44 protein-coding genes (1 of these 44 running past the window's edge) are annotated in these 57671 nt (G+C 67.0%); 18 read left to right on the top strand and 26 right to left on the bottom strand.

The genetic code is table 11. From position 1 onward, the window contains the following. The 3 genes in view from ACSFB7_RS32715 to ACSFB7_RS32705 are tightly spaced (at most 28 nt apart) and all read left to right on the top strand, a layout consistent with a single transcriptional unit that may run on beyond the window. Positions 1 to 544 carry the final stretch of a DNA-3-methyladenine glycosylase 2 family protein gene (locus ACSFB7_RS32715; RefSeq protein WP_435476499.1) on the top strand. It extends 1055 nt beyond the left edge of the window, so only the last 544 of its 1599 coding nucleotides appear in the window; its start codon lies off the left edge, out of view; the stop codon is at positions 542 to 544. Between the two features lie 6 nt (positions 545 to 550). Beyond that, the gene (locus tag ACSFB7_RS32710) at positions 551 to 1048 is read left to right on the top strand and encodes a methylated-DNA--[protein]-cysteine S-methyltransferase (RefSeq protein ID WP_435476498.1); all 498 of its coding nucleotides are present in this window, start codon (positions 551 to 553) and stop codon (positions 1046 to 1048) included. A gap of 28 nt (positions 1049 to 1076) precedes the next feature. Next, positions 1077 to 2015, top strand: a complete 939-nt coding sequence (locus ACSFB7_RS32705; RefSeq protein ID WP_435476497.1) for a DMT family transporter — start codon at positions 1077 to 1079, stop codon at positions 2013 to 2015. Between the two features lie 21 nt (positions 2016 to 2036). On the opposite strand, the gene ACSFB7_RS32700 is transcribed toward ACSFB7_RS32705, so the two are convergent. Genes ACSFB7_RS32700 through ACSFB7_RS32685 form a run of 4 tightly spaced genes read right to left on the bottom strand, consistent with a single transcriptional unit; the run spans position 2037 to position 6239 of the window. After that, positions 2037 to 2690 carry a DUF1345 domain-containing protein gene (locus ACSFB7_RS32700; RefSeq protein WP_435476496.1) on the bottom strand — a complete coding sequence of 218 codons (654 nt, stop codon included), beginning with the start codon at positions 2688 to 2690 and terminating at the stop codon, positions 2037 to 2039. A gap of 33 nt (positions 2691 to 2723) precedes the next feature. Further along, the gene (locus ACSFB7_RS32695; RefSeq protein ID WP_435476495.1) at positions 2724 to 4265 is read right to left on the bottom strand and encodes an acyl-CoA synthetase; all 1542 of its coding nucleotides are present in this window, start codon (positions 4263 to 4265) and stop codon (positions 2724 to 2726) included. 5 nt (positions 4266 to 4270) lie between these two features. Continuing rightward, entirely contained in the window at positions 4271 to 5407 is a 1137-nt protein-coding gene (locus ACSFB7_RS32690; protein ID WP_435476494.1) for a DUF5938 domain-containing protein, read from the bottom strand. A 25-nt stretch (positions 5408 to 5432) separates the two neighbouring features. Then, positions 5433 to 6239 carry an SDR family NAD(P)-dependent oxidoreductase gene (locus ACSFB7_RS32685; protein WP_435476493.1) on the bottom strand — a complete coding sequence of 269 codons (807 nt, stop codon included), beginning with the start codon at positions 6237 to 6239 and terminating at the stop codon, positions 5433 to 5435. 201 nt (positions 6240 to 6440) lie between these two features. Here ACSFB7_RS32685 and ACSFB7_RS32680 point away from each other — a divergent pair, with 201 nt between their 5' ends. Then, entirely contained in the window at positions 6441 to 7124 is a 684-nt protein-coding gene (locus ACSFB7_RS32680; protein WP_435476492.1) for a TetR/AcrR family transcriptional regulator, read from the top strand. A 326-nt stretch (positions 7125 to 7450) separates the two neighbouring features. Here ACSFB7_RS32680 and ACSFB7_RS32675 read toward each other — a convergent pair whose 3' ends face one another. Then, positions 7451 to 7885, bottom strand: a complete 435-nt coding sequence (locus ACSFB7_RS32675; protein WP_435476491.1) for a nuclear transport factor 2 family protein — start codon at positions 7883 to 7885, stop codon at positions 7451 to 7453. Between the two features lie 152 nt (positions 7886 to 8037). Here ACSFB7_RS32675 and ACSFB7_RS32670 point away from each other — a divergent pair, with 152 nt between their 5' ends. Together ACSFB7_RS32670 and ACSFB7_RS32665 are read left to right on the top strand one after the other, a co-directional pair. Then, positions 8038 to 8997: a TIGR03571 family LLM class oxidoreductase gene (locus ACSFB7_RS32670; RefSeq protein WP_435476490.1), complete on the top strand. Its 960-nt coding sequence runs from the start codon at positions 8038 to 8040 to the stop codon at positions 8995 to 8997. Positions 8998 to 9048: 51 nt separating this feature from the next. Continuing rightward, on the top strand, positions 9049 to 9753 hold the full coding sequence (locus ACSFB7_RS32665) for a glutathione S-transferase N-terminal domain-containing protein (RefSeq protein ID WP_435476489.1): 705 nt from the start codon (positions 9049 to 9051) through the stop codon (positions 9751 to 9753). 35 nt (positions 9754 to 9788) lie between these two features. On the opposite strand, the gene ACSFB7_RS32660 is transcribed toward ACSFB7_RS32665, so the two are convergent. The 5 genes from ACSFB7_RS32660 to ACSFB7_RS32640 all read right to left on the bottom strand — a co-directional run bounded on the left by ACSFB7_RS32660 (position 9789) and on the right by ACSFB7_RS32640 (position 17173). Then, positions 9789 to 11069, bottom strand: a complete 1281-nt coding sequence (locus ACSFB7_RS32660; RefSeq protein ID WP_435476488.1) for a M20/M25/M40 family metallo-hydrolase — start codon at positions 11067 to 11069, stop codon at positions 9789 to 9791. Positions 11070 to 11164: 95 nt separating this feature from the next. Beyond that, positions 11165 to 13633, bottom strand: coding sequence for a penicillin acylase family protein (locus ACSFB7_RS32655; protein ID WP_435476487.1), 2469 nt, complete (start codon positions 13631 to 13633; stop codon positions 11165 to 11167). A 45-nt stretch (positions 13634 to 13678) separates the two neighbouring features. Beyond that, the gene (locus tag ACSFB7_RS32650) at positions 13679 to 13918 is read right to left on the bottom strand and encodes a hypothetical protein (RefSeq protein ID WP_435476486.1); all 240 of its coding nucleotides are present in this window, start codon (positions 13916 to 13918) and stop codon (positions 13679 to 13681) included. 211 nt (positions 13919 to 14129) lie between these two features. Continuing rightward, positions 14130 to 15434, bottom strand: coding sequence for a lysine N(6)-hydroxylase/L-ornithine N(5)-oxygenase family protein (locus tag ACSFB7_RS32645; protein ID WP_435476485.1), 1305 nt, complete (start codon positions 15432 to 15434; stop codon positions 14130 to 14132). Between the two features lie 50 nt (positions 15435 to 15484). Beyond that, positions 15485 to 17173 (bottom strand): cyclic peptide export ABC transporter, encoded by a 1689-nt coding sequence (locus tag ACSFB7_RS32640; protein WP_435476484.1) that lies wholly within the window; start codon positions 17171 to 17173, stop codon positions 15485 to 15487. A 205-nt stretch (positions 17174 to 17378) separates the two neighbouring features. Between ACSFB7_RS32640 and fhuF the strand changes: the two genes are divergently transcribed. The 3 genes from fhuF to ACSFB7_RS32625 all read left to right on the top strand — a co-directional run bounded on the left by fhuF (position 17379) and on the right by ACSFB7_RS32625 (position 21405). Further along, positions 17379 to 18137, top strand: a complete 759-nt coding sequence (gene fhuF / locus ACSFB7_RS32635; protein WP_435476483.1) for a siderophore-iron reductase FhuF — start codon at positions 17379 to 17381, stop codon at positions 18135 to 18137. 110 nt (positions 18138 to 18247) lie between these two features. Further along, the gene (locus ACSFB7_RS32630; protein WP_435476482.1) at positions 18248 to 19093 is read left to right on the top strand and encodes a N(5)-hydroxyornithine transformylase PvdF; all 846 of its coding nucleotides are present in this window, start codon (positions 18248 to 18250) and stop codon (positions 19091 to 19093) included. Positions 19094 to 19179: 86 nt separating this feature from the next. After that, a complete protein-coding gene (locus ACSFB7_RS32625; protein ID WP_435476481.1) occupies positions 19180 to 21405 on the top strand; it encodes a TonB-dependent siderophore receptor in 2226 nt (741 codons plus the stop codon). Between the two features lie 139 nt (positions 21406 to 21544). On the opposite strand, the gene ACSFB7_RS32620 is transcribed toward ACSFB7_RS32625, so the two are convergent. From ACSFB7_RS32620 to ACSFB7_RS32585, 8 genes are all read right to left on the bottom strand, one after another. After that, entirely contained in the window at positions 21545 to 29770 is an 8226-nt protein-coding gene (locus ACSFB7_RS32620; protein ID WP_435476480.1) for an amino acid adenylation domain-containing protein, read from the bottom strand. Then, positions 29770 to 33129: an amino acid adenylation domain-containing protein gene (locus ACSFB7_RS32615; RefSeq protein WP_435476479.1), complete on the bottom strand. Its 3360-nt coding sequence runs from the start codon at positions 33127 to 33129 to the stop codon at positions 29770 to 29772. Before ACSFB7_RS32615 ends, ACSFB7_RS32620 begins: the two co-directional genes overlap by 1 nt. Further along, entirely contained in the window at positions 33126 to 37709 is a 4584-nt protein-coding gene (locus ACSFB7_RS32610; RefSeq protein WP_435476478.1) for a type I polyketide synthase, read from the bottom strand. The genes ACSFB7_RS32615 and ACSFB7_RS32610 overlap by 4 nt, the downstream gene beginning before the upstream one ends. After that, on the bottom strand, positions 37709 to 43009 hold the full coding sequence (locus ACSFB7_RS32605; protein WP_435476477.1) for an amino acid adenylation domain-containing protein: 5301 nt from the start codon (positions 43007 to 43009) through the stop codon (positions 37709 to 37711). Before ACSFB7_RS32605 ends, ACSFB7_RS32610 begins: the two co-directional genes overlap by 1 nt. Before the next feature lie 68 nt (positions 43010 to 43077). Further along, positions 43078 to 43824: a thioesterase II family protein gene (locus ACSFB7_RS32600; protein ID WP_435476476.1), complete on the bottom strand. Its 747-nt coding sequence runs from the start codon at positions 43822 to 43824 to the stop codon at positions 43078 to 43080. Further along, positions 43824 to 44084: an MbtH family protein gene (locus ACSFB7_RS32595; protein WP_435476475.1), complete on the bottom strand. Its 261-nt coding sequence runs from the start codon at positions 44082 to 44084 to the stop codon at positions 43824 to 43826. Before ACSFB7_RS32595 ends, ACSFB7_RS32600 begins: the two co-directional genes overlap by 1 nt. Positions 44085 to 44293: 209 nt before the next feature. Further along, entirely contained in the window at positions 44294 to 44542 is a 249-nt protein-coding gene (locus ACSFB7_RS32590; RefSeq protein ID WP_435476474.1) for a DUF4880 domain-containing protein, read from the bottom strand. Between the two features lie 121 nt (positions 44543 to 44663). After that, a complete protein-coding gene (locus ACSFB7_RS32585) occupies positions 44664 to 45197 on the bottom strand; it encodes a sigma-70 family RNA polymerase sigma factor (RefSeq protein ID WP_435476586.1) in 534 nt (177 codons plus the stop codon). Between the two features lie 322 nt (positions 45198 to 45519). On the opposite strand from ACSFB7_RS32585, the gene ACSFB7_RS32580 reads away from it, so the two are divergent. Continuing rightward, entirely contained in the window at positions 45520 to 46326 is an 807-nt protein-coding gene (locus ACSFB7_RS32580) for a 4'-phosphopantetheinyl transferase family protein (protein WP_435476473.1), read from the top strand. A gap of 30 nt (positions 46327 to 46356) precedes the next feature. Further along, entirely contained in the window at positions 46357 to 47190 is an 834-nt protein-coding gene (locus tag ACSFB7_RS32575) for a plasmid replication/partition related protein (RefSeq protein ID WP_435476472.1), read from the top strand. 42 nt (positions 47191 to 47232) lie between these two features. On the opposite strand, the gene ACSFB7_RS32570 is transcribed toward ACSFB7_RS32575, so the two are convergent. After that, positions 47233 to 47817 (bottom strand): BPSL1445 family SYLF domain-containing lipoprotein, encoded by a 585-nt coding sequence (locus tag ACSFB7_RS32570; RefSeq protein WP_435476471.1) that lies wholly within the window; start codon positions 47815 to 47817, stop codon positions 47233 to 47235. A gap of 417 nt (positions 47818 to 48234) precedes the next feature. On the opposite strand from ACSFB7_RS32570, the gene ACSFB7_RS32565 reads away from it, so the two are divergent. The 4 genes from ACSFB7_RS32565 (at position 48235) to ACSFB7_RS32550 (ending at position 50338) form a co-directional block, all read left to right on the top strand. After that, positions 48235 to 48948, top strand: coding sequence for a hypothetical protein (locus tag ACSFB7_RS32565; RefSeq protein WP_435476470.1), 714 nt, complete (start codon positions 48235 to 48237; stop codon positions 48946 to 48948). After that, positions 48945 to 49469 (top strand): GTP-binding protein, encoded by a 525-nt coding sequence (locus tag ACSFB7_RS32560; RefSeq protein ID WP_435476469.1) that lies wholly within the window; start codon positions 48945 to 48947, stop codon positions 49467 to 49469. The genes ACSFB7_RS32565 and ACSFB7_RS32560 overlap by 4 nt, the downstream gene beginning before the upstream one ends. A 23-nt stretch (positions 49470 to 49492) precedes the next feature. Next, positions 49493 to 49876 (top strand): roadblock/LC7 domain-containing protein, encoded by a 384-nt coding sequence (locus tag ACSFB7_RS32555; RefSeq protein WP_435476468.1) that lies wholly within the window; start codon positions 49493 to 49495, stop codon positions 49874 to 49876. Between the two features lie 102 nt (positions 49877 to 49978). After that, positions 49979 to 50338, top strand: coding sequence for a hypothetical protein (locus ACSFB7_RS32550; RefSeq protein WP_093238857.1), 360 nt, complete (start codon positions 49979 to 49981; stop codon positions 50336 to 50338). 135 nt (positions 50339 to 50473) lie between these two features. On the opposite strand, the gene ACSFB7_RS32545 is transcribed toward ACSFB7_RS32550, so the two are convergent. Genes ACSFB7_RS32545 through ACSFB7_RS32535 form a run of 3 tightly spaced genes read right to left on the bottom strand, consistent with a single transcriptional unit; the run spans position 50474 to position 52618 of the window. Continuing rightward, on the bottom strand, positions 50474 to 50866 hold the full coding sequence (locus tag ACSFB7_RS32545; RefSeq protein ID WP_435476467.1) for a Rid family hydrolase: 393 nt from the start codon (positions 50864 to 50866) through the stop codon (positions 50474 to 50476). Positions 50867 to 50908: 42 nt separating this feature from the next. Continuing rightward, positions 50909 to 51610 carry an aspartate/glutamate racemase family protein gene (locus tag ACSFB7_RS32540; RefSeq protein WP_435476466.1) on the bottom strand — a complete coding sequence of 234 codons (702 nt, stop codon included), beginning with the start codon at positions 51608 to 51610 and terminating at the stop codon, positions 50909 to 50911. Positions 51611 to 51622: 12 nt separating this feature from the next. After that, a complete protein-coding gene (locus tag ACSFB7_RS32535) occupies positions 51623 to 52618 on the bottom strand; it encodes a Bug family tripartite tricarboxylate transporter substrate binding protein (RefSeq protein ID WP_435476465.1) in 996 nt (331 codons plus the stop codon). 59 nt (positions 52619 to 52677) lie between these two features. Here ACSFB7_RS32535 and ACSFB7_RS32530 point away from each other — a divergent pair, with 59 nt between their 5' ends. From ACSFB7_RS32530 to ACSFB7_RS32520, 3 genes are all read left to right on the top strand, one after another. After that, a complete protein-coding gene (locus tag ACSFB7_RS32530) occupies positions 52678 to 53754 on the top strand; it encodes a helix-turn-helix transcriptional regulator (protein ID WP_435476464.1) in 1077 nt (358 codons plus the stop codon). 166 nt (positions 53755 to 53920) lie between these two features. Next, positions 53921 to 55210 (top strand): DUF418 domain-containing protein, encoded by a 1290-nt coding sequence (locus ACSFB7_RS32525; protein ID WP_435476463.1) that lies wholly within the window; start codon positions 53921 to 53923, stop codon positions 55208 to 55210. A 198-nt stretch (positions 55211 to 55408) separates the two neighbouring features. Then, positions 55409 to 55561, top strand: a complete 153-nt coding sequence (locus ACSFB7_RS32520) for a hypothetical protein (RefSeq protein WP_435476462.1) — start codon at positions 55409 to 55411, stop codon at positions 55559 to 55561. A gap of 88 nt (positions 55562 to 55649) precedes the next feature. Here the strand turns inward: ACSFB7_RS32520 and ACSFB7_RS32515 are convergent, their stop codons facing one another. The 4 genes from ACSFB7_RS32515 to ACSFB7_RS32500 form a co-directional block, all read right to left on the bottom strand. After that, the gene (locus ACSFB7_RS32515) at positions 55650 to 56090 is read right to left on the bottom strand and encodes an HU family DNA-binding protein (protein ID WP_435476461.1); all 441 of its coding nucleotides are present in this window, start codon (positions 56088 to 56090) and stop codon (positions 55650 to 55652) included. A gap of 201 nt (positions 56091 to 56291) precedes the next feature. Next, the gene (locus ACSFB7_RS32510; protein WP_435476460.1) at positions 56292 to 56876 is read right to left on the bottom strand and encodes a malonic semialdehyde reductase; all 585 of its coding nucleotides are present in this window, start codon (positions 56874 to 56876) and stop codon (positions 56292 to 56294) included. After that, entirely contained in the window at positions 56866 to 57321 is a 456-nt protein-coding gene (locus tag ACSFB7_RS32505) for a RidA family protein (RefSeq protein ID WP_435476459.1), read from the bottom strand. Before ACSFB7_RS32505 ends, ACSFB7_RS32510 begins: the two co-directional genes overlap by 11 nt. Beyond that, positions 57318 to 57671 (bottom strand): dihydrodipicolinate synthase family protein (locus ACSFB7_RS32500; RefSeq protein WP_435476458.1); only part of this gene is annotated, 354 nt, incomplete at its 5' end. The genes ACSFB7_RS32500 and ACSFB7_RS32505, both read right to left, overlap by 4 nt.

The raw sequence follows: 57671 nt of genomic DNA, 5'->3' as shown, positions 1-57671 counted from the left end.
GGGCCAGCAGATCACGGTGGCTGCGGCGCGCACGCTGGGCTCGCGGCTAGTCGAGGCCTTCGGAGAAACCATCGCCACGCCCGTCGAAGGCCTGAACCGGTTGTTTCCCACGCCCGCCACCATTGCGGCAGCAAGCGGCGATGCGCTGGGCCAGCTCGGCATCGTGCGCCAGCGGCAGACCGCCCTGCAGGCCATCGCCCGCGAAGTCGCCGCCGGCAAGCTGGCCCTGCATGCGGGGGCCGACGTGCCATCGACCATCGCGGCGCTGCAGGAGCTGCCCGGCATCGGTGCCTGGACCGCGCAATACATCGCGATGCGGGCCCTGCGCTGGCCCGACGCCTTCCCGGCTGGCGACGTCGCGCTGCAGAAGGCGCTGGGCGTCACCACCGCACGCGCGGCCAGCGAAGCCTCGCAGGCCTGGCGGCCCTGGCGCAGCTATGCGGTGCTGCGCGCCTGGCATGCGCCCTCGCCTTCGACGGTTGCCACCGAACCGGTGGCTGCCACCGAATCTCCCCTCATCACCACGGCAGGCCTCACCGCCTGAAATGTCATGAAGTTCAAGAGCAAAGTCATCTACACCTCGCACATCGACACGCCGCTGGGCGGCATCACGATGGCGGCCACCGACCAGGGCCTGGCGGGCGTCTGGTTCGACCAGCAACGCCACTGGCCCGACACCACGGGCTGGATTCCGAAGGACGACCACCCCGCGCTGGTCGAGGCCGCCGCGCAACTGCACGACTACTTCGCCGGCAAGCGCGACAACTTCGACATGAAGCTCGACCTGTCGCACGGCACCGCGTTCCAGCAGAGCGTGTGGCAGCAGTTGCTGGCCATTCCGGCCGGTGCCACCACGAGCTACGGCGCGCTCAGCGTCAACGTGGGCAACCCGGCCGCCGTGCGCGCGGTGGGCGCGGCCGTGGGGCGCAATCCGATCAGCGTGATCGTGCCCTGCCACCGCGTGCTGGGCGCCGATGGCTCGCTGACCGGTTACGCTGGCGGGCTCGATCGCAAGACAGCGCTGTTGGAGCTAGAGGGCGCGCTGTAACACCACCCCGAAGAAGATTGAAAGACGCATGACCACAACGAACAACAGCACCGTCGCCGCACCCACGAACTCCTCCGCCTGGGTCATCGACCTGGTGCTCCTGGCTGCGCTCTGGGGTGCGTCTTTCCTCTTCATGCGCATCGGTGCCGCCGAGTTCGGCGCGCTGCCGACGGCCGCCGTGCGGGTGGCCATTGCCGCACTGTTCCTGCTGCCGATCGCGCTGCTGCGCGGCCAGGGCCCGTCCCTCGCGAAGCACTGGAAGGCCAGCTTCGTGGTCGGCGTCTTCAATTCGGGCATGCCGTTCGCGCTCTTCTGTTTCGCGCTGCTGACCATCAACACCGGCCTTGCCGCCGTGCTCAACGCCACGACGCCGATGTTCGGCGCGCTGGTGGCATGGGCATGGTTCAAGGAGCGGCCCAACGGCTCGCGCCTCATCGGCCTCGTGATCGGTTTTGCCGGCGTCGCCATGCTCGCCAGCCGCAGCGCCGGCCTGCATGCGGGCGCCAGCGGCCATGCGGCGCTGTGGGCCGTGCTCGCCTGCCTGGGCGCCTGCCTGTGCTACGGCATCTCGGCCAGCGCCACGCGCCGCCACCTGAGCGGCGTGCCCGCGCTGACCACCGCCACCGGCAGCCAGATCGGCGCCACCGTGTTCCTCGCCTTGCCCGCCATCTGGCTCTGGCCCGCACAGATGCCCAGCCTGCGCGCCTGGCTCGCGCTGCTGGCGCTGGGCATCGCCTGCACCGGCGTGGCGTACATCCTGTTCTTTCGCCTGATCGAGCGCGCCGGCCCGGCACGCGCGCTGACCGTCACCTTCCTCGTGCCGGTGTTCGCGCTCTTCTACGGCGCGGTCTTCCTGGGTGAAGACATCACGCAATGGATGCTGACCTGCGCGGTGGTGATCGTCTGCGGCGTGGCGCTGTCGACCGGCATCGTCAAGCTCGGCCGCACGCCCAAGGCCACGGCCTGACGCCCTGTCGGATGACCGCGCCTACACGGCGCCGGCCACCACGTTGACCGACAGCGCCAGCACCAGCATGTTGAAAGCGAACGACAGCACGCTGTGAATCAGCGTGATGCGGCGCATCTCGCGCGAGGTGGCCTGCACGTCCGACACCTGCGAGGTCATGCCGATCACGTACGAGTAGTAGAGAAAGTCGAAGTAGTCCGGCTCGTCCTTGCCCGGAAAGTCCAGGCCGCCATCGGGCGAGCCGCCCTTCTGGTCGATGTAGTAGCGATGCGCGTAGTGGAACGCGTAGATCGAATGCATCATCAGCCACGACCCCACCAGCGCCACCAGCCCGAGCGCGATGTGGACGGCCCGCATGATGCCGTCCATCTGCTTGACCTGCTGCAGCATCATCGCGATGGCCACCACGCTCACACCAACCGCCACCAGCATCGAGACCAGGATCACGATGTTGGGCTGGTCCAGCATCTGTGCCCGCTCCCGCGTGCGCTTCGCATCGAAGGTGTCGACCAGCCACCACGTCAGCACCTGGTAGACCAGCACGCCCGCGCACCAGCCGGCCAGGCCGCGCGCCGTGTACCCGATGGGCCAGGGCATCAGCGCGACGGCGATGCCGACCACGCCGCCATAGAGAAGACGCTGGGGGCCGGTGGTGGTGGAGAGGTGTTGGCGCATGCGGCACTGTAGCGCCGCGCGCCCCTCATGCCGTCAGCGCGGCGAAGGCGGCAGCAGCGCGGCGCGCACTTCCTTCTTCAGCACCTTGCCCACCTTCGAGCGCGGCAGGTCGACCCACACCTCGATCTGCTTGGGCGCCTTCACGCTGCCGATGCGCGCCTTGACGAAGGCCTTGATGTCTTCCGCGTTCACCTGCCGGCCGGCATGCAGTTGCAGCACCGCCACCACGCGCTCGCCCCACTTCTCGTCGGGCAGGCCGACGACGGCGCTGTCCTGCACGTCGGGGTGCTGCATCAGCACCTGCTCGACCTCTGCGGAGTAGACGTTGAAGCCACCCGAAATGATCATGTCCTTGGCGCGGTCGACGATGTAGAGAAAGCCGTCGGCATCGAGATAACCGATGTCGCCCGTGTGGTGCCAGCCGTGGCGCGAAGCCTCCTGCGTGGCCTTCGGGTCCTTGTAGTAGCCGAGCATCACGAGCGAGCCGCGCACCACGATCTCGCCGGAGTCGCCGGCGGACAGCAGCGCGCCGTCGCCGTTCATCACGCCGACCTGCACCAGTGGCCCGGGCCGCCCCGCCGAGGCCAGGCGATGCCGCGCCACGGTGCCGTCGGCATTGAAGTGCTCGCGCGGCGACATCATCGAGATCATCATCGGCGCCTCGGTCTGGCCGAACAGTTGCGCCATGACCGGGCCGATCTTCTGCAGCGCCTCTTCCAGCCGCGCGGCCGACATGGGCGCGGCGCCATACCAGAAGCATTGCAGCGAATCGAGCTTCGTCGTGGAGAGCTGCGGATGCTGCAGCAGCATGTAGATCAGCGTGGGCGGCAGGAAGGTGTGGGTGATGCGGTGCCGCTCGATCAGTTCGAGGAACTCGCCCAGGTCGGGCTTGGGCATGATCACGACCTGCCCGCCCAGCGCCATCACCGGCAGGCACAGCACGCCGGCGGCATGCGTGAGCGGCGCGAGCGCGAGGTAGGCCGGCCGTCCCTCGAAGGGATAGCCCATCAGCGTCAGCGCCGACATGGCTTCGAGGTTGCGGCCCGAGAGCATCACGCCCTTGGGCTGGCCGGTGGTGCCGCCGGTGCCGGCGATCATGGCCACATCGTCGATCACCGGGATGTCGATGGGCGCATCGCTTGCATCGGCAAGCCACTGGTCGAGCGAAAGGGCAAAGGGCATCGGCTTGTCGATGCACACCAGCGTCGTCACCTTGGGCAGGTCGGCGCGCATCTGCTCGACCAGCGGCGCGTAGTTGCTGTGGAAGATCAGGCAACTGCAGTCGAAGGCGTCGAGCACGAAGCGGTTTTCGGCCGCCTCGTTGCGCGGATTGATCGGGCACCACACGGCGGCGGCACGCGACAGCCCGAACACGCAGGCGAAGGCGACCGGGTCGTTGCTCGACAGCACCGCCACCTTGCCGCCCGGCGCGATGCCGCTGCGCTGCAGCGCGCGGGCCACGCGGTGGCTGAGCCGCTGCACGTCGCCGTACGAAAGCAGCACGTCGCCCATGCGCAGGCAAGGCGCGTCGGTGCCGAGCGAAGCACCCTTGTCCAGGTAGTCGACGAGGCGCATCGCGGTCAGCCCATGCGGGTGAGCATGGGTTCCTGCACCAGCCCGAAGCTGCGCAGCGCGCCCAGCAACTCGCGGTGCCCGAAGGCCTGGCAGCCCGAGGCGAAGCCGGCGCGGCGCGGCGCCTGCTGCAGCAGCGAGGCCGCCGCATAGGCCTGCAGCAAACCTGTCTGCTTGTAGTTGCAGTTGCCGAAGATCACGCAGTGCACGCGGCCCAACGGTCCGGACGCATGCACCGAATCGACGGACTTGTTGATGCGTGGGTTTTCGCGCGGAGGCATGGTGTTCATGACGCTGGCCGCCGTCTGGGCCAGCGCGGCATAGCGGTCCTCGTCGTTCATGCCTTCGGTGGCCTTGAGCGCGGCGGCCACGATCTGCGGCACGCCCAGCATCAGCGGCTTGTTGAAGACACCGCCGAGCACCTTCACGTTGGCCACGCGCGGATCGCGCTTGAACCACACCGGGTGCGAGGTGCCACCCCAGGGCAGCGCCAGCGCAGCCTCGTGCTGCCCGGGAATCGACAGGTGGTACAGGCCCGCGTCGGGTTGCCATTCCACGTACTCGTTCTGCTCCAGGTAGAAGGCCTTGGATGTGGCCGCATTGACCAGGATGGTCTGGGTGGATGCGATGGTCGGGCTGCCGCCCCAGAACACGGCGATGTCCAGCGTGTCGAGCCCGGGCGTTTCCAGGCACAACTGCGCCGCGATCTCGCCGGTGGTGTACATCTGCGCCAGGCCGGGCGAGAGCAGCAGGCCCGCGGCAGCGAACTTGGCGCCCCACTCCTTCTCGAGCGTGATGAGCCAGTCCTGCTCGCCGGTGGTGTCGGTGTAGTGGCAGCCCGCAGCCAGGCAGGCCTGGACGACCTCGGGGCCGAACTTGGCGAAAGGCCCCACCGTGTTGAGCACCACCGATGCGCCGGTGAAGAGTTCGGTGAGCGCCGCCGCCGAATGCGCCACTTCCACGATCTCGTAGTTCGCGGTCTCGATGCCGGGCACGTTGGACTTCATCGCCGCGTCCAGTTTCTCCTTGCTGCGGCCCGCGGCGATGAAGGGGATGTTGTACTCGCGCAGGTATTCGCACACCAGCCGGCCGGTGTAGCCGGAGGCGCCGTAGACGACGACGGGTTTCTTCTTGCTGCTGCTCATGTTGTGTCTCCTTGATGTTGTTCGCTTACATGCCCATGCCGCCGTCCACCGCGAGGCCGGCACCGGTGATGAACCGCGCGGCATCGGAGCAGAGGAAGACCACGACGTCGGCCATGTCGCCGACCTCGCCGAGACGGCCGAGCGGTGTCTGGCCGATCACGTCGCCCACGGCCGCTTCGACGCTCGGCGCGAGCCCGGCGGCCACGATGTCGTTGGCGAGCTTCATGCCCATGTCGGTCGGCACCAGCCCGGGGTAGATGCAGTTCACGCGCACGCCGTAGCCCAGCTTGCCGGACTCCATGGCCGCCACGCGCGTGGCGCGATCGACGGCGGATTTGGTGGCCGAGTAGCCGGCGATGGCGGGGAACGCGATGGTTGCCGCGACCGATGCGATGTTGACCACGGCACCGCCGCCGCCCGCGCTGCCGCCGGGGCGCATCGCGCGAAACGCGTGCTTCATGCCGAGCAGCGTGCCGGCCACGTTGACGTCGAGCATGCGGCGCAGGTCGTCGCCGTCGACGTCGATCACCAGCGAGGTGATCTCGATGCCGGCGTTGTTGACCAGGATGTCGAAACCACCCAGCTCCTTGACGGTGGTTTCGGTGGCCGAAGCCCAGTCGCCGTCTTTCGTGACGTCGAGCGGGACAAAGCCCACCTTCGCACCTGAAGAAGAAGAAAGCCGGGTGGCAGTCTCCCGGCCCAGATCGGCGAGCACGTCGCCAATCATCACGGACGCACCGGCTGCCGCCAGCGCCTCGGCAATGCTCGCGCCAATGCCGCGTGCACCACCCGTCACCAGGGCCTTGCGCCCTTTCAAGTCGAACTTGGCCATCGCTTGTCTCCTGTGGATATGTTGTGAGATGGAGCGGTCATCCTAGAAATCGACTTTACGAGTGTCAAGTTTTTATTTGACAGTTGTAAAATTTCTAGGAACGACATGCGTAGCACGCCGGATGCGGGTTCTCCCGCTTGCATGCTATGGTTTGCAATCACAAGGAAAAATGGCGGCCGGCAGCATGCGGCCCCGCTTGAAATGACGACACATCAACGGGTAAAAAAACACGCCGAACGGGTGCCCAAGGCACGGATCGACAAGTTCTCGGAGCGGCGCGCCGAGTTGGGCGAAGCCGCGCTGACCACGCTGGCCGCACTGGGTTATGCGCGCACCAGCCTGCGCGAGATTGCGCAGAACTCGGAGTTCTCACACGGTGTGCTGCACTACTACTTCAGCGACAAGGTCGACCTGATCATCTGCAGCGTCAAGCAATACAAGGCGCGCTGCGTCAAACGCTACGACCATGGGGTGGAAACCGCCACCACCTTCGACGAACTGTTGGAAGGCTTTCTGCAGAACCTGGCCGACACGATGCGCGACGAAGGCCATGTGCATCGCCTCTGGTACGACCTGCGCTCGCAGGCGCTGTTCGAGGAGGCCTTTCGCACCGACGTGGTCCAGATCGACAAGAGCCTGGAAGACATGATCTGGCGCATCATGAGCCGCTTCGCCGAACTCTCCGGCGAGTCGCCCGGCATGCCACCTTCGGCCACCTACGCGCTGTTCGATGGGTTGTTCCAGCAGGCGCTGCTCAAGCACCTGTCGGGTGATGCGAAAGCGATTGGCGACATGCAGGCGGATGTGCGGTTGTCGATCACCCGGTTGTTCACCGCGCCGGTGCCGAAGAAGGCCTCTGTAGCGGCACGCAAGCGGGCTGCCTGAGTCGTTTCGGCTTCCTCTGGTGCGCTTTCTTGGCGCTGCTGTTCATTCAGGGCGAGTGCGAATGACACCAGGTGCTCCCCTCCGCGAATGTCCCCCGCTTCGCTCCTCCTTTATTTCGCTGCGGGGAGCACCTGGTGCCATTCGCACAGGACACGCTGCTGGTGATCCTGCGATCAACGACCGCTCTGTCCAGCGCTCGCGCCGATACGGGGCTCTTTTTCGCGAAATAAAGGAGGAGCGAAGCGGGGGACATTCGCGAAAAAGAGCACCGTGTCGGCGTGAGCGTCGCCCTGAAGAACAGCAGCGCCAAAAAACAAACAAGCGCCCTATCGCATCGCACGCTCCCTGATGTCCATCAGCGACTGAAACCCGGTCCACCCCCAGTAGACACGGTGATGCGCGATGAGCCCATCGTCAACATCCATCACCTCGACCAGATCGATCTGATTGCCCTGCGGCGTAGCGCGTGGGTATTCCCAGACCAGTTGCCGCCCGTTGGAAAAGAACGTGCCGGTGCGATACCAGCGCCCCAACTCGCCCGGCAGCTTGCGCAAGCCGGCATCGAAGAACGCGTGGATCGCGGCCTTGCCTTCCAGCATGCCCACCGTGCTCGAAGGCAAGGCCGCAAGGATCAGCGGGGTTTCAAGAATCGCGTCTTCAGCGTAGAGCGCCATCAGACCGTCGATGTCGCGCGCCACCACTGTTTGGTGCCATTGCTCGTAGATGCGGCGGATGTCCGCTTCGGTGTTGTCGTTGTGCATGCCTGCCTGCCTTCATGGGCTTGTGGATGAAGGCCGAGTCTGGAAGGCTTTGATGCAGAACGCTTCGCCCCACAACGAAACGTGGCACGCGAACGATGCGATCATCTTTCGCAAGCAAGCAACGCCTCACGGATTCCCCGCAGCAGCACCCCATGACAGAGTTCAACCGCGCCTACCGGCAGACACTCCTTGCCGGCCGTCTCACACTGGGCCTGATGACGCCCGCCGCACGCGCCAACGGCGCCATGGCCGATCCCGAAATTGAACGCCGCATCGCACAGCGCGCCGACCAGCTCGGCTTTGCGGCACTGTGGACGCGCGACGTGCCGGTCATGGTGCCGCAGGGCGAAGAAATCTCCGTGCTCGACGAGCCCTTCATCTGGCTCGCCACCCTGGCCGCATCGACGCAGCAGATCGCACTCGGCACGGCCGCCGCCGTGCTGCCGCTGCGCCACCCCTTGCACGTGGCCAAGGCCGCGCTGTCGTTGAACCGCCTGTCGCAAGACCGCTTCATCCTGGGCCTCGGTTCGGGCGACCGTGAAGCGGAGTTCGCGATCTTCAAGGAAGACATCGCGCTGCGCGCCGAGACCTTTCGTGAGCGGTGGAACATCGTGCGCTCCGCGCTGTCACCAGAACCAGCCGGACGTGCCGCGCTGCACGAAGCCACGGGCGGCTACGACCTGATGACACCGCCCACCACGCGCATCGGCATGTTGGTGGTGGGCTCGGCGCGCCAGTCGCTCCAATGGACCGCCACCCATTCGGACGGCTGGGCCACCTACCACCGCGACGAAGCGCGTCAGCAGGGCCGCATCGGCCTGTGGCAGTCGGCCTTGCGCGAACGCGCGGGCAGCGAGCGCAAGCCCTTCGTGCAGTCGCTGCAACTCGATCTGCTGGAGCGCGCCGACGCACCGGCCGAGCCCATCGAGCTGGGCCTGCGCGCGGGCCGCCATGCGCTCATCGGCTACCTCGATCGCATGGAAGACGCGGGCGTGAGCCACGTGCTGCTCAACCTCGTGCGCGGGCCGCGGCCGGCGATGGATGTGATCGATGAACTCGGGCGTGACGTACTGCCGCGCCTGCAAGGCCACGCACGCACGCCAGCCGCCTGACACGGGCAGAATCCGGCGCTCGTGTCGCCATCTTTCTCAAGGAACCTACCCATGACCGATCTCTCGAGCTTCCCCATCACGAAAAAATGGCCCGCGCAGCACCCCGACCGCCTGCAGCTCTATTCGCTGCCCACGCCCAACGGCGTGAAGGTGTCGATCATGCTGGAGGAAACCGGCCTGCCCTACGAGCCGCACTTCGTGAGCTTCGAGACCAACGACCAGATGTCGCCGGAGTTCCTGTCGCTCAATCCGAACAACAAGATCCCCGCCGTCATCGACCCCAACGGCCCGGGCGGCAAGCCGCTGGCGCTGTTCGAGTCCGGTGCGATTCTTCTGTACCTTGCCGAGAAGACCGGCAAGCTCATTCCGCAAGACGCCGCCGGCCGCTACGAAACCATCCAGTGGGTGATGTTCCAGATGGGCGGCATCGGCCCGATGTTCGGCCAGCTCGGCTTCTTCAACAAGTTCGCCGGCAAGGAGTACGAAGACAAGCGCCCGCGCGACCGCTACGTTGCCGAGTCGAAGCGCCTGCTCGGCGTGCTCGACAAGCGACTGGCCGATCGCGCATGGATCATGGGCGACAGCTACACGATTGCCGACATCGCATCGTTCCCGTGGATCCGCAACCTCATCGGCTTCTACGAAGCGGGCGACCTGGTCGGCTTCAAGGACTTCAAGAACGTTGCCCGCGCGCTCGAAGCCTTCGTCGCGCGGCCGGCGGTGGTTGCCGGCCTCACCATCCCCAAGCGGGGCTGATCAAGCCTGCCCTGCTTCGCGAACTGTTCGTTCGATCAGTTCGCGGACAGGTCCATCAGCATGCGCGACAGCAGGTAGAGGCGCGGCACCACGCTCTCGACCTCCGCGTATTCCTCCGGCGTGTGGATGCCGCCACCCACGATGCCGAAGCCGTCGAGCACCGGCACGCCGACGCCCGCCACCAGGCTGGCATCGGCCGCGCCGCCGCTGCTCTCGATGGTGAGCTTCTTGCCGATCTCCGCGTAGATGCCCTCGGCCATCGCCACCAGCTTGTCGGATGAAGGCAGGCGCGGCATGGGCGGCAGGCCGCGGCTCAGACGCACGCGCACCTCTGAATCAGGAATGAGCTTGTTCTGCGCGATGCGCAGCATGTCCTTCTCGACGCGGTCGAACTCTTCGGGCGTGGCGGCGCGCACGTCGGCCTTGGCGCTCGCAACGGCGGGAATCACGTTGGTCGGGCCGTTGGCGGTGAGCACCGTGAAGTTGACCGTGGTCTTCTTCACCGGGTCCGCCGTCTTCGACAGTTGCAGCACCTGGTGCGCCACTTCCATCGCCGCATTGCGGCCGGCCTCGGGCGCCACGCCCGCGTGCGCGGCCACACCCTTGACCTCCAGCAGCGCCGTCGCCGAACCTTTGCGCTCGACCACCAGGCCATCGGCCGGGCGCCCCGGCTCCAGGTTGAGCGCCACGTCGTTCTGCTTGGCGATGCGCTCGATCAGCGCGCTGGTGCCGACCGAGCCCACTTCTTCATTCGTGTCGAGCAGGAAGGTGATCTGCCCATAGTCCTTGAAGCCGATCTGCTGCAGGATCTTCAGCGCATAGAGGCCGGCCACCACGCCGCCCTTGTCGTCCATCACGCCAGGGCCGTAGGCGCGGCCGTCCTTGATGTAGAAGGGCTTGGCCGCCGCCGTGCCTTCCTTGAACACGGTGTCCATGTGGGCCAGGATCAATATCTTCTTCTTGCCCTGCCCGGTCAGCGTCGCAACCACGTTGGTGCCGGGGTGCGGGTCCGCAGGAAAGGTCTCGATGCGCGCGCCGAGCTTGCGCAGTTCCTCCACCGCGATCTCGCGCACCTTGGCGAGCCCTTCGGTGCTGGCCGAGCCCGAGTCGATGTTGACCATGCGCTCCAGCATCTTCAGCGCGCCGTCCTTGCTTTGCGTGGCTGCATCGAGCACGCCCTGGTGCGGCTTCTGGGCCATGGCGGTGCCGGCCGTCAGCAGCGTGCATGCGAGAAGAACGCCGCGGCATGCGGTGCGTTTCCACTGGGGCGTGCGTGCGCGGGTGAAGGATGTGAGGCGCTGGTCGTGAGTCTTCATGTTGTCCGTTCTGTTCTGTGAAGGCCGAGGGGAAGAGGCGCGGCAGGCTATCACCCGCCTTGCGGGCGGGTCAAGCAACGGCCGCGGCGGCCGTCTCAGGGACGAACGATCACCCGCTGAAGCTGCGGATCGCGTGCGACGTCTGCCTCGCGGAACGGAAAGCGCAGCCAGTCTTTTCTTGCGTAGCGCGCGACGGGGGCAAGGCCGGGGCCGTTCGTCACCGCGGTTTCGCGCTCGCCGTGCGCGAGCAGCGTGCGTGCCTGTACGCCGCGCTTGTCGAAGTACACGACCTGCAGGTAGGTGTTGCTGTTGGACAGCTCGCCCATGGTGTAGTCGCCTTCGGTGACACAGGCCGAGGTGAAGTAGCCCTCTGGGTCGCAGCCGCCGTACAGCGGCACCTCGCGGCCTTCGCTGCGGGCGAAGCGGTGTTGCCCGAGCGGCGTGTCCAATGCCCAGCCTCTGCGCGCCATGTCTTCGACCGCACCGGCAAGGGCGCGCGCCACGCGCGGATCGGCGGCATTGATGCCGGCCGGCGTCTGCAGCGGCGCATCGGCCGAGAACGCCTGCGTGTAGAGCGCCCGCTCCGGAATCTTGCGCAGCCTTTCCCAGAAGGCATCCCACAGCAAGGCGCCCCGGTCTTGCACATCGGCGCGGTTCGGCCAACTGCGCAGCACCTGGCAGGCCTGGCGCACGTCGACCGTCCGCGTCGCTGTCGCTGCCGTCGCGCCGCCGTTCTTGCCGGGTGGTGATGCATCGTCGCCGGTCAGCGCCACATCACCAGCCGCACACGCGCCATCGAGCAAAGGCCGTTTGAACTGGTCTGCGGTGTAGGAGCGCGCTTCCAGCGTCTTTTGCATCAGCCGCTGCGCGAGTCCCCTGGCGGAGGTTTCACCCGCTCGTGCGAGTTCGCCCGCGATGCGGTGCCCTTCCCTTCCGCGCATCGACAGCGCATGGCCTTCTCCGCCGAGGATCGACGCGAAGCCCGTCAACGGCTGCGCCGGGTTCGTGAGCCAGTAGCTGTCGTTCATGTTGGCGACGTAGTCCTCGCGCAGCAGGCTGGGCATGCGGTCGGCAGGCAGGGTGCCGGGCTGCACCGAGGTCTTCGCGGACTGCCACTCGCAAGCCGAGCGGCTGCCGTCGAGCATCGGCGTGCCCGGATCGATGGCCGCGAAGGCTTTCGACAGCGGCGTCGCGCAGGCCGCGCGCAACTCGTCGGACACACCCGGCACCGCGCCGATGTCGGCATACCAGACCCGGCCGTCGCCACGGCCGATGGCGGCGGTGTTGACCCACGGCATCGCGGCCTCCTGCCGCTGGATCGCGATGAACTCGTCGAGCGAGCGCGCCTGGTCCCAGCGGAAGAAGTTGCGGAAGATACGCGGGTTGTCCGCATTGATATCGCGGATGGCGATGGCCTTGCGGCCGCTCCAGCCGAGCGCGGCGTTGCGTGCGCCCAGATCGACCACGGGCCCGAAGCGCGTGCGGTAGAGCGTGCGGCGAACCAGATCCACCGTGCCGTCGGGTCGGCGCACCGCCACGGTCAGCGGCTGGGCCTGCATGGGCTCGGCCGCGCCATCGACAAGATAGCGCGTGGGGTCGGCGGGGTCCAGCGTCAGCTCGAACAAGCCGAAGCGCCGCGCGGCGGAGACGGTATGGCTCCAGGCCACGTCGTTGTTGAAGCCGAGCATGACCATCGGAATGCCGAGGAAGGACGCGCCCGCCACGTCCATCTTTCCCGGCAGCGTGAGGTGTACCTGGTAGAAGCGGTCCGGCCCGCCCCAGTACCAGTGCGGGTTGCCGAGCAGCACACTGCTGCCGCGCTCGCCGGTGGCGGCCTGGCCGAATGCCAGCACGTTGCTGCCGATGCCGTGCATATCCCCCACGGAAATGCCGAGCCTCGAAGACAGCGAGAGCTTGTCCGCGGGCGCGGGCGATGCGGCAGCCCCGGGCCGGGCCTTCACGATCTCGGGAATGAAGTGCGTGTACCCGCCCGCCAGGGCGGCGGCGATCATCCGCCGATAGATGTCCTCCGGCCCGATGGTTCGCACCCATGGCGCATTGGCGCAGGCGTGCCGTGCGGCGGCATCATGCGACTGCTGCACTGCCCGCACCTGGCGGTTGTAGCCTTCCGCATATCCGGTGATGAGTTCGTCCAGGTCGGCCGGCTGCTCGCGCCTGAGCGCCTCGACCGCCTTCGGACCGGCGAAGGCCTTGAAGAAGAAATCGAGTTCCAGGTTGGTGGCGTTGCCGAAGGTCGACCGTGTGTGCGGCTTCTGCTCGGCGCCGAAGTACAGCGAGCGCTGCCCGCTGTAGGTGACGAAGGCGTCGGCCAGCGTGCACAGGGTGTCCTCGGCCTGCGCCTGGCCGAAGCCGATGCCCAGCCCTCGCCAGGTGGTGGCCCGCACATGCGGAATGCCGTCGGCGGTGCGGCGTATTTCAATGCTGGCCGCTGGCGGTTCGCTGCGGGCGGATGCGGGCGCGGCACCGATGAAGGCGCCGGCCAACGCGATGGCGGCAATGCAGCGGCTCAGCACATGGCGATGGGGTCTTGGAAAAGTTGTCACGAAAATCCTCGGGCAGTCCGGCGCACGGGGCGTCGGACTCGGTGGCTATTGCAGATCGGTGCCGTGGCGGCGCGCCTCTTCGATCACCGGCTCGACAAGGGCGACGCCGGCAAGAGCCCAGAGTGTGAGGGCTTCATCGAGCGCACGAACGTTGCGGGGGTCCTGGCCGAGCCAATGGATGAGCTGGTCGGCGTGGTCGCGCGAAGGCGCATCGTGCAACTGGCAGAAAAGCGCCCAGGCCGTATCGAAGGCAGTCTCTGGGGAAACATGGGTTCTGGTGGCCATCGTCGACTGCCTTTGATGCAAGCGAAAGTTCTCGTCTTCACTGCACAGACGCAGCGCCTTCGCACATGTTCATTTTTTATCGGATCGGAAGATGCAGGCGTGCCACGTCGCGCCCTGCCTTCGATGCGGCAGCGCGGGGCCGGCAAGGCTTGAATGCCCTGGCTTGCGCAACAAGACAGGAAGCCTGCTGTCGGCGGCCCTCGCGGGATCTCTAGACCTGGACGGCCGGTGCCTCTTCGCGCACGACGCTGCTGCGCGCGCGCGGCTGGGCCGCGAACAGCGCATTGCCGATCTCCCCGGTGCGCACGGAGGTCACGGAGAGCAGCGTGTCGCTCAGTCCATGGCTGTCTTCGCAAGCGCCTTGCAGAAAGATGCCCGGGTGGAAATCGGGCGTGCTGTGAAGCCGGTAGTAGCGGTCGACCGAGAAATCGCCGAGGTAGGGAGCGATCGGGCTCAGCAGGTCCTTGTGCTGCTCGCGCGCATAGCCCGTGGCCAGCACCACCGCGTCATAGCGCACCGAGCTTTCGCGCTCGGCATCCTGGTCCCGCAGCGTGAGGTGGATGCCGTCGGACGCTGCACGCACCGCGCGCACATCGTGCTGGCGCAGCATGCGCAGGCGGTTCCCCCGCGCGACTTTCTGCTGGTAGAAAACCTTGAATATCTGCTGGATCAGTTCCAGGTCGGCCACCGCATAGTTGGTCTGCGAGAACTCGTCGAGCAGCGCCGCACGCTCGTCGCTTGCGCGGCTGTACATGTAGTCGGTGAAGTCGACGTTGAAGACTTCGTTCACGAACGGGCTGTCGTCCGAAGGGCGGATGGAGCGCGCGCGCATCACGAGGTCGACCTGCGGCTGGTTCGGCCGCCCCTGCAGGTCCATGAAGATTTCTGCCGCGCTCTGGCCGGCGCCGATGACCGCGATCCGCCGCGCGTCAGGGTGGCGCGCGATGTCCTTGAGGTAGCTGCTCGAATGGAACACCCGCCCATCGCCGCGCAACGCGCGAAAGCCCTCGGGCACGTTGGGCGTGCCGCCGATGCTCACGACGAGGTTGCGCGCCAGCCGATCCTGCACGCGGCCGTCGGCCCCGCGCGAACGCACGCGCAGCAGCGAGACTTCGCCGCCCTGCTTTTCCGGCAACACCTCGAACACCTCTTCGCCGTAGGCGCAGTTGTCGCGGAACTGGCTCGCGGCCCAGCCCAGGTAGTCGTTGAACTCATGGCGACTCGGAAAGAAGCTCTTGAGATTGATGAAGTCCGGCAGCCGGCCCTGCTCGTGCAGGTAATTGATGAAGGTGAATCGGCTGGTGGGATTGCGCAGCGTCGCCAGGTCCTTCAGGAAGGAAATCTGCATGTGCGCCTGGTCCAGCAGCATGTGCGGATGCCAGGCAAAGCCGGGCTGCCGTTCGATGAAAAGAGCGTCCAGCGGCTTGCCGGTGTGGCGCTTTTCTTCGAGCGCAATGGCCAGCGCGACATTCGAGGGACCGAATCCGACGCCGATCAGGTCATGGATGTGTTGCATGGAATCTCAACTCCTGTGTGTGTTGATACGGGCAAAAAAGATGCGGGCCTTCAGGCGGCAAGGGTCGCGGGGGCACGGGCCCGGTCTTCCGCGATGCGTCCGGCCTTCATGGTGATGACGCGGTCGGCCAGGTGGAAGTAGCGGTCGTCGTGCGAGATGACCACCAGCAGGTGGCCCTTGGCGCGCAGCTCGGGCAGCAGCTCGGTGTAGAAGAGATGGCGGAAAGCCGGGTCCTGGTCCGCGGCCCATTCGTCGAACACCAGCACCGGGCGGCCTTCGAGGTAGGCGTGCACCAGCGCCAGCCGCTTGCGCTGGCCGGTCGACAGGTCGACGGTGCTGAACGAGCCGTCCTTGATGCTCACCTTGTGGGCGATCTCCAGGCGCTGCAGATAGGGCAGCGCCGCCTGCGGCAGCGCCTGCACGCCCGCCTCGCCCTTCTCGCTCGCGACCAGGTCCTCGAAGAGGTAGAAGTCGGAAAAAACGGTGGTGAAGAGCTGGCGATAGTCGTCGCGCGTCTCGGGCGTGACGGCATTGCCGTCGAGCAGCACGTCACCCGACTGCGGCGCGTAGAGGCCCAGCAGCAGCTTGATCAGCGTGGTTTTTCCGGAGCCGTTGTCGCCGACCACGAACACCATTTCACCTCGGCGAAGCTGGATGTCGATGGGCCCGAGCACAAAGGGCTCGCTGCCTTCGGGCGCGTCGAAGACATAGCGCACGCCCTGCATGCCGATGCCCTCTTCCATCTTCGCGCCGCTGGTGGGCCGCTCCAGATGCAGGTGCGGCTCGGGCGTTGCAAAGCGCGCCGACAGATCGGCGATGCGCTGGAACGCGACCTTGGCACGGCCCACGCCGGGCAGCGCGCCCGCGATCATGTCGATCGGCCCCTTCAGGAACAGCAGCACCAGCACGAAGCCGCTGAGCACCACGGGCTCGGTGCTGCGAAACGATGCCCAGCCCAGGATCAATGCAATCAGCAGGAAGAACAGAGCCGAGCCGAAGGCCGTCGCCATCACATAGGTGTTGATCGCACGGCTGTTGACGGTGCGGATGTCGTCGACGATGCGCTCGACCTGGTCACCGAACATGCGCGTGCGGCGATCGCGGTGCATGCGCAGCTCCTTCGCACCCTCGCTGATGGAGCGATAGGCCTTGTGCAGCTGGTCTTCATGCGCCCGCGCTTTCCAGAAGCCAGCACTGCCGCGGGCCTGCGCCATGATCTGGATCGTTGCGCCGACGACGAGCGCGACCACCAGCAGGCAAAAGAGCGGCAGCGACAGCCAGGCCAGATAGCCCAGGCAACCCAGCGCGACGGCCACGGCGATCAGCGTCGACGACAGCACGAAGGCGACGTCGCTGATCATGTCCACGTCCTGCGACAGCACGGGCATCAGGCGATGGGTACGGTAGCGCTCCAGTGCGTCGATGGGGGCCGACAGGATCTTCTGCGCGAGGCTCTTGCGCACCTGGGCCACCAGGCGCTGCCCGACGAAGTTGGTCGAGACGTCCGAAGCCATGCGGCCGAACAGTGCGACGAGGCACAGCCCGATGAAGGTCAGCAGCAGCCCGCCGGCCATGCCGCCCTGCTGGTTCAGTACCACATTGATGGTGCGCAGCAACGCGACCGTGGCGGCACCCGCGCACACGCCGGTGATCAGGGACAGAACGATCCACGGAAGGAAAGGCTTGAGCAGCCGCGCGATTTCCGCGCCGTTGCCACTACTGCCACTGGTCGATGTCATGCAAACACTCTTTCCGCCCGCAGAGGGCGACGGTGGCCCCACGGCGGGACCCGAAACGGCTGAGAGCGATCCTGCCCGGCGGACAGGACGCGGCGGCACGAGGCCTCCTTCTGCATAGACGGGCGGGCCCGGCCGATGTTCATCGGCGTTCGCCGCGATGAACATGCCAGGCGCAAGAACGTCTTGCAGGAATGAACCCCGAGCATTGCCGCGCCCGTCCGTGATCGCCTTGCTGGAGCCCATCTTCCGGGGCGAGTTCGCGCCGCTCGGCGAACGGCTGGTGTGCGCGCCGGAAGTGCCGCCCGATGCCATGCGCGTGGCGGACCTGGCGTCTTCGAGCGACATGCTTGCCGGCGTGCTGCACCGGCATGCAAAGTTTCGGCGCGTCGAAGACAACGACTTGCGGGCCGTCGCCTCTGCATGGAGCCTGGCCTACCTCTCGGTGCTGTTGCCACCCGTGGTGGCGGCCGCCAGCGTGCTGCAGCACGGCTTTCCGGTCGCGGGGCCGCAGATGTGGGTACGGCTCGACGGCCGCGGCGCGCCCTCGCACTTTCATATTCGCGAACTGGGCGCGCCGCTGCGCGGCACCGACACCGCGCAACGCTATGCGCCGCTGCTGTGGCATCACCTGGCGCCCCTGTTCGCGGCGCTCGCCGGCCTGACGCGGCTCGCGCCGAAAATTTTGTGGGGCAATGTCGCGCGGGTGCTCGAGCCGATCCTGGACCAGGCAGTGGCGCTCACCGGCGGCGCGGCATCGATCACGCAAGACCGCGCGCATCTGCTGCAAAGCGCCGACTGGTCGCAGGCAGCGACCAACCCGCTGCACGGCCGCCAGCGCGAAGTCGTTCAATGGCGCGGCGGCCACCCGGTGCCGACGAAGCTGCACCGCCAGTGCTGCCTCAATCACCTGCTGCCCGGCGAGGCCGCCTGCGGCGCCTGCCCGCTGGTGCAGCACCCCCGATGAACAGATCGCGTCGCGCTGCGTCTCCTCAAGAGGCGACGCGGGATTGCGCGCGCCCGCGCGGCACCGACCCGCCCGCTTCCACTTCACCCACCCACACACACAGCACCACCATGCCCAAGGCCAAGCTCGTCTACATCATGTCCTTGAGAAACGCCGCCGCCGACAAGGCCGGCCAGGACATCGACTACCAGGGGGCGCCGCGCTACATGAAGTCGCCGCTCGAATACCTGGCGCAGGCGCTCGACACCACGCCGCTCGGCGACGCCTACTCGCTCGAAGGCATCGTCTACGACGACGACGCGCAGTCGCCGCGCGACCAGGCGGCCCTGCAGGCCTACGGTTTTGGCTGGCATCCCGACCGCAAATGGATTTTTCCGGCGGAGTTGCGCGCGCAGGGCAAGCTGCTGCGGGACATGCTGCATCCGGTGCCCTCAGCCTACCGCCGCATGCCGCTGGACGCGCCTGAACGCCCCGCGGGCAAGAGCGCATTCGAGCGTTCGCTGCTCGACAAGCTGCTGACACTGGGCGCCGACGTCGTGCTGCTCGACGGGCTGCTCGTCATCCTCGATGAACTCGTGCGGCCCGGAAGCCGCTACTACCGCAAGATCGTCAACATCCATCCCGGCATCACCCGGCTGGAGTCGCCCTACCAGCGCCGAGGCGCCTACGCCACGCTCGATGCGCTGCACGGCGCGCAGGGCCACAAGGTCGTGGACTGGACGACGATGACCAAGCTGCAGGTGCCCGTGGTCGACAAGACAGGCGCATCGCTGCACTACGTGGACAACGGGATCGATTCGGGCGAAGTCATCTTCGACGTGCTCGACACCCCCATCGGGCCGGAAGACACCATCCTCGAGCTGCGCTGGAACAACTTCAACCGAAGCCTCTTTCCGGCCATGCACAAAGGCATGACGTTGCTGGCGCCCCACGTCCTGGGCCCGCAAACGAGGTAGCGGCGGGTCTGTCGGGTGGTTTGTCTTTGAAATGCGAGCAATTCTCATTAAGATCCGCCCGCTTCTAATACTTTCAAAGTCCTTCCATGCACACTCCCTCCCTTCCTCGCCAACGCTTGCTGCATGCATCGCTCGTGGCGGCCTTCGGAACCACCGCCGTCCTCTGGAGCCTGGGCAGCTACGCGCAAACGCCGGGCACGACGACGACAACCGCCACGGGCCAGCCAACGGGCACCACGCTGCCTGCGGTGACGGTGAATGCCGATGCGGAGGAAAGCGGTACCGGCCATGTGACCGGTTATGTGGCCAAGCGCAGCGCGACAGGCACCAAGACGGACACGCCGATCATCGAGACGCCGCAGTCGATCTCGGTGATCACCGCCGATCGCATGCAGGCCACCGGCGCGGTCACGCTCAAGGATGCCCTGAGCTACACGCCCGGCGTGGCAATCACGACCTTCGGCGCCGACTCGCGCTATGACTGGCTCACGCTGCGCGGCTTCGATGCCTATGCGCCGGGCTTCTACCTGGACGGCCTGCCGCTGCGCAACAACGGCAACTGGGGCGTCTGGCGCACCGAGAACTACGGTGCCGAGCGCATCGAACTGCTGCGCGGCCCCGCCTCGGTGCTGTATGGCCAGGCCGGCCCGGGCGGCGTGGTCAACGTCGTGAGCAAGCGCCCCACGGCCGAACCGCTGCATGAACTCCAGATGCAGATCGGCGACCACAACCGCAAGCAGATCGCAGGCGATTTCTCGGGCCCGCTCGACGCCGACGGCAAGGTGCTCTATCGCGTGGTCGGCCTGTTGCGCGACGGCGACCTGCCCACCGGCAAGATGCCCGATCGCCGCCTCTTCCTCGCGCCTTCGCTGACCTGGCGCATGTCTGGCGACACCAAGCTGACGGTGTATGCGCAGATCGACCGCACGCGTGCCGGCGTCTACAACCGCATCCAGCCCCAGGTCGGCTCCGTCATCCCGACCCTGTTGGGCACCCGTCTTCCGGCCACGCTGGGAACCGGCGACCCCACCTACGACCACTTCAACAACGACCAGTGGATGCTGGGCTACGAGCTGGAGCACCGCCTCAACGACACCGTCACGCTGCGCCAGAACGCCCGCTATGGCGAGCTGAAGGTCGACTACGCTGGTGTCTGGCCCCTGCGCCGCCTCACCACGGTGGACAGCAAGAATCCGCTGAACCCGCTCAACTTCATGTTCCTGGGCCGCTACCCCACCGGCAGCCGCGAACGGGTCTCGACCTTCAGCATCGACAACCAGGTCCAGGCCGACCTGCGCGCGGGCGACTGGCAGCACAAGCTGCTGGTCGGCCTGGACTACCAGCGCAACCGCATCGACCAGTACAGCTTCTCCACCGGCACCGCGCCGACGATCAACATCTACGCACCGGTCTACGGCGGCCCGATCGTGGAAGGCGCGCCGTGGATGAACTCCAACATTCGCCTGGCCCAGACCGGCCTGTACGTCCAGGACCAGATCAAGTGGGGCGACCGCTGGTCGCTGACCCTGGGCGGCCGCTACGACAGCGCCGACAGCGACGTGTTCGACAAGCTGACGGGCAAGAGCACCAGCATCTCGCAGAACAAGTTCACCAAGCGCGCCGGCCTTGTCTACCTGGCCCCGAACGGCCTGGCACCCTACCTGAGCTATTCGGAGTCGTTTGCGCCCACGGGCCAGGTCGACCCGGTCACGCGCGTGCCGTTCAAGCCTGAAACGGGTCGCCAGTACGAGGCCGGCATCCGCTATCAGCCGCCGGGAACCAAGCAGAGCTACAGCGCGGCCATCTTCGACCTGCGGCGCCAGAACTACATCTCGAACGACGCGAACTTCATGCCCAAGCAGACCGGTGAAATCCAGGTCCGCGGGCTGGAGCTGGAAGCCACGGCCGAGCTCATTCCGCACCTGAACATCACGGCCGCCTACGGCTACACGCCACGCGCCATCGTCACCGCCAGCGCCAACCCGGCGGAAATCGGCAAGCAGGCCAATGCGGTGCCGAGGAACCGGCTGTCGGTCTGGGCGGACTACCGCTTCAGCAACGGCGTGAAGGTCGGCCTGGGCGCGCGTTACACCGGCTCGAACTACGGCGACGGAGAAAAGCTCGCGCCGAACAAGGTGCCAGCCTCCACGGTGTACGACGCCATGGTCGGCTACGACTTCGAGCGCTGGAGCATCGCGCTCAACCTGCGCAACCTGACCAACAAGAACTTCATCGCCAATTGCGACCAGTACGGCAAGTGCTACTACGGCGCGCCGCGCTCGATCATCGCGACAGGAACCTACCGCTGGTAGCAAGAAGACGGGGTGCCAAGGCGCCACGGGTTCGACGCGGGTTCAACCAACGTGTTGAACCACTGAAACAAAAAGGCCCGGCGCATTCATTGCGCCGGGCCTTTTTTCTTTCATTTCTTCAGCAGCGGATCGGGCCCTGTCAGCATCGCGCGGCAAGTTCCTCCAGCGTGCCGGCCTGCATCACCTCGGCAAGGCTCAACCGGCGGCTGCCCGGCAGTTGCTCCCGCAGCTCGAGCATCATCTTGAGGCTCAGCAACGAGTCGCCCCCGAGCTGGAAGAAGTTGTCGTGGCGGCCGATGCGCCGCAGGCCCAGCAACTGCGCCCAGATGGCGGCCAGCGTCCGTTCCGCTTCGTCTTTCGGTGCCTCGTTCGCCTTGCGGCCATCGAGCGCCACCGCAGGCAGTGCAGCAACCGACCGCACCTGCAGCCCAGCCATCGCATCGATCTCGCGCGCCGGTTGCCCAGGCCGATTGACCAAAGCGTCGACCACTTCGGCAACGGCCGCCTGCATGTACGCGCAGACGCGCGCGGCGCCCACCGACTTGCTGACCTGCGCCGTCAACGCAAAGCCATCGCCCAGGTCGCTCACCGACAGGCCGAGCGGGTAGTTGCTGCGCTCCTGCCCTGAAAGAAACTCGATGCCCTTCCAGTCTGAATCTCCCGTGGATGCGCGTTTGGGGCTGTGGCGATAGTTCAGCAGCGAGGAGAACAACGGCGCCCCCTTCGGCAGGCCGCTGCAACGCTGGGCCAGCGACAGGCTCGCGTGTTCGTGGTGCATGAGTTGCGTCAGCGCCGCATGGGTTTCACGCACGCACTGCTCGACGCTGAGCGCCCCGAGACGAATGCGCAACGGCAGCATGTTCATGCACAGGCCCATCGCGCGTTCGGCGCCCTCGCCGCCCTGCATGCGCCCGAACAGGACCGTGCCGAACACCAGATCGTCCCTTCCCGTGGCCCTGGCCAGCACCAGCGCCCACGCAAGATGGAACAGCGTCGCCGGGCTCACCCCGTGGCGCTGCGCCTGGCGCCGAAGCTGCGATGCCAGCGGCGCCTCCAGCGCGAGCCTGGCGTCGTCGACATCGGAGCCATCGCTCCGCACGTCTGCCAGGCCGAAGGGCGTGGTGGGCGTCGTCACATCGCCCAGCATCTGCTTGAAGAAAGCCTCGTGCTCGGCCGTGCTCAGGCCCAGCCTCGCGCGGGCCACGAAGTCGCGGAACGGCACGGGCGGCGGCAGCGCGACCTGCGGGTTCTGCTGGACCGACGTGATCTCGTCCATCAGCAGTTCCAGCGTCGTGTGGTCCGAGATCAGGTGATGGCAGGGCAACTGCAAGAGCCAGCGCTCGTGCGCTGCGTCGTGCGCCGCCACCGCCTCGACCATCGGCGCGTGCCGCACATCGATGCGGTAGCCGATGGGGTCGACACGGGCATTCAGCCGTTCGGCCACGTCCATGCCCGCCGAAGCCGCGTCTTCTTCGAGCCATTGCAGTTGCATCCGGGCCTCACGCCACACCACCTGCACCGGCTCCCTGAGCCCTTCCCACGCGATCGCGGTGCGCAGGATGTCGTGCCGTGCGATCACCTGGTTGAAACTCTCGATGAAATGCGCCAACCGCTCCCGGCTGTCGAAGCTCATCAGCAGCGGATAGACATACACGTCGCCTTGCGTCTGCAAGAGGTGATGGAACAGGATGCCTTCCTGCAACGGCGCCAGCGGATAGATGTCCTGGATGTTGGCGGCCCCACCCGGTACCGCCGCCTCGATGCGACGGATCTCCTGCTCGCTGAGCGCAACCAGCGTCACCATCTCCGCACGGATCTCCTCGCACCCCTCGGGAATGCCATTCGGCGGCACCTGCACTTCAGCGCGCCCCGTGTCCTGCTCCTGCGCCTTCGCAAAGGCCGCGAACCCCGGGTGCTGGAACAACGTGCGCACCTGCGCCTGCAAGCCTCTGGCACGCATGCGCTCCAGCAGCCTCAGCGCCAACAACGAGTGCCCGCCCAGCTCGAAGAAGTTGTCGTTGCGCCCCACCCGCTGCAGCCCCAGCACCTCGGCCCAGATGACGGCAAGGGTTTCTTCCAGCTCACCTTGCGGTGCCTCGTAGCCCTGGCTTTGCGCCAGTTCCGGCTCGGGCAGCGCCTTGCGCTCGACCTTGCCGTTGGCGTTCAGCGGCAGCGCCACCAGCACCATCACCGCGCGCGGCACCATGTAGTCGGGCAGCACTTGGCCCAGCCGCTCGCGCAGCACATCGGAGTCGATGACCTGCCCCGCGTGCGCGGCCACATAGCCGATCAAGGCCGTCGCGCCCGCGATCTCCCGGGCCACGACCACCGCTTCACGCACTTCAGGTTGCGCCAGCAGTTGGGCCTCGATCTCCCCCAGCTCGATGCGCAGGCCCCGGATCTTCACCTGGTGGTCGATGCGCCCCAGGTACTCGATCTGGCCTTCGGCATTCCAGCGCACGAGGTCGCCCGTGCGGTACAGCCGATCGCCCTGCCCGAAGGGATCGGCCACGAAGCGCTCCGCGCTCAGGCCCGGCTTGTTCAAGTAGCCCCGCGCCAGGCTCACGCCGCCCAGGTACAGCTCGCCCGCCACGCCGCGCGGCACCAGGTTCAGCTCCGCATCCAGGATGTAGGTCTGCGTGTCGCTGATGGGCTGGCCGATGGGCACCAGGCTCTGGCCGTCGTCCCTGCAGGTCCAGCGCGTGACGTGGATGGTGGTCTCTGTCGGGCCGTACAGGTTCTGCAGCGTCGCGCCGCTCAGGCGCCGCAAGGCTTCCTTCTGCGTCTCCGCGGGCATGGCCTCGCCGCCGACGATGATGTGCTTCAGGCGCGTGCTGGCCTCGATGCCCGGATGCGCCAGGAAGGCCTGCAGCATCGAGGGCACGAAGTTCAGCGTGGTGATCTGGTGGCGCTGGATCAGTTGCACCAGCCGCTCGGGGTCGCGGTGGTCGCCGGGGTTGGCAATCACCAGCCTGGCGCCGGTGGTCATGGGCCAGAACATCTCCCAGACCGACACGTCGAAGCCGAAGGGGGCCTTGTGCAGCACGGTGTCGTTGCCGCCCAGGCCGTAGACCCTTTGCATCCAGGCCATGCAGCTGTGCAGTGCCTCGTGGCGCACGGCCGCGCCCTTGGGCTTGCCGGTGGAGCCGGAGGTGTAGATGACGTAGGCCAGGTTCTCGCCGTGCAGCGCGACCTGCGGGTCGGTGTCGGGCTCACCCGAGACGTCCAGGCTGTCGACTTCCAGTCGCACGAGTCCGGCCTGCTCTGCGACGTGAGCGCGCGTAGCGCCATGCGTCAGCAGCAGCTCGATGCCGCTGTCTTCCACCATGTAGGCCAGGCGCTGTGCCGGGTACTCCGGGTCCAGCGGAAGGTAGGCACCACCGGCCTTCAGGATGCCCAGGATGCCCACCACCATCTCGATGGAGCGCTCCATCACGATGCCCACGCGCATGTCGGGCTTGACGCCCAGCGTGATCAGGCGATGCGCAAGGCGGTTGGCCCTGCGGTTGAGTTCGCCGTAGCTCAGCGATGCTTCGTCGAACAGCAGCGCCGTCGCATCGGGCTGCAGCCGCGCATGGCGCGCGATGCTGTGGTGCACGGGCTGTGCATCCGGCTCGCGCTGCGTGTTCACGCTCCATTGCGTGAGCTTGTGCCGTTCCTCATTCGACAGCAGATCCAGCTCGCACACCCGCTGCTGCGATTGCGCGACCAACGCGTCCACGATGGCACGAACAGCCACGTGCATGAAGCCGCACACGCGCCGGGCATTGACCGACTCATGCACCTGCGCGGTCAGCTCGAAACCTTCGCCCAGGTCGTCCACCGACATGTCGAAGGGGTAGTTGCTGTGTTCCTGCCCGCCCAGGAATTCGATGCCCTGCCAGGCGGCGGCATCCTTTTTCTCGATCGCGGCGCTGTAGCGATAGTTCAGCAGCGCCGAAAACAACGGCGTGCTGCCCGGCAGCGCACTGCAGCGCTGCACCAGCGACAGGCTGGCATGTTCGTGATGCAGCAGTTGCGTCAGTGCCGCGTGGGTTTCACGCACGCACTGCTCGACGCTGAGCGCCCCGAGACGAATGCGCAGCGGCAACGTGTTGATGAACAGGCCCAGGGCCCGGTCCGCACCCGCGCCGCCCTGCATGCGGCCGAAGAGCACCGTGCCGAACACCACATCGTCTTTGCCCGTGGCCCTGGCCAGCACCAGCGCCCAGGCCAGGTGAAACAGCGAGGCGGCGCTCACGCCGTGCCGACGGGCCTCGTGCCGCAACGAGGCCGCGAGGTCCGCGTCCAAAGGCAGGACAGCCTTCTCGGCACGCGCGCCGTCGCTTCGCACGTCCAGCAGATTGAAGGGCGTCGTGGGCTCGTCCACGTCGCCCAGCATCCGGGTGAAGAAGGCCTCATGTTCAGCCTTGCTCACTCCCAGCCGGGTCTGCGCCACGAAGCGGCGGAACGGCACGGGCGCGGGCAGCGCCTCATGGCGATGGCTCGCCAGCAAGGCAATTTCCTCGACGATCAATTCGAGCGTGGCGTGGTCGAGCACCAGGTGGTGGCTCGGCAGTTGCAGCAGCCAGCGCTGGTGGGCAGCATCTTCGGCCGCGATGGCGCGGATCATTGGCGCATGGCGCACGTCGATGCGACGGCTGCTCGCATCGGCATTCAGGCTTGCAAGCACGTCGTCACCGGCCGCCACGTCCAGCCATTCGAGTTGCAGCCGCGCCTCTCGCCACACCACCTGCACGGGTTCCGACAGCGCCTCCCACAGCACGGCCGTGCGCAGGATGTCGTGGCGCGCAATCACCTGGTTCAGGCTGACGATGAACGCCTCCAGCCGCGCCTTCGATTCGAAGGCAAGGAGTTGCGGCGTCACGTAGACGTCGCCATCGGCCTGCATCAGGTGATGGAACAGGATGCCTTCCTGCAGCGGTGCCAGCGGATAGATGTCCTGGATGTTGGCAGCCCCTCGCGGCACCGCTGCCTCGATGCGCCGGATCTCCTGCTCGTTGAGCGCGACCAGCGTCACCATCTCCGCTCGGATCTCCTCGCATCCCTCGGGAATGCCATTGGGCGGCACCTGCACTTCCACGCGCCCCGTGTCCTGCTCCTGCGCCTTCACAAAGGCCGCGAACCCCGGGTGCTGGAACAACGTGCGCACCTGTGCCTGCAGGCCTCTGGCACGCATGCGCTCCAGCAGCCGCAGCGCCAGCAGCGAGTGCCCGCCCAGCTCGAAGAAGTTGTCGTTGCGCCCCACCCGCTGCAGCCCCAGCACCTCGGCCCAGATGGCGGCCAGGGTCTCTTCCAGCTCGCCTTGCGGCGCCTCGTAGCCCTGGCCTTGCGCCAACTCCGGCTCGGGCAGCGCCTTGCGCTCGACCTTGCCGTTGGCGTTCAGCGGCAGCGCCTGCAGCACCATCACCGCGCGCGGCACCATGTAGTCGGGCAGCACCTGGCCCAGGCGCTCGCGCAGCACATCAGAGTCGATGGCCTGCCCTGCGTGCGCGGCCACATAGCCGATCAAGGCTGTCGCGCCCGCGATCTCCCGGGCCACGACCACCGCTTCACGCACTTCAGGTTGCGCCAGCAGTTGGGCCTCGATCTCCCCCAGCTCGATGCGCAGGCCCCGGATCTTCACCTGGTGGTCGATGCGCCCCAGGTACTCGATCTGGCCTTCGGCATTCCAGCGCACGAGGTCGCCCGTGCGGTACAGCCGATCGCCCTGCCCGAAGGGATCGGCCACGAAGCGCTCCGCGCTCAGGCCCGGCTTGTTCAAGTAGCCCCGCGCCAGGCTCACGCCGCCCAGGTACAGCTCGCCCGCCACGCCGCGCGGCACCAGGTTCAGCTCCGCATCCAGGATGTAGGTCTGCGTGTCGCTGATGGGCTGGCCGATGGGCACCAGGCTCTGGCCGTCGTCCCTGCAGGTCCAGCGCGTGACGTGGATGGTGGTCTCTGTCGGGCCGTACAGGTTCTGCAGCGTCGCGCCGCTCAGGCGCCGCAAGGCTTCCTTCTGCGTCTCCGCGGGCATGGCCTCGCCGCCGACGATGATGTGCTTCAGGCGCGTGCTGGCCTCGATGCCCGGATGCGCCAGGAAGGCCTGCAGCATCGAGGGCACGAAGTTCAGCGTGGTGATCTGGTGGCGCTGGATCAGTTGCACCAGCCGCTCGGGGTCGCGGTGGTCGCCGGGGTTGGCAATCACCAGCCTGGCGCCGGTGGTCATGGGCCAGAACATCTCCCAGACCGACACGTCGAAGCCGAAGGGGGCCTTGTGCAGCACGGTGTCGTTGCCGCCCAGGCCGTAGACCCTTTGCATCCAGGCCATGCAGCTGTGCAGTGCTTCGTGGCGCACGGCCGCGCCCTTGGGCTTGCCGGTGGAGCCGGAGGTGTAGATGACGTAGGCCAGGTTCTCGCCGTGCAGTGCAACCTGCGGGTCGGTGTCGGGTTCGCCCGAGCAGTCCAGGCTGTCGACTTCCAGTCTCATCAAGCCTGTGCGCTGCGCGATGTGATCGCGTGTGGCGCTATGAGTCAGCAGCAGCTCGATGCCGCTGTCTTGCACCATGTAGGCCAGGCGCTGCGCCGGGTACTCCGGGTCCAGCGGAAGGTAGGCGCCGCCGGCCTTCAGGATGCCCAGGATGCCCACCACCATCTCGATGGAGCGTTCCATCACGATGCCCACGCGCATGTCGGGCCGAACGCCAAGGGCCATCAGGCGATGCGCGAGGCGGTTGGCCCGGCGGTTGAGTTCGCCGTAGCTCAGCGACACTTCGTCGAACAGCAGGGCCGTCGCATCGGGCTGCAGTTGTGCGTGGCGCGCGATGCTGTGGTGCACGGGTTGTGCATCCGGCTCACGCTGCGTGTTCGTGCTCCATTGCGTGAGCTGCGCCTTCTCGGGCGCACCCAGCAAATCGATCTCCCCGATCGACCGGCTGGCATCGCCAGCCATCGCATCGAGGATCACCACGTAGTGACCCGCCATCCGCTCGATGGTCCCCGGCTCGAACAGCTCGCGCGCGTAGTGAAAGTTCAACTGCACCTGACCCCGTCCGTCCTCGACCACGCCCAGCGTCAGTTCGAACTGGGCCGTCTGCTCGCCGAATTCCCAGGTCTGCAAGGCCAGGCCCGGCAGGTTGTCCAGCGCGCTGTGGTCCTGCTGCAGGTGGTTGAACATCACCTGGAACAGCGGCGCCGTGCTCAGGCTGCGCTCGGGTTGCAGGGCCTCCACCAGTTGCTCGAACGGCAGGTCCTGATGCGCCTGCGCGCCCAGCGCCGCCTCGCGGGTAGCAGCCAGCGCTTCATGCAGGCTGGTTCGGCTGTCCAGCACGTTGCGCATCACCTGCGTGTTGACGAAAAATCCCACGACGCGCTCCGACTCGACGCGGTGGCGGTTGGCTATCGGCACGCCGACTCGCACGTCCTGCTGCGCGGTGTAGCGGTTCAGCAGCACCTGGAAGCCGGTGAGCAGCATCATGAACAGCGTCGCGCCCTGCGCCTGTGCGCGCCGGCGCAGCGACTCGACCAGCGACGGCGACAACGCCGTGCCATGCCGGGCCGCGCGGTACTTGCCGTCGGCGCGGCGCATGTGATCCGCCGGCAACTGCAGCACCGGATGCCCGGTGCCCAGTTGCGTCTTCCAGTAGTCGAGCTGCCGCTCCTTCTCGCCGGCTTCCAGCCAGTGCCGCTGCCAGATCGCATAGTCGGCGTACTGGACCGGCAGCGCATCGCGCACCGCCGCCCGGCCCTGCACCCGCGCCCGGTAACCGTCCACGAACTCGTCCACGACGATGCGCATCGACCATCCGTCGGACACGATGTGGTGCATCACCACCGCCAACATGTGCGCTTCGGCACCCAGGCGAACCAGCACCACGCGAAGCAGCGGGCCGGTCGTCAGGTCGAAGGGCGCGCCGCCGACGCGTCTTGCTTCCTCGCGCGCACGCGCCTCGCGCTCGGCGTCCGTCAGGTGCACCAGGTGCGTGAGGTCGATGACCGGAATGTCCAGCGCCACATGCGCCTGCACGCGCTGCTCAACCTCTCCTTCGGCGTTCACGCTGAACACGGTGCGCAGCGATTCGTGGCGCGCCAGCAGTGCGTCGAAACTCTGCTTCAACGCCTCGACATCGAGCCGCCCTTCAAGCCGCAATCCACCCGAGATGTGATAAGCCGAGCTGCCCGGCTCCAGTTGCCACAGGAACCACTGCCGCATCTGCGCATAGGAAGGCGGGCATGCGGTGCGCGCCGCTTCGTCGCGCGCGACGATCGGAAACTGCCCGATCGTGAGGCCCTCGGCGCGGATCTTCTGGTACACCGCGCGGCGCTGCGCCGGGGTCAGGCGCAGGAAGCGCCGGCCGATATGGTCGTGGGTGGCCGTGATTTCCATCAGGTGGTCTCGAGGCTGTCAATGAAGGAGTCGATATCGGACAAGGCTTCGGCATGCGGCTTGCGCGCGCTCGCCTGCAGGATCAGCCGGGCCATGTCCATCAGAACGGGGTGTTGAAAAATGTCCTTGACCGCGAGGTCGGCATGCATGGCGGCCTGCACGCGGGCCACCACCTGCATCGACATGAGCGAGTGGCCGCCCAGCTCGAAGAAGTGGTCGTTGCGGCCGATGCGCTCCACGCCCAGCACGTCGGACCAGATGAGCGCCAACGCGCACTCGGTGTCACCCTGCGGTGCCGCGTAGACGCGTTCGCTGTCGAAGCCGGGCATGGGCAGGGCCTTGCGGTCGACCTTGCCGTTGGCATTCAGCGGCAGCGCCTCCAGCACGACGATGGCGCCGGGCACCATGTACTCCGGCAGCGCGCGGCCCAGCCGCGCGCGCACCTGCGCCGTGTCGATCGCCTGCCCCGCCGACGCGGACAGATAGGCCACCAGCATCGTCGCGCCCGCATGCTCCCTGGCCAGGACGGTCGCTTCGCGGACCTCGGGCTGCGCAAGCAACTGCGCTTCGATTTCTCCGAGTTCGATGCGAAAGCCGCGCACCTTCACCTGGTGGTCGATGCGCCCCAGGTATTCCAATTGGCCTTGTGCGCTCCAGCGCACAAGGTCGCCGGTGCGGTAGAGCCGGGCGCCGTCTTGCGCCGCGATGAAGCGCTCGGCCGTGAGTGCGGCACGGTTCAGGTAGCCGCGGGCCAGGCCTGCGCCGGACACATGCAGCTCGCCGGCCACGCCGGGCGGCACCGGATTCAACTGCGCATCGAGCACCCGCAGGCCCAGGTCGGGAATGGCGATGCCGACCGGGCTGCGCTGCTGCCCGAGGTCCGACGCGGTGATCCGGCGGTAGGTCACGTGAACCGTGGTTTCGGTGATGCCGTACATGTTGATCAGCCGGGGCTGCTGGTCGCCGTGGTGCTCGATCCACGTGCGCAACCGTTGCGGCTCCAGCGCCTCGCCGCCGAAGATCACGGCGCGAAGCGACAGGCCTTTTTCATGGGCCTGCGGCAAGGCAGTCAACTGGCCGAATGCGGACGGCGTCTGGTTGAGCACCGTCACCTGCTGTTCGCGCAGCAGTTGAAGAAAGTCCGCCGGCGAACGGCTTACCCAGAAAGGCACCACGACCAGCCTGCCGCCGGTACACAGCGCGCCGAAAATTTCCCAGACCGAGAAATCGAAGGCGTAGGAATGGAACAGCGTCCACACGTCCTGCGGCCCGAACTGGAACCACGGCTCGGTGGCACCGAGCAACCGCGTCACATTGCGATGGCACAGTTGCGCGCCCTTGGGCTTGCCGGTGGAGCCCGAGGTGTAGATCACGTAGGCAAGGTTGTCGCCGTTCAATGGAACGCCGGGGTTGGTTGCCGGGTACTCGCCCAGGTCCGCCGCATCGACCGCCAGCGCGGGAATGCCGGCGGGCAACTGCATGCGGTCTTGCAGACGGGCCTGCGTGAGAACCAGCGCGAGCCGGCTGTCCTGCACCATGTAGGCAATGCGGTCGGCCGGGTATTCGGGGTCCAGCGGCACATAGGCGCCGCCGGCCTTCATGACCGCCACAAGTGCAACCACCAGGTCGATGCCGCGCTCCAGCGCCACGCCGACCTTGGTTTCGGGCCGCACACCGCTCTCGATCAGGCGGTGCGCCAGCCGGTTGGCCCGCTGGTTGAGTTCGCGATAGCTGAGTGCTTCCTTCTCGAAGACCACCGCGATGGCATCGGGGTGCGCCTTCGCCTGCAACTCGATCAGGCCGTGCACGGTTGCGGCTTCGCCCCCGTCTTGCACGCGCGCGCCCCACTGCGCGAGCTGCGCGTGCTCCGCGTCGTCGAGCAACTGCAGATCGCCCAAGGTGCATGCCGGCTCGGCCACCAGCGCCTGAAGCGTGCGCCGATAGTGGCTTGCCAGCCGCTCGATCGCTACCGGCTCGAACAGCTCCGCCGCATAGCGGAACGCCGCCCGGATGCTGCCGTCCTCGCATTCGATGGTTTCGAGGATCAGCTCGAAGGGCGCGCTACGCTCCGCGAGATCGATGCGGCACACCTGCAGCCCGGGCCATCCCCGCAATGGCCGGTCGCCTTCGCCCAGATGGTTGAACATGACCTGGAACAGCGGCGAGGCGGCATGTGCGCGGTCCGGGCGCAGCGCCTGTACAAGCCGCTCGAACGGCAGGTCCTGATGCGCCTGCGCTTCGAGCGAGGTGTCGCGCACCTGCGCCAGCAGCTCGGAAAGGCGCATGCGCGCATCCATGCGCGCGTCCATCACCACGGTGTTGATGAAGGCGCCCACCACACCGGCCGTCTCGGGACGATTGCGGCCCGCGACGGGCACGCCGATACGGATTTCATCCTGCCCGGTGTAGCGAAAGAGCAAGGCATGAAACGCAGCAAGCAGCACCGGGAAAAGAGTGCCGCCCTGCTCGCGTGCGTGCCGCTTCAGTTCATGAACCAGTGGCGCCGGCACATCGAGTGTGTGCTGCGCCGCGCTGTATTTCGCGTCGGCCGAACGCGGCCGGTCGGTCGTGAGTTCGAGCACGGGCTGGCTGCCGCCCAACCGGCGCTGCCAGTAGGCCAGTTGGCGCTCGCCCTCCGCGCCTTCGAGCCACTTGCGCTGCCACAGCGCGAAGTCGATGTAGCGGATCTCCGGCTCGGGCACGGCGACGGTTTGCGCCGCACCCACGCGCTGCGCGTAAAGGCGCGCCAGGTCGTCGAGGATCAACTCGACCGACCATGCATCGGAGCCGATGTGGTGCATCGTCAGCAGCAGTTGATGGTCTGCATCGGCCATCTTGAGCAACGTGCCGCGCAACAGCGGCCCGGTCGTCAGGTCGAAGGGCGTGCGGCAGACCTCGCGCACGATCTCGCCGAATCGCAATTGCCGGGCCTGCGAGTCCAGCACGCTCAGGTCGACGAAAGGAATCGCGATGCTGCTCGTGGGCTCTACACGTTGTTCGGGCAGTCCCTGAGCGCCCGCGCTGAAGACGGTGCGCAGCGTGTCGTGGCGCATCGCGAGCGCATGCACCGCGTCCTGCAATGCGGCAACGTCCAGCGGCCCGGAGAAGCCCAGGCCACCGCCGACGTGATAAGCCGTGTTGCCCGCATCTAGCTGCCACAGGAACCACTGCCCCTGCTGCGCGAAGGAAACAGGCACGGCGGCACCGTCGTCGGTGCCGCGCACGATGGCATCGCGCGACGGGCGTGCGGGCGCGGCAGCCGCGGCATCGCCATCGCGCCGCAGCCGGCGCTGCAGCATGCTCAATTGCGCGGGAGACAGTTTGGCCCTGCGCTCGGACAGATCCTTGCTTTCGCTCATGATGAAAAACCCACGGTGGAACGGGCTGTGTCGACCGCTTCGGCTTGCGCGGCCTCCGCGGCTTCGGGATCGCTCTCGATCTCTTCGATCAGGCGCAGCTCGACCAGCGCGGCCAGCTCGGCGATGGTCGGGGCCTTGAAGAAGGCGGCGGGATGCAGTTCAACGCCGTAGGCCTTTCGCACCCTGGACAGCAGGCGGATCGCCAGCAGCGAGTCACCGCCCAGCTCGAACAGGTTGTCGTTCGCGCCCACCGGCGCAATGCCCAACGCTTCGGTCCAGAACTCGGCAAGCCCCTCTTCCAGGTCACCGTCGGGTGCGACGAACGCAGTCTGGAGCACCGGGCGCGGATGGCCCGCACGGGCTTCGGCCATGGGCTCGTCATCCAGCGCGTCGAACAGGCCGTCGAGCGGACGCAGGCGCGGCGCAAAGGGCGAGATGGACACCACGGTCTGCGGCAGATCGGGGCCGTTGGCGATGCGCTCGAAGGCCAGCACGCCGGTGCGCTCGTCGAGGCCCACGCCTTCGGGCATGTCCATGTCGACCGCCACGCCCACATCGCGCCAGGCATCCCAGTTGACCGAGAACACCGGCAGCGAGGAACTGCGCCGGTGCGCGTTCGCCAGCGCATCGAGGTACGCATTGGCGGCCGCATAGTCGCTGCGGCCCAGGCCGCCGATGAGGCTTGCGACCGAGGAGCACAGCAGCACGAAGTCGAGTGGCTCGGTGCGCAGCGCATCGAGCAGCGCGAGGGTGCCCGCGATCTTGGGTGCGAACGCGGCCTCCACCAGCGCCTTCGTTCGCTGGGCGATCATGCCGCGATCCGGCTGGACGACCGCGTGGACCACGCCGTTCACCGGGCCGAAACGCGCATGCACGGCAGCCAGCACGCTGCGCAACTGCGCGGGATCGGTGACATCGGCGGACACGGCCATGATCTGCGCGCCACTCGCCTCGAGTTCGATCAACTGCTGCAGCCTGCGACGCAGCGATGCCGGCTGGTCGGCCGATGCGGCAAGGCGCGCCCACTCCGAACGTTCGGGCAGCGGCGTGCGCCCGAGCAGCACCAGCCTGGCCTGCCATGTCTTGCTGAGATAGCGTGCCAGCGCAAGGCCGACACCGCCGAGGCCGCCGGTGATGAGGTACACGCCGCCCTGGCGCAGGCGCTGCACGCCCGCAGCCTGTGCCGGCAGCGGCTCGTAGGTCTTGACCCAGCGGTGCGGCCCGCGATAGGCCACGATGAATTCATCCTGCGGTGCAGCCGCCTCCTCGACGACCCTGCGCGCCAGTTCAGTTTCGGCGGCGCTTTCGGGCGCGGGCAGCACCACGTCCACCACGCGGCAGGCGATCGACGGCGACTCCTGGCCGAGCACCTTCGCGATGCCCAGCACGGTGGCCTTCTCGGGTGCGAGTGCCTCGGTGCCGGCGACATCCTCCACGCGGTCGGTGACCACCGTGAATGCAAGCGGCGGCCGGACCGAAGCACCCACGCTGTCGAGTGCCTGCGCCAATGCAAGCAGGCTGAAGTAGCCAGCCTCGAAGGCCGCGCCATGCGAGGCCACGGGCTTGTCGCCGTCGAGGCTCCACAGATGGAAAAGGCGCGTGACGGGACCGGCCTGGCTCTCGACTTCGCGCAACAGCCCTTCATGGTCGACGCGCTCGGCCGCGCGCACGGTGTACTGCCCTTCGGCGGTGCGCGCGAACGCTTCGCCGCGCAGGGCCAGGATCACGCGCCCGCCCTGTTCACGCAAGGTGCGTGCGAGGCGGTCGGTGAAGCTGTTCGCATCGCCCAGAACCAGCGTGCAGCCCGATGCGATGTTCGTCGCCTGCGTCGAGGACAGCGCCGCGCGCTTCCACCCCGGCGCATAGAAAAGGCCCGGTGCGGTGCTGTTCGCCGGCCGCGCGGCATCGCCCGGCTCCACCCAGAAGCGGCGGCGCTGGAAGGCGTAGGTGGGCAGCGGCACACGACGCGGCTCAGGGCCGGTGCGGCACGCGGCCCAGTCGATGTCCACACCCACGGTCCACAGGCCTGCAACGGCATTCGCCAATTGCTGGGCATTGCGCGCGAGCTGCTGCGGATGCGCCTGGCTGGCCCAGATGCCTGCGGCCGATGGGCTGTCGGCGTGCTGGCGCGCCAGGCCGGTGAGCGTTTCTCCGGGGCCCACTTCGAGCAACACGCGACCGGGCCTGGAAAACACCTCGCGCAGGCCGTCGACGAAGCGCACCGTGCCGCGCAAGTGCCGGCCCCAATAGGCGGGACTCGCCGCCTCTTCGGCCGTGATCGGCTTGCCGGTCAGGTTCGAGACGAAGGGAATGCGCGGTGCATGCCTGGGCACCGATGCGATCAGGTGCTCGAGCTCGGCCACCATGGGTTCGACCAGCCGCGAATGCGAGGCAATGGACACGTGCAGGCGGCGCGGCTGGTGCTGATGCGCCAGCAGTGCTTCTTCAGCGCGTTCGATGGCATCGACCGGACCCGCCAGCACGCAAAGCTGCTCGCCATTGACCACGGCCAGGTCGCAGCCTGTGGCAAGGAAAGGCGCGAGTTCCGCCTCGGACAGCGGCACGGCGGTCATGGCGCCGGGCGCCAGCGTCTGCATCAGGCGGCCACGCGCGGCGACGATGCGCAGCGCATCTTCCAGTGAGAACACGCCCGACAGGCAGGCGGCGACGTACTCGCCCAGGCTGTGTCCCAGCAACAGGGCGGGCTGGACGCCGCAGCTCATCCACCAGCGCGCCATCGCGTATTCGACGGCGAACAGGGCGGGTTGCGCGAACTCGATGCGAGACAGGCGCTCGTTCGCCGCCTGTTCTTCGCCGGCGACGGGGAACAGCAATGCGAGCAGGTCGATGCCGCTGTCGGCCTTGAGCACTGCGGCGCAGCGATCGAGTTCGTCGCGGTAGACGGCGCTGTCGCGGTAGAGGGCTTCGCCCATCAGCGCGTGCTGCGTGCCGCCACCCGGAAACAAAAACGCCACTTCGGGCGCAGCCGCTGCGGCCTGGGTCGCCGCGACCGCCGGCGAAGAAAGCATTTCCGCAGCCAGCGCCGACTGGTTCGCGACCACCGCGCTGCGCCATGCAAAGGCGCGCCGGCCACTCTGCAGCGTGTGGGCCACGTCTTCGAGCAGTTGCCCATCGTTGGCCCGCAGATGCGCCGCGAGTTGCGCGCGCCCTTGGCGAAGGGCCGTCTCGTCTTTCGCAGAAAGGGGCAAGACCTGCCATCGCGAGGCCGTCGCCGCTACGCGCACCTGCGGCGCCTCTTCGAGCACCACATGCACATTGGTCCCGCCGATGCCGAACGAGCTGACACCCGCGCGGCGCGGTGTGCTGCTTTCGGGCCAGGGCTTGCCTTGCGCGCTCACATAGAACGGGCTGCCCGCAAAGTCGATCTGCGGATTCGGTTGCTCGAAATGCAGGCTCGGCGGCAGCGTGCGGTGCTTGAGCGCCATCGTCGCCTTGATCAGCCCTGCCACGCCAGCCGCCGCATCGAGGTGGCCGACGTTGGTCTTCACCGAGCCCACGGCGCAGAAGCCGCGCCGCTCGGTGTCGGCCCGGAAGGCCTGCGTGAGCGCCGCGATCTCGATCGGGTCGCCCAGCGTGGTGCCGGTGCCGTGCGCTTCGATGTAGCCGATCGTGTCGGCCGAGACGCCCGCGATCAGTTGCGCCGCGCGGATCACCTCCGCTTGCCCGTCGATGCTGGGCGCGGTGAAGCCGACCTTGGCCGAACCGTCGTTGTTGGCCGCGGTGCCCTTGATGACCGCGTGGATGGTGTCGCCGTCGCGCAGCGCTTCGTCGAGGCGCTTGAGCACGACCACGCCGGCGCCGCTGCCGATCACCGTGCCGTCGGCATCGGCGTCGAAGGCGCGGCAATGGCCGTCGCGCGAGAGGATCGCGCCGGCCTGGTAGCGGTAGCCGCCTTCCTGCAGCAGGTTGAGCCACACGCCGCCGGCCAGCGCCATGTCGCAGTCGTGGCTCAACAATGCTTGGCAGGCGGTGTGCACTGCCGTGAGCGATGTCGAGCAAGCGGTCTGCACGGTCACCGCAGGGCCGCGCAGGTTGAGCTTGTAGGCGACGCGCGTGCACAGCGAGCCGCCGGAGTTGCCGCTCATCAGGCCCAGCAGGTCGGCAATGCCGGTGTGCGCGCCGAGGCCGAAGGACGGCAGCAGGTTGCGGATGAGGTAGACATTCGCGCCCTCGCCCGCATACACACCCACCTTGCCGGACCAGCGTTCGGGGTCGCAGCCCGCATGCTCCAGCGAGGCCCAGGCGCACTCCAGAAAAATGCGCTGCTGCGGATCGAGGTTCTCGGCTTCGCGCGGCGTGTAGCCGAAGAAGCCGGCATCGAACTGGTCGAAGCCCTCGAACAGCACGCCGGCCTTCACGTAGTCGGGGTCGTCCAGCAGGGCTTGCGGCACGCCGCGTTCACGCAACTGTTCGTCGGTGAATGCCGAGACGGATTCCACGCCGTCGCGGATGTTGTGCCAGAAGGCATTCACATCGTCGGCGCCGGGAAAGCGGCCGGCCATGCCGACGATGGCGATCTCCAGGCCTGTGGGCTCGGCGGGTTCGTTGAAGGTGGACATCAGTTGACTCTCTCTGCCGCTTTGCGGCGTTGAAGCATTGCGGCGCGCTGGCGCAGCGCGCGTTCGTCGCCGGCCGCGGCGGAAGCTGCGGCGGCCTGGCCTGCGCCCTGCTCGATCCAGCGGGCCAGCGATTCGACGGTGGGGTACTTGAAAAGATTGACCAGCGGGAAGGTGGCCTTAAGCCGGTCTTCCAGCAGCCGGTGCGCGCGGATCAGCAGCAGCGAATGGCCGCCGAGGTCGAAGAAGTTGTCGTGCAGGCCGACCTGTTCGACCTGCAGCACCTCGGACCAGATGGCGGCGAGCGTGCGGGCCACCTGGCCTTGTGGCGCTTCGTAGCTGCTCGCACGGCCCAGGCCCTCGGGCTCCGGCAGCGCCTTGCGGTCGACCTTGCCGTTGGCATTGAGCGGCAGCGCGGGCAAGGTCACGATGGCGCGCGGCACCATGTAGTCGGGCAGCGTCTGGCCCAGGCGCTCGCGCAACGCGGCGGCGTCGATGGCCTGGTCCGCATGCGCCGCGACGTAGGCCACCAGCGACGCACCGGCCGCGCCATCGCGGGCCACGACGACGGCCTCGCGCACGGCGGGTTGCGCAAGGATCTGCGCCTCGATCTCGCCGAGTTCGATGCGAAAGCCCCGGATCTTCACCTGGTGGTCGATGCGGCCCAGGTATTCGATCTGGCCCTCGGTGTTCCAGCACACGAGGTCGCCGGTGCGGTACAGCCGATCGCCTTGGCCGAAGGGGTTGGCCACGAAGCGCTCGGCACTCAGCGCGGGCTTGTTGAGGTAGCCCCGAGCGAGGCTCACGCCGCCCAGGTACAGCTCGCCCGCCACACCGCGCGGCACCGGGTTCATTTCGGCGTCGAGCACATGGGTTTGCGTGTCGCTGATCGGCTGGCCGATGGGCACGAGGCTGCGGCCATCGTCGCGGCAGGTCCAGCGCGTGACGTGGATGGTAGTTTCCGTCGGGCCGTACAGGTTCTGCAGCGTGGCGCCGCTCAGCCTTTGCAGCGTTTCCTTCTGCGTTTCGGCGGGCATGGCCTCGCCGCCGACGATGATGTGCTTCAGCCGCGTGCTGGCCTCGATGTCCTTGTGTCCCAGGAAGGCCTGAAGCATCGAGGGCACGAAGTTGAGCGTGGTGATCTGGTGCCGCTGGATCAGTTGCACCAGCCGGGCCGGATCGCGGTGATCGCCGGGGTTGGCAACGACCAGCCGCGCACCCGCGGTCATCGGCCAGAACATCTCCCACACCGACACGTCGAAACCGAAGGGCGCCTTGTGCAGCACGGTGTCGGCGCGGGTCAACTCGTAGGTCTGCTGCATCCAGGCCATGCAACTGTGCAGCGCCGCGTGGCGCACGGCCGCGCCCTTGGGCTTGCCGGTGGAGCCGGAGGTGTAGATGACATAGGCAAGGTTCTCGCCGTGCAGGGCAACCTGCGGGTCGGTGTCGGGTTCGGCCGAAACATCGGTGCTGTCGACATCGAGCGTTGTCAGGCCGGCCCGCCCGGCGATGTGGCCGCGCGTGGCGCCGTGCGTGAGCAGCAGTTCGATGCCGCTGTCTTCCACCATGTAGGCCAGGCGTTGCACGGGATATTCAGGGTCCAGCGGCAGGTAGGCGCCGCCCGCCTTGAGGATGCCGAGCAGGCCCACGACCATCTCGACCGAGCGCTCCATGACGATGCCCACGCGCGTGTCGGGCCGCACGCCCAGCGCGATCAGCCGATGCGCGAGGCGATTGGCCCGGCGATCGAGTTCGATGAAGCTCAAGGCCTCGTCGCCGAACAGCAGTGCGATGGCATCGGGCTGCAGCGCGGCATGTTGCGCGATGGTCCGGTGCACGGGCTGCGGCTGCGGCTCGCGTCGCGCGTTCACGCTCCATTGCGCGAGCTGCGACTTCTCGGAAGCGCCCAGCAGATCGATGCTGCCGACCGCGCCACCCGCATCGGCGGACAAGGCCTCCAGCACGGCCACGTAGTGCTGCGCCATGCGCGCGATGGTCTCGGGCTCGAACAGGTCTGCCGCGTAGATCACGTCGAGCTTCAGGCGTCCGTCCGGCCGCTCGCGCGCTTCCAGCACCCAGTCGAACTGCGTCTGGAGGTCGGGCAGCGCATGGTCGTGCACTTCGATGTCGCCCAGCCGTTGCAGCGAGCGGTGGTCTTCGTACAGGTGGTTGAACATCACCTGGAACAGCGGGCTGTGGCTCATGCTGCGCTCGGGCTGCAGGCGTTGCACCAGTTGCTCGAAGGGCAGGTCCTGGTGCGCCTGCGCGCCCAGCACGGCGTCCCTGGCCTGCGCCAGCACGCGCGACAGGCGGGTGCGGCCGTCGATGGGATTGCGCAGCACCAGGGTGTTGACGAACAGCCCGATGACGCTCTCGAACTCCACGCGGTTGCGGTTCGCAATCGCGGCACCGACGCGAATCTCTTCCTGCCCGGTGTAGCGATGCAGCAGTGCCTGCAGGCCGGCCAGCAGCACCATGAACAAGGTGGCGCCGTCCGCCTGTGCCAGCCCGCGCAGCCGGGCGAGCAGAGGCGCCGGCACCTCGAAGGCATGCCGCGCCGCGCGATAGCTGGCCTGCGGCTTGCGCGGATGGTCGGTGCGCAACTCGAGCACCGGGTGCTCGTCGCCGAGTTGCGTGCGCCACCAATCGAGCTGGCGCTCGGCCTCGCCGGCCGCCAGCCATTCGCGCTGCCACACCGCGTAGTCGGCGTACTGCACGCGCGGCAGGGAAAGTGCCGCCGCCCGGCCCTGCAGGCGCGCCGCATAGCCCGCGGCAAGTTCGTCGATCAGCACCTGCATCGAGGCGCCGTCGGAAACGATGTGGTGCATCACCACGGCAAGCACCTGCGTGTCGTCCGACAGGCGAAACAGTGCCGCGCGCAACAGGCCGCCCTGGGCGAGATCGAAGGGGGCGGCCTTGATGCGCCGGGCTTCGCTCTCCAACCGCTCGTCGCGTTCATCGGCGGGCACGGCGCGCAGGTCGATCACTTCCAGCGCAAGCGTGCCGGACGGTTGGATCCATTGCGCGGCAACGCCATCGCTGCCGGCGCGGAATGCGGTGCGCAAGGACTCGTGGCGCACGACGAGATCGTCGAGCGCCGCGCGCAACGCATCGATCTGCAATGCGCCGGTGAGGCGAAGCGCGCCACTCATGTGATACGCCGCGCTGTTCGGGTCGAGCTGCCACAGGAACCACTGGCGTTCCTGGGCGTGGGACAACGGCAGCGCATGCAGCCTGCGCTCGGCAGGCAACACCGCGATGGGTGCGGGCCGTGCGCGCACGCCCTGCGCCACCCGTTGCCGCAAGGCGGCCGCGCACTCGCGCAGTCGCGGCTGCTCGAACATCAGGCGGACCGGGTAGTCGATCTCCCAGTGCGCCGAGATGCGCGCAGCGACCTGCGTGGCGGTGAGCGAGCTGCCGCCGCGCGTGAAGAAGTGGGCGTCGCGCGCAAAGGCTTTCGCATCGGCCGGCCTGAGCACTTCGCGCCAGATCGCATCGATGGCGCGTTCCGTCTCGTCCAGCGCGGGTTCTTCGGCCTGCGTTTCGGCGGGGCCGCCCTTGATGAAAGCGCCGTGTTCGTAGATGGCATAGGCATCGGCGCTGCGGTCCAGCCAGCTCGCGCGGCAGGTGCTGCGCTGCAGCTTGCCGCTCGTGGTCTTGGGCATGCCGCCCGGGTTGAGCAGCAGCACGGCCGACAGCGGCTCGCCGAACACCTCGCTGACGGCGGCGCTGAGCGCTTCAACCAGCACCGGTGGCGGCACCAGCTTCTGCATGCTGCGCGACACCTCGGCCGCCGCCCCGATGCCTTCGCCGTCGGGCCCGCCGGCCGCGAAGACCGCGACACGCCCCTTGCGCACGGCGTCCACCTCGGCCTCGATGACGCGCTCGATGTCCTGCGGATAGATGTTGTGGCCGCGAACGATGATCAGGTCCTTGATGCGGCCCGTGACGTAGAGCTGGCCGTCGCAGACGAAGCCGAGGTCGCCGGTGCGCAGCCAGCGCCGGGCGTCGCGCTCGACGAAGGTCTCGCGCGACTCGCGCTCCTTGCCCCAGTAGCCGGCGCCGATGCTCGGCCCGTGGACCCAGATTTCGCCGATGAGCCCGGGCTCCAGGGCCGACAGCGCGGCGGGGTCGACGATCTCGACTTCGTGATGGATCGCCGCTGTGCCGCAACCGACCAGCAAGGCGCCGTCTTCACTCGGCGTGCCGCTGCCGCCGGCCAGGCCATCGGCACTGAAGCCGCGCGCCACCATGCCGCCGCCGCGCCGGCCGCCCGTCACGAACAGGGTCGCCTCGGCGAGGCCGTAGCAGGCGTAGACCGCGCCCGGATCGAACCCCGCGGGAGCAAAGCGCTCGATGAAATCGAATTCGGTGTCGGCGCGCACGGGTTCGGCGCCGGTGTAGGCCACGCGCCAGCTCGACAGGTCGAGCTTTGCAAGCTGCGCGTCCTTCACGCGGTCCAGGCACAGGCGGAAAGAAAAATCGGGGCCGCCGCTGAGCGTGGCCCGGTGGCGCGAGATCAGCTCCAGCCAGCGCACCGGGCGCTCGAGAAAGTAACGCGGCGAAGTCAGCACCAGCGGGATGCCGCTGTACAGCGGCTGCATCAGGCCGCCGATGAGGCCCATGTCGTGATAGAGCGGCGCCCACGAGACGAACTTGTCGTCCGGGCCGATGCCCATGCCGACCTGGATGGCGTGTTCGTTGGCCATCAGGTTGCCATGCGTGACGATGACGCCCTTGGGAGCGGAAGTCGAGCCCGAGGTGTATTGCAGGAACGCGATGTCTTCGTCGCCGGGCTCGAAGGCTTGCCATGCATCGGCGAGCGCCATATCGACCGCATCGACGGCAATGATGGCCACGTCGCCGAACTGGTTGCCGGCAGCGGCCATCGAGGCACCGAAGGCGGCCGACGTGAGCACGCAGCGCGCTTGCGAATCGGTCGCCACGCCCGTGAGTCGTGCCAGGTGCTGGGGCCGGGTGGACTCCGGCGGAAACACCGGCACGGCGATCACGCCGCAATAGAAGCAGGCCAGCATGCTCACGGCATAGTGGTCGCCGTTGTCGAGCATGACGAGCGCACGGTCGCCCTTGGCGAACTGCTGCTGCAGCCGCGCCGCGAGCGCCCTGACGCGCCGCTCGAACACGGCGTAGGTGATGGGCAGTTCGCTGTACACGCCGTCGACCTCGTCGACCACGGTGAGCCAGACATCGTCCGTGCGCCGCTCGGCCAATGCGCGCAGGTGCGCCACGAAGTTGCGCGGCTGCAGGCCGGTGGGCTGCGTCGCGAGCATTTCAATCTTCATATCTACCCTTTGCCAGGCGGCGCCGAAGGCACCGCGGCTTCAAGATGTGTGCGTCCGCCAAGGACGGTTCAGGCGAAGGCACGGGGCGCAAGGCCGACTCCCGAGACGACCTGGCCCAGCCGCTGCGCGAGTGCCGCAAGAAACGCAGCCTCGTGCTGGCGGAGGAAAAAGTGGCCACCCTCGAACCAGTCCAGGGTGAAGAAGCCGCCGGACTCTTTCGACCAGGCGGCCATCTCTTGCGCGTCGATGTCGTCCTCGCGCCCGGCGAAGGCATGCACGGGCAGCGGGAGCTGGTTCGCCGCATCGCCGTGCTTGTAGCTGCGGCAGACGCGATAGTCGGCACGCATCACATCCATCGTGATGCGCATGAGTTCCGCGTTGGCGAACACTTCCTCGGGCGTGCCGCCCTGCTTGCGCAGCTCGGCGATCAGGGAGGCGTCGTCTTCCTTGCCGTCGAAGCGCTCAGGATTGCGCCGCGAAGGAGCTGCGCAGCCGGACACCAGCAATGCGCGCGGCAAGGGCCGTTGCAATGCCTGGAGCTTTCGGGCGACGCCATGCGCCAGCAACGCGCCCATGCTGTGCCCGAAGATCGCGAAGTTGCCGTGCATTGCCGTGGCCTGCTCGGCGCACAGCCGGGCGACCAAGGCATCGAAGTCTTCGACGAAGGCCTCGCCCATGCGGGCGCCGCGCCCCGGCAACTCCACCGGCACGAGATGGACCCAGGCCGGCAGGAAACGGCGCCAACGCAGATACATCATGGCGCTCGCTCCGGCGCACGGCAGGCACAACAGCGTGAGAGGCGCCCGCGCAGTCATCAAACAGCCACATTCCCCGCGACCGGCGCGCCGGCCTGCGACTCTTGCTGCTGCATCCAGTCGCGCAGCGATTTGGGCCGCATGTCGGTCCAGTGGCCTTCGACGTAGGCGAGGACGGTTTTCTTGTCGCCCTTGACCCCCTCGACGGCCGCCCATCCGCCGGGAACAGCCTTCCAGTGGGGCCAGATCGAGTACTGGTCTTCGTGATTGACCAGGACGATGAAGGTCTCTTCTTCGCGGTCAAAGCAACTGGTCGACATCGGTGCATCCTTGTGTGATTGAACAGAAGGAGCGCCCGGTGGCCGGTCGTGGACCGCATCGAATCGCGGCGCCCCTGCCAACAGGACGCTTCGCGGGCCAATCTGTTCATTTCACGATGCACCTGCGGGCACGATCGCATTCGCCGGCTTTGGCGGCGAGGCAGGAGCAGGAACGCGCGGCACGGCGCGCGTTCGCAAGGCGCCTGGGGTCAGTGGCTGGATGGAGGCCCGGCGTCGGGCGATTCGTCGCCGTCACCAAGGTCATTGGCCGGTGGCACGAAGCCCGCGAGCAGCCAGAGCTGCGCCGCCCTGTCGTAGGCACGGCGATGCGCGGGCTCGGCCACGAGCCAGGCCGTCATTTCGAGGCGTGCTGCGTCATCGAAGCGCTCGCGGTCGTGTTCGCGCTGCACCCAATCCCACGCGGTGTTCCAGATGGGATCGTCTTTTTCCTGAGTCATTCTTGAGGCCGCTCGCGTTGTCCGTGCTGGCCGGATCTTGAACGCTCCCTGCCAATGCACGCATCCGCGCATTCTCGCGGGAAACGGGCCGGCCTCTCTTTCCGCGCCCGACGGCCGGCCTCTAACGTCCGTCGCTTTCGAGCAGCAGATGGCCGCAGGACTTGATTGCCGTTGCGGCTTCGGCAATCAGGCCGTTCACGAGGCCCAGCGCACAACCCAGGCGCGATGCGATCTCGCGCTGTGTCAGGCCTTCGAGGCGGTAGAGCTCGAACACCAGCCGCGTTCTCGGAGCGAGTCCGGAGAGAACCTTGTCGATGGCGGCGATGACCTGGCGCTCGCACATCATGCGGTCGGGCGTGGCGGGTCCCGGCACGTCGAGCAGTTCCACGTCCACGTCGAAGGTGCGATAGCTTGCTTCGACGCGGTGACGGCGGCAGTAGTCCAGCGCCATGTTGCGCACGACCTGGCAGCAATAGCCGATGGGACGGTCGGCATGCCGGACGCAAGGGCCATCGACGATCTTCAGGTAGGCGTCCTGCACGACATCGTCGGCCAGGTCCGCCGTGTTGACGATCTTGCGCGCAACGCGCCAAAGCTGGGGCCGGTTGGCGATGAATACCTCCCCGAGCGAAGGCTCGGACGAATGCACTGGCATGTTCAACACCTCTTCCTCCTGTGAGCGAGCCGACACGGGCCGCAAGTCCGATTTACTACTTTCGATGGACAAATCTAAATAAGAATCATTTCTATTTATATGCGGATTTCGAGTCATCTTGATGACCCTTCGGGATCAACTTTTAAACGAGTGTGGTGAGGACCCCGGGAGCATTCGGCAATGCGAATCAGGTGGCCCGGAGATCCGCTGAAAACGCGGAGCCCGGCATCGCTCATGCGGGGGATCGCGATGATAGTCCACTTCGCGCCATGTCATCATCCGCAAGAAATTGCGATCGCGGCCAATGCGCCGCGGCTCCTTCATGCCAAGCGCCGCCCCTCTCATTCCTTTGCCCGCGGGCGACATTCACCTCTGGCTCTGCCCCCACGGCAAATCCGACAGCCCCGCGCAGATTGCAGCCTTGCGCGCGTTGTTGACCCCGGACGAGTTGTCGAAGCAGGAGCGTTTTCACTTCGCGAGCGACCGTTACCGCTACCTGCTGACGCGCGCGCTGGTGCGCTCGGTGCTGTCGCGCTATGCGCCGGTGCACGCACATGCCTGGCGTTTCACCGCCGGCCCTTTCGGACGTCCCCGCATCGAAACGCCCATCGTTGATGAGTGCCACAGCCTGGACTTCAACCTGAGCCACACCGACGGCCTCATCGTGCTGGCGCTTGCGCGGCATATCGACCTGGGTGTCGATACAGAAAACGTCGGGCGCAAGGCTGCACTCGACGTTGCCGATCACTTCTTTTCGCCCATCGAGGCCAAGGCATTGGGTGCATTGCCACCGGCTCTCCAACCCGAACGCTTCTTCGCGCTGTGGACCCTGAAAGAGAGCTACATCAAGGCACGCGGCATGGGCCTGCAGATACCGCTCGACAGCTTCAGCTTTGCGCTGGACGACAACGACAGCACCATCGAATTCGCGCTCGCGGATTCGACAGGCGACGACACCGCGCAACGCTGGCATTTCTGGCAGTTCCAGCCGACCCCCGAGCACTTGGTGGCCCTGTGCGCCGCGCCCGAAAAATCGATCACCACACGCATCGTGTGCCGCGAGGTCGCACCGCTGCAATGGGAGAGGCCGTTGGAGGCTTGCGCGATCCGCAAAAGCGCGCCCATCTAAAATCCTGCCCCTCTCCCCGATCCCCTCCCCATGAACATCGTCGTCAACGAAGAACTCAAAGCCTATATCGATCCACTGACTCCGGAGGAACACGAAGCACTTGAACGGAGCATCCTCGCCGAAGGCTGCCGCGACGCACTGGTGCTGTGGGGCGACGTGCTGGTAGACGGCCACAACCGCTACGGCATCTGCAAGAAGCACGACCTGCCCTTTCAGACGGTGCAGAACACGCGCTTCAAGAGCATCGATGACGTGCACCTCTGGATGATCGACCAGCACCTGGGCCGGCGCAGCATCTCGGACTTCCTGCGCGGTGTTCTGGCGCTGAGAAAAAAGGACATCGTCGACGAGCAGCGTGCCCGCGCCTCATCGGCTGAGCAGCCCTCTTCCTCCGACGCACCGTTCGACGTCGACACGCCAGCAGGCGAAGCATCCGCCGACGCCCCCGCCATGCCGCCGCAGGCCCCCATGAACAGCCGCGAAGCCATCGCCAAGGCCGCGCGCCTGAGCAGCAGCCAGGTCGGGATGATCGAGAAAATCCAGAAGCAGGCCGCGCCTGAACTGGTGGCTGCGGTGAAGTCGGGTGTCATTTCCATCAACACCGCTGCGGCCGTCGCAACCCTGCCGGCCGAAGAGCAGGTCTTCGCCGCGAACGCCGGCAAGGACGAGCTCAAGCAGGCTGCCAAGCGCGTGCGCGAATCGAAGAAGAAGCCGCGTGAAGAGTCGCCCGAGGCGGATGCTGACGAATCGCAGGCCAAGCCCGACGCCACCCAGTTGCTGGAGCAGCGCGTGGCCGAACTCACGGTCGAAAACGAAGCCCTGCGCAGGCAAGTGGCCGAGCTGCGGGCGCAACTCGGCCAGTAACGATCTCACTCAGCCTGCGCAGGCAGGCTGCTTAGCGCTTGCTCAGAGCTGGATCTCGCTGATCTTCGCGCCCGACAGCGAGACGCCGGCTTCCAGACCCACGTTGGTCATCACGAAGCCCACCACCGGTTGGCGGATCGTGTTGGTGTCAACGCTGCCGTTGGCACCGATGGTCGCGACAGCCACTGTCGCATCCGCGCCGGCCGTCCAGCCCTTGCTGTTGCGGAACTTGTCCAGCGCCGCCTGCGTGGTGAACAGGTAGACCACCGCCTTCGATTGCGCGCCGGCCTGGAAGCCGATCGAGCCCGCGGTGGTGCTGTAGTACGACTGCGTGCGGCCGTTCACGCGCAACGCGCCGCGGCCATATTCGGCGCCCACGCCCATGCTGGCCCCGACGACGGCGGGAAACACCAGCACGCCACTCGACTTGGCAACCAGCTCGCGCGATCCGGGCACCGAGTCATACAGCCTGGACAACGACGCATTGACCTGGGCATCGATGGATGCGCGCGAGGACGTGCTGCTCGCCTGATCCTGCGGCCGCGTGGTGGTGCAGCCGACAAAGGCAAGGCTGCCGATCACGACGGCGGACGAGAGCGCAAGAGTGCGGAGGTTCATGGTGTTCATGACGAAATCCTTTGCAAAGAACATGGATCGACGAAGAAATCACTGCCATCTGCGGCAGCTGAAACCCATGCTAGTTCCGGGAAACCATGGCAAATCGGACTTGGGGAGTCGGCCTACGTGAAGTCAGGCCGTCGGCGAATGCGTATCCGATGCGCATCGGAAATCGAGCCACGCCTACCTTTCGTAATCTAGTGTTTTTATTTGCAACAAGTGTTATATTTTCGACGTCACACATATTGATAAAACTTTAGTTCTCATTTCGACCCACGCCATGCGCGTTCCATCTTCGAAATTCCCCACAGAGAGCCTTGAGTCGCCATCAAACCGGCTTGTTCGCCCCAAGTTGGTGCTTTTGGTTTCGGGTGAATCTTTCGCCCGGCGCCACCCCTTCGCCCCCATTCGCTGCACGCGCCGGTCATGACCACAGCAGCCAACCCCGCGACCAAAGGCCAACGCGCCTTGCTGAGTTTCAGCGTCGAGGGGTTGCCGCCCCGGGAAGAGCTGCTGTTCAGGTCCCTGGTGCGATTGCTCGACCACCGGACCCATCAACACTGGGCGTGGAAGGCCGGATCGGCCGACCTGCGGGTCGTCGGCGAGCCGCTGGCAGCGGAAGAAGACCCGGCCAAGGCGGTGCCGGTGCTGGCCGTCGGCCTGGTCGACCCGCAGCGCGGCGGCCATTTCCTGGCCTTGCCGCTCCATGCCGACGTGCTGGAGCACACGCTCAACAGCCTGGGCGCCATGGTCGTTCATGCCCGCGGACTGGGCCTGGCCTCGTCGGCCGGACACATCGGGCAAGACGACGAATTTCGCCTGCTGCGCTGGCCGCATGCCGCCCTGCTCGAAGCGCCTCTTCGCATCCGGCTCGCCACGTTGATGACCGGCCGGCCCACCACCCTTCTTCTGCTGCAGCAGCGTTCGGGTTTCGCGCAGCAGGACTGCCTGGACTTCCTGCTCGACCTGCGGCGTGCCGACCTGCTCGAAAGCACCCGCCAGGCGCCGGCCTCCGCGCCGACGCCTGAAGCGCCGCCCGTCGAAAGCCGTCCCGCAGCCTTGGCACGCGACCCGGTGCAGCCCGGCCTGCTGGCCCGCATCCGCAGCCGCCTCGGCCTTTTGCCGACAGGGCACAAATGACCGTCGAACACAAGATCCTCTTCACCGGCACCATGGGCGCCGGCAAGACCACCGCCATCGCGGCCGTCAGCGAGATACCGCCGGTAAGCACCGACGTGCGCAACAACGACGCCTCCGTCGCCAAAGCCACCACCACCGTTGGCCTCGACTACGGCGAACTCACGCTCGACAACGGCGAAAAGCTGCGCCTGTACGGCACGCCCGGCCAGATGCGCTTCGACTTCATGTGGCGCATCCTGGGTCGCGGCGCGCTCGGCGTGGTGATCCTGATCGACAACAGTCGGCCCGACCCGCTGGCCGATCTCGACATCTACCTTGACGGCTTTGCCCAGTTGATCGCGCAGACCTCCTGCGTGGTGGCGGTGGGCCGCATGGAAACGCATCCGAAACCGGGCATCGATGCCTACGCCCGGCACATGGAGATCAAGGGCGTGCTGTGCCCCGTGCTGCCGGCCAACGTCACCGACCCGCCACAAGTCGTCCAGTTGCTGGAGCTGCTGCTGCTTCAACTCGAAACCTGAACTCCCCACATTCCAGAGCAGCCATGAACATAACTCCAAGAATCAAGCTCGCCGCCGAATCCGCCATCGACACGCTGATGCGTGAGATCAAGGGCGTGAAGGCGGTGGTCATTTCAACGGAAGACGGCCTCGAACTGGCAGCCCGCGTGGAGAACACCGCGCAGGTGGCGCGCCTGTCCGCCATCGCCAGTTCGCTGGCCGCGCTGGGTGCCGTCGCGGGCGAAGAGAGCCACCTGGGCGACTGCGACAACGTGACCATCGAGGCCACCCACGGCCACATCCTGATGCTGCAGGCCCGCCACCCCGAGGTCACGCTGATCGTGAGCGTGGTCGCCGGCCGCGACGCCATCATCGGCCAGGTCCTTTACTTCGCGAAGCAGGCGACGCTGTCGCTGCAGAACGCCTGAGCGCGCCGCGCGCCCGACACACCGTTTCGACTCCGGCTGCCGCCCATCTCTTCGCCCGGGTGGCTGCCGACTTTCAGGGGCGAGGGACTAGGAAAGATCTCGATGGCAAATATCAAGCAATCCATGGACGACCTGATGACCTGCGACGGTGCCCTGTGCGCGGCGCTGGTCGATTCGAGCAGCGGCATGATCCTGGGCCAGATCGGCTCGGGCGTCGATCTCGAAGTGGCCGCCGCCGGCAACACCGAAGTGGTCCGCGCCAAGCTCAGGACCATGCGCGACCTGGGCCTGAACGATGTCATCGAAGACATCCTCATCACCCTTGGCAAGCAGTACCACATCATCCGCCCGATGCTGAAGAAGGAAGGCCTGTTCGTGTACCTCGTGCTCGACAAGGCCAAGTCGAACCTTGCACTGGCACGCCGCAAGACGCTGGACGTGGAGCAGGGCCTGACGGTCTGAGAGAGACCGGCAGCCGCAGCCGACCGGATCGTTCCGGGACGGCTGCGGAAGTGAGAGCCGATGGCAGGAAGCGCAGGACCCTGGCAAGGTGCCCGCTTGCTGAAGCGCTTCAGTCCACGGCCATCGTGGACCGCGTCATGACCGCCCGCCGCTCACCGGCTGGCTCTTGCGCGCAATCACCTGCATTTCCACCCACGCTTCGGGCACGGCGATGCCGGCCAGCATGGCCGTGCCGGTCGGCTTGCAGGGCAGCACCTCGGACAGCGTCTTCACCACCGCGCCCAGGTGCTCGGCCCCCGCGACGATCAGCGTGTAGTTGACGATCTGCTCCAGTTGCCCGCCGCAGGCCTGCAGGTACCTGCCGATGTTGCGCACCATCAGGCGGGTCTGGTCTTCGGCGCTGACCGCGAGCTTCTGCGTGTCGTAGTCCATGCCGATGGTGCCCGAGACAAAGATCCATTCGTCGTCGAACATCGCGCGGCTGTAGGGCGCGTTGACGAAGGGCAGGGGAAAGTCGGCGATCTGCATGCGGTGGTCTCTCTTTCTTTCTCTGTAAAAGCAGGGGCCGGCTCAGGGCCGGATCATTTCGCGCACGATGGCGCGGGCGTGGATGTCGGTGGAATCGAAGAGGGGCGCGGGGCACCCGATCCAGGGCCGCACGGCGCTCAGTTCGGTGCAGCCCAGCACGATGCCTTCGGCGCCGCGCGCCACGAGCGCATGGCACAGCGACGAGACCATGGCGGCGTCCGCGCGGTCGACTTCGCCCCGGGCCAGCGGCCCGAAGATCGCCGTGTCGAGCGTGCGCCGCTGCGGCGCATCGGGCAGCACCAGCTCGAAGCCCGCGCCCTCCCCCAGCATCTGGCCGAAGAACGGCGCGTCGAGTGCAAAGCTCGTCGCCAGCAGGCCCAGGCGACGCATCGACGGATGCCAGGCCGCCACGGCATCGGCGGTTTCGCGCGCCACATGCACCAGCGGCACACCCGCCTGCGCCTGCACTGCATCGGCAGCAAAGTGCCCGGTGTTCGCAAGAATCGCGATCAACTCCGCGCCAGCGGCGCGCGCCTGCCGCGCCGCGGCTCCCATCTGCGCGCGCGCATCGTCGCGTCGCCCCGCCGTCATGGCGGCATGGATGCCCGCGAAGTCCAGGCTCACGATCACGCAGCGGGCCGAGTGCAGGCCGCCGAGTTCGCGCTGGATGTGCTCGTTCAACAAACGGTAGTAGCTGAGCGTGGATGGCCACGCGACGCCTCCGATCAGGCCCGCGACTTTCATGGTGCGTCTCCTTCAGTCGAGCTTGAAACCGAGCCGGCGGATCACCGGGCTGTAGCGGGCCAGGTCGCTGTCGATGCGGGTCTTGAGTGCGGCCGCGCCGGTCTGCCCGGCCGGCTCGAAGCCGAAGACCAGCAGTTTTTCGACCACGTCGGGCTGGCGGATGGCCCAGTCGATGCCTTCGCCCATGCGCCTGGCGATCTCGGGCGGCAGCCCCGCCGGCCCGACGACGCCGAACCACACGGAGAAGTCGACGCCCTTGTAGCCCAGCTCGTCGAGTGTGGGCACATCGGGCAGGCCCGAAAAACGCCGGGCTGAGGTCACGGCAAGGATCTTCGCGCGCCCCGCCTTCACGAACTGCACATAGGGCGCCATGCCGTCGAAGGCGGCGTCGATGTCGCCTGCGATGGTGGCCTGCGCCACTTCGGCGCTGCCCTTGTAGGGCACGCGCGTGGTCTCGATGCCGGCACTGCGGTTGAACTCCTCCAGCGCCATCTGCGACAGGATCGCGGCCGCGCCGATGTTGATCTTTCCGGGGTCGGCCTTGGCGCGCTTCACCAGTTCATGCAGATCGCCCACGCTGCCTGATTGGGTGCGTGCGATGACGGCCGTGGGCGAAGTGATCGCCAGCGCCACCGGCGTGAAGTCTTTGCGCGGGTCGTACGGCAGCCGGTTGTAGAGCGAGGGGTTGAGCACGAAGGTCTGGTCGATGGACCACAGCAGCGTGTAGCCATCGGGCTGCGCCTTCATGACCTCCTGCGCGCCAATCAGCGTGTTGCCGCCCGGCTTGTTGTCGACCACCACCTGCTGGCCCAGTTGCGTCTGCAGCTTGGCGGCAATCAGCCGCGCCGCCACATCGGCACCACCGCCCGCCACGAAAGGCACCACCAGGCGGATCGGCCGCGTGGGCCATGCCGAAGAGGCGCCCTGTGCGCTGGAAAGCACCGGAACCAGCCCTGCGAGCAAGGCCAGCTGGAGCCCCAGAAACCGGCAGACACGTCGAGCGTTCATCCATAAACTCCGTTCAAACCAAAGTGTTGCAACGCTAACGCCGCAGGGCAGGGTTTTCTATGCCGATCCAACCGCAGACTGTGCCGATCCAACCCTCCCCGTTCATCGCCGCGCTGCGCGAAGACGACTTCAATGCCGCGCTGATCCGACTGCCCACCGATCGCCCGCTCGCGCTTCCGGCCCTGCACGACGGCGCCAGCCGCGAGGTGTGCTGGCCCCGCGACGGCGGCCGCATCCTGCGGCTGCGCACCTCACCGTGGGAAGGTGCGAGCGCGCTCTACTTCGACTTCCGCCTCAACGACGACCTGCATGTGCAGCTCCCTCCGGGCGACGAGCTGCTGCTGACCTTCTTTCTCTCGGGCCACATCACCGGCAAGATCGGCAGCACGCAGGGCCGGCCGCTGGACTTTCGCGTCGACCGCGCCTTGCTGCGTACGCCGAACCGCGACGGCGGCTACCTCATCCATATTCCCGGCGCCTGCCGCAACAACTTCGTGCAGTTCCGCCTGCGGCGTGAACTGCTGCCGCGCTGGCTGCATGCACTGGGCGTGCGGCTGCCCGCACGGCGGATGAGCGAGCTGGTCGACCGCGACGACGGCCGCGTGCTGTGCAACGCGGCACTCACGCCGCGCGTGCGCGACTGCCTGGCGCGCATCAGCGACGAACCCACCGACCGCCCTGCTTTCGTGCCGCTGTTCCATGCGCGTGCCGCTGAACTGCTGACCTGCGTGTTGCTCGACCTCGACCAGTTGCTGCGCCCTGCACGCTCGGACAACGGCGACGGCAGCGACGCGGCCGCCGCCACGGTGCGCAGGCTGCGCGCGCTGCTCGGCGACGCGCCCGCGCGTGCATGGACCGTCGATGAACTTGCACGGCGGCTCGACCTGCGCGCCGTCAAGCTGCAGGCACATGTGCGAGAAGCCGAAGGCACCACCGTCTACAGCCTTCTGATGGCCGAGCGGATGGCGCTGGCAGCGCGCCTGCTGCGCGACACGCAACTCAGCGTGCAAGCCATTGCAGCCGAAGCGGGGTGGGCCTGCCATGGCCGCTTCACCGCTGCATTCCGTCAGCACCACAGCGCAACACCGCGCGAGTACCGGCTGCGGCAAGCGCCAGCGGCCAACGCCGGAGCCTGACGAACAAGGGCTCTGCCCGGGCTTGGGCAACGCCCTGGTAGGGCATGCAACGCCCTGCAAGAAATCGCAATGTTCATGCAATGCTGATTCATAGCATCGCGGACATGGCGTGGTCGGTTTCGCTCGGCAATTCGCGACCGTGCGCCCACCCTCACAACGCGACCCCATGACACCCAACCCCACAAGCCTGCCGCGCTATTCGAGCGCCGGTGGCTCGTTGACCCGTTCCGGCGCCGAGCCCACCCGCGCACGCACATCGCCGGCAGCCGGCGTTCGCCGCCTTGAACTGCTCGATGCGCTGCGAGGCTTCGCGCTGTTCGGCGTGCTGATGGTCAACCTGCGCAGCTTCTCGCTCTTCGAATTTCTCACGCCTGCGGATCGGAGCGCCCTGCCCACCGCCGCATGGGACCGTGCCATCGAGATGGCCATGGAGCTGCTGGTCGATGCACGTTCGATCACGCTGTTCTCCCTGCTGTTCGGCGTCGGCTTCGCGATGCAGATGCGCCGCTCGACGGACGCAGCGGATGGACCGCGCCGGTACGTCCGGCGCATGCTGGTGCTGCTGGCCATCGGCCTCGTTCATGCGTGGTTGTTCTGGTGGGGCGACATCCTGCGCTACTACGCGGTGTTCGGGCTGGTGCTGCTCGCGTTTACGAGACTGTCGCCGCGCATGCTGGCCGCGCTGGGCGTGTTCGTGGCTGTCGCCATGCCGGTGCTGCTGCAGCCGGTGCTGCCGGGCCACCTGCCGCCGCAGATCAGCCCTGCCCAATCGGCGGCGGGCGCCTTGGCCGCCTTCGGCAGCGACCAGTGGTCCACGATGCTCGACGGCAACCTGACGCGTGACATGCGCATGCGCATCGCCGTGTGGTGGCTGCCGTTGTTCGTCTTCGGGCGGTTGCTGATTGGCGTGGCCATCGGCCGTGCGGGCGTGCTGCAGGAGTCGGTCGCGCATCGGCGCTTCTGGGTTCGCCTGCTGGCTGCGAGCCTGGCCGTGAGTGTCGTTGCGACGGTGCTGCTGCTCCTGCGGGACCACGGCACCACGGGCATGGCCGTCGGGTGGCTGCGAAGCGGTGCGGGCAATGTCGTGACGCGCCTGCTGCGCCACCTCGCGCCGCTGGCGCAGGGCCTGTTCTACATGGCCGCCTTCGTGCTGCTGTTCCAGCGAGCCTCATGGCGCCGCTGGCTGCGCAAGCTCGCGCCCACAGGACGCATGGCGCTGACCAACTACCTCGCGCAGACGCTGTTCGGCCTGGGCCTGTTCTACGGTATCGGCCTGGGCGCCGGGCCGCGCTTCGGACTCGTGGGCGTGGTGGCCTGCAGCGTCGTCATCTTCGGGCTGCAGGCTGCGTTCAGTTGCTGGTGGCTGGCCCGTTTCAGGTTCGGGCCGGCTGAATGGCTGTGGCGCAGCCTTGTCTACGGAAAGCCCCAGCCCATGCGGCTGTTAGCCGCGGCCTGAGCGCCCGGCGGCATGACCGCCCGCGCACACCGGTGCGAATGGCCAGCAGACCTACAAACATTCCCGCGGCCCGATGACCCGGAATTCACGCCGACGCGCTAAGCTGGTGTGCCCGCCCCCCACACCCTGAGGAAAGAACCCATGCCAGCGAACGCGAAAGTCACCGGAAATGTTGAGTACCGCGCCGGAGACGGCCCCTTGATCCTCATTCCCCAAGGACCCATCGAGGTCGAACTCGCACCAGACAGCGCTGTGCTGAGCTGGGGTGACGCCGGCAGCACGCAGACCACCGCGATCCCCATCGCGGAGTACCAGCGCTACCTGGATGAAGGCGTCATCCAGCCCGACTGAGGCCGCTTGGCTTGTGCCACGCCCATGAAAAAACGGCCCCGAGGGGCCGTTTCCTTTTTCTGCACATGCGGCACGGGGCCGCAATGCATTACTTCTTCTTTGCGACCACGGCCTTCTTGGCGGCGGGTGCGGCAGCCTTCTTCGCTGCGGCTGGCTTGGCTGCCGGCTTGGCAGCGGGCTTTGCAGCAGCCTTGGCAGCCGGCTTGGCTGCTGGCTTGGCCGTCACGGCCTTGTCGGCCTTGCGCTTGGCAGCCTTCGGGTCCACGGCGGCCTTGAAGGCAGCGCCCGGCACGAACTTCGGCACCTTTTGTGCGGCGATCTTGATCTTGGTGCCGGCGCTGGGGTTGAAGCCCGAGCGTGCGGCGCGCGCCACTTGCTTGAAGGTGCCGAAGCCGACGATCTGGACGGGGTCACCCTTCTTCACTGCGGCGACGATGGAGCCGGTCACGGTCTCCAGGATGCGCGCGGCTTCTGCCTTGCTGACGTTGTGGGCGGTGACGATTTTTTCGACGAGTTCGATGCGGTTCAACTGAGTTCCTAATAGGTTTAATTCGCCATGTTGCCTATGGCGGCGCAGCAACGAATGCAAGCTGCAAGCGGGGCGGAGTTTATTCGACTGCGCGGGCGTTCATGTAAAGGACGCGATTCAAAGGCCCTTCGAGTCATCGGGCGGGGATCGTTTCGATGCGTTGAATAGATGGCTTTCATTCATCGGAAGGCCTGCAGGAGCCTATCGGATGGAACAGGCATCCTCGAACGCGAGCCGCGGAAGTCTTGGAAAAATCTTGCTCGCGTCACCGTAGCCCAGGTTGCAGAGAAAGTTGACCTGCACGTCGCCGTCCGGAAAAAACAGTCGATTGACCGCCGCTTCGTCGAAGCCGGACATGGGCCCGCAGTCGAGCCCGAGTGCGCGTGCCGCGATCATCAAATAGGCTGCCTGCAGGCATCCGTTGCGAAATGCGGTGGTTGCGGCCAGCGCCGCATCGGCAGCGAATCCGTCGAAGATCGCCGGCCGGTGCGGAAACAACTGGGCCGCACGACGAAAGAAGCGGGTGTCATGCGCCAGCACCGCGGTCACGGGGGCCGACATCGTCTTTTCAACATTGCCGGGGCTCAACGCAGGCAACAGCTTCGTCCTGGCCTCCCGTGAGGCCAGGAAGACCACGCGCAGAGGACTGCAGTTCGCGCTGGTCGGGCCGAATTTCATCAACTCGTACAGCGCTACCAGCGTCGCATCGTCGACGGGCTTGTCCAGGAAGCCGTTCTGGCTGCGGGCCTCCAGGAACAGGAGCTTCAGCGCGCGTTCATCCAACATGCGCGACCTCTCGCTCAGGCGAATCCGCCGCTGGCGACAGCCGCAGCCAGGCCACGGCCTTGATCTCGACGACCATGTCGGGGTGCGGCAACCCACGAACGATGACCGTGGTTCGCGCCGGCCCATCCGCCACAAAGCAGTCGCCGTAAATTCGGTTGAACGCCTCGAAATCTTCGGGGCGCGTCAGGAAGACAGTGATATCGATGCAATCCGCCAGGGTCGCGCCGGCCGACTGAAGAACCTCGGCGACGTTGCGAATGACCCTGCGGGCCTGCACACCCACATCGCGGAGAACCACGCCGCCCTGGTTGACGACCCCGTCGATCGAGCCGTCCGGCAGACGGGCGCTCACCCCGGAGACGTAGATGAATTCACCGGCGCGCCGAAAGCGCGGGTACTTCCCCAAAGGCGGGGGCAAGCTGGATGTGCGCTCGGTGACTGTCATGGCGCGACCATCGAAAAATTCAGGTCGGCCAGGTCGGATGCCAGCGTTCCTGCCCAGTCCTCGGTGGCACTGCGAAGCGGCGGCCTCACGTTGCGCCACCCCGGGTCGCCCATTGCTTCGCCGACCACGTACTTGAGCGCGGGAATCATGGGATGCCGCTGGAACAGCGAACGAACCGCGTTCGCCTCGGCCTGCAGGCCCGCAAAACCATCGGAACCCCATTGCTCGATGGCATTCACGATGGTTCGCGGCTGAACATTGGCCGTCGCGGAAATGCAGCCGGCGGCCCCCAGAGGCAAGGCCTTCTCGAGCAGCGATTCCGAGGCCGGGAAGATCCTGAAGCCGGGGAA

Origin of the sequence: Variovorax raffinosi, from assembly GCF_051216615.1 — a bacterium.
Lineage (GTDB): Bacteria > Pseudomonadota > Gammaproteobacteria > Burkholderiales > Burkholderiaceae_C > Variovorax.
Note: the sequence above shows the minus strand (reverse complement) of the source record. Positions and strands in the feature narration are given on the sequence as shown.

Bases quoted from the DNA above. Each gene is read 5' to 3' on its own strand.
- ACSFB7_RS32710 (WP_435476498.1), top strand. From the start codon at position 551: ATGAAGTTCAAGAGCAAAGTCATCTACACCTCGCACATCGACACGCCG.
- ACSFB7_RS32705 (WP_435476497.1), top strand. From the start codon at position 1,077: ATGACCACAACGAACAACAGCACCGTCGCCGCACCCACGAACTCCTCC.
- ACSFB7_RS32700 (WP_435476496.1), bottom strand. From the start codon at position 2,690: ATGCGCCAACACCTCTCCACCACCACCGGCCCCCAGCGTCTTCTCTAT.
- ACSFB7_RS32695 (WP_435476495.1), bottom strand. From the start codon at position 4,265: ATGCGCCTCGTCGACTACCTGGACAAGGGTGCTTCGCTCGGCACCGAC.
- ACSFB7_RS32690 (WP_435476494.1), bottom strand. From the start codon at position 5,407: ATGAGCAGCAGCAAGAAGAAACCCGTCGTCGTCTACGGCGCCTCCGGC.
- ACSFB7_RS32685 (WP_435476493.1), bottom strand. From the start codon at position 6,239: ATGGCCAAGTTCGACTTGAAAGGGCGCAAGGCCCTGGTGACGGGTGGT.
- ACSFB7_RS32680 (WP_435476492.1), top strand. From the start codon at position 6,441: ATGACGACACATCAACGGGTAAAAAAACACGCCGAACGGGTGCCCAAG.
- ACSFB7_RS32675 (WP_435476491.1), bottom strand. From the start codon at position 7,885: ATGCACAACGACAACACCGAAGCGGACATCCGCCGCATCTACGAGCAA.
- ACSFB7_RS32670 (WP_435476490.1), top strand. From the start codon at position 8,038: ATGACAGAGTTCAACCGCGCCTACCGGCAGACACTCCTTGCCGGCCGT.
- ACSFB7_RS32665 (WP_435476489.1), top strand. From the start codon at position 9,049: ATGACCGATCTCTCGAGCTTCCCCATCACGAAAAAATGGCCCGCGCAG.
- ACSFB7_RS32660 (WP_435476488.1), bottom strand. From the start codon at position 11,069: ATGAAGACTCACGACCAGCGCCTCACATCCTTCACCCGCGCACGCACG.
- ACSFB7_RS32650 (WP_435476486.1), bottom strand. From the start codon at position 13,918: ATGGCCACCAGAACCCATGTTTCCCCAGAGACTGCCTTCGATACGGCC.
- ACSFB7_RS32645 (WP_435476485.1), bottom strand. From the start codon at position 15,434: ATGCAACACATCCATGACCTGATCGGCGTCGGATTCGGTCCCTCGAAT.
- ACSFB7_RS32640 (WP_435476484.1), bottom strand. From the start codon at position 17,173: ATGACATCGACCAGTGGCAGTAGTGGCAACGGCGCGGAAATCGCGCGG.
- ACSFB7_RS32630 (WP_435476482.1), top strand. From the start codon at position 18,248: ATGCCCAAGGCCAAGCTCGTCTACATCATGTCCTTGAGAAACGCCGCC.
- ACSFB7_RS32625 (WP_435476481.1), top strand. From the start codon at position 19,180: ATGCACACTCCCTCCCTTCCTCGCCAACGCTTGCTGCATGCATCGCTC.
- ACSFB7_RS32620 (WP_435476480.1), bottom strand. From the start codon at position 29,770: ATGGAAATCACGGCCACCCACGACCATATCGGCCGGCGCTTCCTGCGC.
- ACSFB7_RS32615 (WP_435476479.1), bottom strand. From the start codon at position 33,129: ATGAGCGAAAGCAAGGATCTGTCCGAGCGCAGGGCCAAACTGTCTCCC.
- ACSFB7_RS32610 (WP_435476478.1), bottom strand. From the start codon at position 37,709: ATGTCCACCTTCAACGAACCCGCCGAGCCCACAGGCCTGGAGATCGCC.
- ACSFB7_RS32605 (WP_435476477.1), bottom strand. From the start codon at position 43,009: ATGAAGATTGAAATGCTCGCGACGCAGCCCACCGGCCTGCAGCCGCGC.
- ACSFB7_RS32600 (WP_435476476.1), bottom strand. From the start codon at position 43,824: ATGACTGCGCGGGCGCCTCTCACGCTGTTGTGCCTGCCGTGCGCCGGA.
- ACSFB7_RS32595 (WP_435476475.1), bottom strand. From the start codon at position 44,084: ATGTCGACCAGTTGCTTTGACCGCGAAGAAGAGACCTTCATCGTCCTG.
- ACSFB7_RS32590 (WP_435476474.1), bottom strand. From the start codon at position 44,542: ATGACTCAGGAAAAAGACGATCCCATCTGGAACACCGCGTGGGATTGG.
- ACSFB7_RS32585 (WP_435476586.1), bottom strand. From the start codon at position 45,197: ATGCCAGTGCATTCGTCCGAGCCTTCGCTCGGGGAGGTATTCATCGCC.
- ACSFB7_RS32580 (WP_435476473.1), top strand. From the start codon at position 45,520: ATGCCAAGCGCCGCCCCTCTCATTCCTTTGCCCGCGGGCGACATTCAC.
- ACSFB7_RS32575 (WP_435476472.1), top strand. From the start codon at position 46,357: ATGAACATCGTCGTCAACGAAGAACTCAAAGCCTATATCGATCCACTG.
- ACSFB7_RS32570 (WP_435476471.1), bottom strand. From the start codon at position 47,817: ATGAACACCATGAACCTCCGCACTCTTGCGCTCTCGTCCGCCGTCGTG.
- ACSFB7_RS32565 (WP_435476470.1), top strand. From the start codon at position 48,235: ATGACCACAGCAGCCAACCCCGCGACCAAAGGCCAACGCGCCTTGCTG.
- ACSFB7_RS32560 (WP_435476469.1), top strand. From the start codon at position 48,945: ATGACCGTCGAACACAAGATCCTCTTCACCGGCACCATGGGCGCCGGC.
- ACSFB7_RS32555 (WP_435476468.1), top strand. From the start codon at position 49,493: ATGAACATAACTCCAAGAATCAAGCTCGCCGCCGAATCCGCCATCGAC.
- ACSFB7_RS32550 (WP_093238857.1), top strand. From the start codon at position 49,979: ATGGCAAATATCAAGCAATCCATGGACGACCTGATGACCTGCGACGGT.
- ACSFB7_RS32545 (WP_435476467.1), bottom strand. From the start codon at position 50,866: ATGCAGATCGCCGACTTTCCCCTGCCCTTCGTCAACGCGCCCTACAGC.
- ACSFB7_RS32540 (WP_435476466.1), bottom strand. From the start codon at position 51,610: ATGAAAGTCGCGGGCCTGATCGGAGGCGTCGCGTGGCCATCCACGCTC.
- ACSFB7_RS32535 (WP_435476465.1), bottom strand. From the start codon at position 52,618: ATGAACGCTCGACGTGTCTGCCGGTTTCTGGGGCTCCAGCTGGCCTTG.
- ACSFB7_RS32530 (WP_435476464.1), top strand. From the start codon at position 52,678: ATGCCGATCCAACCGCAGACTGTGCCGATCCAACCCTCCCCGTTCATC.
- ACSFB7_RS32525 (WP_435476463.1), top strand. From the start codon at position 53,921: ATGACACCCAACCCCACAAGCCTGCCGCGCTATTCGAGCGCCGGTGGC.
- ACSFB7_RS32510 (WP_435476460.1), bottom strand. From the start codon at position 56,876: ATGTTGGATGAACGCGCGCTGAAGCTCCTGTTCCTGGAGGCCCGCAGC.
- ACSFB7_RS32505 (WP_435476459.1), bottom strand. From the start codon at position 57,321: ATGACAGTCACCGAGCGCACATCCAGCTTGCCCCCGCCTTTGGGGAAG.